The following is a 51,092-nucleotide window of genomic DNA, read 5'->3' as shown; positions in this document are numbered from 1 at the left end:
GTCCCGAGCTATTGGGAGCAGGCGATGCTGCCACGCCGTACGCCCGCCGGGCGGCCGATCCGGCGTGGGCGCGGCGTGCGGACGTTCCACGAGATCCTGACCCGCGTGGCCGCCGGGGACGGCGTGACCCCGCTGAACGCCCACGTGCGCCACTTCTACACGATGCCGGGTGTGACGTACGTGCCGATCATGGACGTGCCCGACACCGAGTGGGTGCTGACCTGGAGGGCTGACCGTGAGACCGCCGAGGTGCGGGCGTTCGCCGAGACGGCACGGTCGCTCGGGACGAGGGCGCTCTGAGCGTCAGCCGGCCGTGACCTCGGAGCGCTCCCGTGCCCACCAGTCCTGGAGCGCGGCCACCGCCGGCGCGGGCGCCTTCGCCCACGCCAGGTGGTCGATCCGTGCATCGTCGGGGGCATCGGCGAGCCGGTAGTCCCACCACGTCACGTCGTCGTCCCGTACGACGCGGGCGAGCGCACGCGCCGAGCGGGGGACGGACAGCATGTCGCCCTCGACCTGCAGCACGAACGTGGGCACGTGGAGCCTGCCCACCGGCAACGGCCCGCTCGGGTACGGGAAGCGGCGACGCCGCACGAACCGCGCCCACTCGCGCATGAGGGTGCGAGGCTGCGGGCCTCCGAAGCCCCACCGTGGCCAGTAGCCGTAGAGAGCGCTGATCAGCGGCACCGACGCGGCGAGCGCCCAGATGCCCCACGAACGCGCGCGGTAGTGCCAGAACCACGGCTCCGACGCTCCCGCCAGGACCAGCCCGTCCGCTGCTCCGCCGTCGAGGAGGTAGCCGAGCGACACCTGGCCGCCCAAGCTGTGGCCGAGAAGCACGATCGGCGTCTCCGGATGCTGCGTGCGGACTTTGAACACGTGGTCCGCGACGGCCTCGACGAGCTCGGCGTAGCCCCAGTCGTGGCCGCGCGACGGCGCCTGCGTGTCACGGTCGATCCCGCGGGCCGCCATCGTGCAGGAGGTCCAGCCGATCGCGTCGAGCGCGGCGGCGAGCGTCCGGTAGTAGGGCGACGGGACGCCCATCGCCGGGACGATCACGACGTGGGGAGCGGAGGGGTCCTGGTGCACGAGGGGGAAGTCTAGGACGGTGCTGGTGATCGCGTGTCGTTCAGGGCGTCCAGGCGGCTGACGTGGGCGTTCGTCAGGACGAGATCGCCCGCCCGGACGTTGCCCTCGAGGTGGGAGATCTGCTTTGTGCCGGGGATCGGGACGATGACAGGGGAGTGTGCGAGGAGCCAGGCGAGCGCGACCTGTGCTGGACTCGCGCCGAGCTCGGTGGCGATCTCGACCACGACCGCAGACGCAGGGGTGTCGGCCATCGCCCCGGCGACCGGTCGCCAGGGGAGGAAGGCGATGCCCGCTCCTTCGCAGGCGGCGAGCACCGGCTCGTACGCGCGGTCGAACACGTTGTAGCGGTTCTGGACGCTCGCGATCTCGACGACCTGACGCGCCGCGTCGAGCTCGTCGGCGGTGACCTCCGAGAGGCCGATCCGCGCGATCTTGCCCTCGCGTCGCAGGTCGCCGAGCGTGCCGACCTGGTCGACGAGGGGAGTCTGCGGGTCCAGGCGGTGCAGCTGGAGGAGCCCGAGGCGCTCGGTGCCGAGGCGACGCAGTGCCTCATCGACCTGACTCCTGAGGGACTCGGGGCGTGCGTCGTATCCCCAGTCGCCTGACACAGGATCCCTGACGACCCCCACCTTGGTCGCGACGAGGACGTCGTCCGGGTAGGGGCGCAGCGCCTCGGCCACGAGCTCTTCGTTCGCCCCCCACCCATAGAGATGCGCCGTGTCGATCAGCGTCACGCCGAGTGCGACGGCGCGCCGGAGGACGGCCACGGAGGTCGTACGGGCGTCGGTCGGGGCGGTCGGCAGCTGCATCGCGCCGAAACCGATCCGTGCCACCGGGAAGTCGCCACCAAGGAGAAAGGTGTCGCGGGATTCCATGCGGCTCACCCTAGGTCGTGCTCGGGTCGCCGTCCGCATAGACGACGACGCGTCCGTCGCGCGCGAAGCCGGCCAACGTCAGACCGGCCTGGTCGCACAGCCGAGCCGCGAGCGTCGTCGGAGCCCCGACTCCGACGACGGCGGTGAACCCGGCGACGGCAGCCTTCTGGACGACCTCGAACCCGATCCGCCCGCTGGTGCACAGCGCCAGGTTGAGTGCCGCGTCGCCCCCGAGGAGGCCTCCCTCGAGAAGCGCATGGCCGACCACCTTGTCGACGGCGTTGTGGCGCCCGACGTCCTCCCGGACCACGACCACGCTGCCGTCGGGACGGAACAGGCCCGCGGCGTGCGCCCCGCCCGTACGGTCGAAGTGCTGCTGGTGGCGGCGCAGCAGGTCGGGGAGCACAGCGAGCGCGGACGGGTCCCAGCGCGAGGCAGGACGCACGGGCAGCCGCGCCACGAGGTCCGCGACCTCGTCGAGCGAGTCGGTGCCGCACACCCCGCAGGCCGACGTCGCGCGCAGCGAGCGCTCCTGCCAGTCGCGGGCGGGGCCTGCGGCAAGAGCGACGGTCACCACGTTGAACCGCTGCTCCTCGGCGAGCCGAGCGTCAGTGCAGTAGGCGATGCCCGCGATCTCGTCACGACCTGCGACGACGCCCTCGGAGAGCACCAGGCCCGCTGCGAGTGCGAAGTCGTGGCCCGGTGTGCGCATCGTGACCCCGAGCCGGCGGTCCCGCGCGCCCGGCGCGGCGACCCGGATCTCGAGTGGCTCCTCGGCGATGAGCCGGTCCTCGTGAGCGCGGGCGACCCCGTCGACCCATTCGACGACACGCCTCCTGCCGGTGGGTGCGGTCATGACCACAGCCTATGTCCGGTGGCGACGAGCCCGGGACTAGCATCGGGGGCATGAGCACTCGTCGCCCGCCCGCGCTCGACTCGTACGACCCGCTGGGGATCGATGACCTCCTCCAGCCGGAGGAGATCGCGATCCGCGACACGGTCCGCAGCATGCTGGCCGACGAGGTCGACCCGTACGTCGCGGAGTGGTTCGAGAGCGGAGAGCTCCCCGCGCGCGACCTGATGCGGTCGTTCGGCAAGGTCGGGCTGCTGGGGATGCACCTCGAGGGCTACGGCTGCGCGGGCACGAGCGCCACCGCGTATGGGATCGCCTGCCTGGAGCTCGAGGCGACCGACTCGGGCATCCGCTCGATGGTGTCCGTGCAGGGCTCGCTCGCGATGTACGCGATCTGGGCCTTCGGCAGCGAGGACCAGAAGCAGACCTGGCTCCCGCGGATGGCGACCGGCGAAGCGATCGGCTGCTTCGGCCTGACCGAGCCCGACTCCGGTTCGGACCCCGCGAGCATGCGGACGGTCGCGCGGCAGGACGCCGGGGGTGACTGGATCCTGAATGGCGCCAAGATGTGGATCACCAACGGCTCGATCGCCGACGTCGCGGTCGTCTGGGCGCAGACCGGTGAGGCGGGCAACGGCGGCACCGTCCGTGGCTTCGTCGTCCCGACGGACACACCGGGGTTCACCGGCACGACCATCAAGCACAAGATGTCGCTACGGGCGTCCGTCACGGCCGAGCTCGTCCTCGACGGCGTCCGGCTCCCCGCCGACGCCGTCCTTCCCGAGGTCACCGGCATGCGTGGCCCGCTGTCGTGCCTGAGCGAGGCGCGCTACGGGATCGTGTGGGGCGCGATGGGCGCCGCGCGCTCCTCCTTCGAGGCGGCGCGGGCGTACGCCGGCACGCGGACCCAGTTCGGTGCGCCGATCTCGGGCTTCCAGCTCACGCAGGCCAAGCTCGCCGACATGTCGCTCGAGCTCAACAAGGGCATCCTGCTCGCGCTGCACCTCGGGCGCCGTAAGGACGCGGTCGGTCTGCGCCCGGAGCAGGTCAGCTACGGCAAGCTCAACAACGTCCGTGAGGCGCTCGAGATCTGCCGCACGTCGCGCACGATCCTCGGCGCCAACGGCATCTCGCTGGAGTATCCGGTGATCCGTCACATGAACAACCTCGAGTCCGTGCTCACGTACGAGGGCACGTCCGAGATGCACACGCTGATCGTCGGGCAGGCCCTCACCGGGCAGGCCGCGTTCCGCCCGTCGCAGGGCTGACCTGCCCGTGGCTCTCTGGTTCGCCTGGCTCGTCGCGCTCGCCTCGATCGCCGTCGCCGGCTACGCGGCGTACCTGCTCGTCCGCAACCGGCCAGTGGACAACCCGTTGTTCTATGCTGCCGCCGCGCTCGAGCTCCTGCTGATCGTGCAGACCGTCGCGGGATGCGTCGCCCTGGCCAGCACCTCACGCGACGTCGAGGGCGTGACGTTCGTCGGCTACCTGATCACGTGCGTGCTCATCCCGCCGGCCGCGGTGATCTGGGGGGTCTCGGAGAAGAGCCGGTGGGGGACCGGCGTCGTGGTCGTGGGCATGCTCACGGTCGCGGTCCTCGTCGCTCGTCTCGTCCAGCTCTGGAGCGGTCATGCCTGATACCGAGCGCGCTCACACCGGGTCCGGCTTCGGGCGGATGCTCGTCGCTGTCTATGCCGTGTTCGCGATCTCGGCGACCGCGCGCAGCGGAGTCCAGCTCGTGCTGCACTTCGACGACGCTCCGGTCGCCTACCTGCTCTCGGCCTTCGCGGCTGTCGTCTACATCGTCGCGACCGTCGCCCTCGCACGCCGAGGGAGCACTTCGGAGACGGTAGCCGCAGTCGCCATCGGCGTCGAGCTCGTCGGTGTGCTGGTCGTCGGGACGCTGACCGTCATCGATCCCGAGCTCTTCCCGGACGCGACGGTCTGGAGCGGTTTCGGCGAAGGCTACGGCTACATCCCGCTCATCTTGCCGATCGTCGGCATGTGGTGGGTCGTCCGGACGCGCCGCCTCAACCGTCGTACGCGCTGACGCGGTGTCCGCGGGGCGCCCCCCGCGAGGGCGCCTCGTGACTGGGCGGTAACCTCGACGCCGTGAGCGAACGCACGGTGATCACCTTTGGCACGTTCGACGTCTTCCACGTCGGCCACGTCCGCATCCTCCAGCGCGCCGCTGAGCTGGGTGACCGACTCGTGGTGGGGGTGTCCGCCGACGCGCTCAACATCCGCAAGAAGGGGCGCGCGCCCGTCTTCACCCAGGACGAGCGACTTGAGATCGTGTCGGCCCTGGGGGTCGTCGACGAGGTGTTCCTCGAGGAGAGCCTCGAGCTCAAGGGTGACTACATCCGCAAGTTCGGCGCGGACGTGCTCGCGATGGGTGATGACTGGAAGGGCCGGTTCGACGAGTTCGCCGAGCTCTGCGAGGTCGTCTACTTCCCGCGCACGCCGTCGGTGTCGACGACGGCGCTCATCGAGCACATCTCCTCCAACTCCTGAGACCTGCCGGTCACGGCTCCTCCGGGAGCCCTGCCTGGCGGCGCTTGCGCAGCTGCACGAGCCGGACCACGAGGAACGCGACCACGCCGACCAGGACGAGCACGAGCACGCCCTTGGAGTACGTGCCGACGACGTCGCTGACGGTCTCCCAGCGTGACCCCAGGGCGTACCCGAGCATGATGAAGAGCGTGTTCCAGATCAGGCTGCCGACGGCGGTGAGCGTGAGGAACACGCGCAGCGGCATGCGTTCGAGACCGGCGGGGATCGAGATGAGGCTGCGGAAGATCGGCACGAACCGGCCGAAGAACACCGCCTTCGTCCCGTGCTTGGCGAACCACGCCTCGGTCTTCTCGACGTCGGTGACCTTGACCAGCGGCATGCGGGCCACCACTGCGTACAGGCGGTCACGGCCGAACCATCGGCCGATCCAGTAGAGCGCGAGTGCGCCGACGATCGACCCGATGGTGGTGCAGACGATCGCGGCGACGAGGTTCATGTCGCCGACGCTGGCGGTGAATCCGGCAAGCGGGAGGATCACCTCGCTCGGGATCGGCGGAAACAGGTTCTCCAACGCCACCGCCAGGCCTGCTCCGGGGGCACCGAGCCACTCCATCAGGTCGGCCGCGAAGCCTGCGATTCCTCCGATGTCACTCACGCGTGAAGCCTAGCGAGCGTGCCTGTGCGTTCCCTCAGGACCTCCGGTGGATACGTTCACGGACTCGTGGAGCGCGGAGGCTGGCGCAATCTCCGGCTCCGGAGTGACGCTTCGCCTCAGCAGCTCCATGCGGAGGGGGAGAGGTTGCCAGCCGGGTGCCCCGGCGTGCTCGTCGTTGAGCCGTTCGACCTCGCGCCGGTAGCTGCGAGCAAGACCCCGTGGCTGCAGGGGCATCCCTGCGGGAACGGGACGCCCGGGCGGGACGTGGTTGGCGCGTACCGAGACCCACAGCGCGTTCACGGCACCGCCCTGGAGCGCGCCGACGAGCGAGGCGCGGACCTGCAGCCACGACGTCAGCGACGCCACCGTCGGCCCGCTCAGCGGGTGCAGTGACTCGGGACGCTGCGTCGTCGACCGTTGGGGCCGGCGCCGCACACGCAGGGTGCTCTCGCCCAGGTCGACGTCCTCGGTCGTCATCTGGCACAGCTCACCCGCGCGGGTGCCGGTGTCCACGACGACGCCGATCACCGCCCTCAAGCGGTGAATCGCCAGCGCGCCCGGGCGCGATCCTGCTGCCGCCTCGGCAAGCCCGGCAAGCTGCTCCTGAAGCTGTGCGACCGTGCGCTGCGGGACGACCGGCCGACGCGCGAACTCGGCGGAGGTCCGCAGGTGCGAGGGGTCGACAGCGGCGGCTTCGGCGATCATCAGCAGGCACCGCAGCCGGATCTGGCTGCTGGACGCGCTCGAGCGCGAACCGTCGCGTCGTTCACGGGAGCGAAGCGCGCCGGCCTCGGCGAGGTCGAGGTAGGCGCCGACGACGGTGGAGCTCAAGAGCTCCGCGATGTCGCCACGAGCAGGGGAGGGGAGTTCGCCGGTTGCCGTGGCGAGAGCGAGCTCGCGTTCGACCCAACGCAGCTGCCGTAGACGCGAGGGGCTCACCGAGCGGATGAGGCTCTCGACAGCAGCGTGAACGGACCCGAGGGCGGAGTCCCAGTTCTGTGGAAGCACAACTCGGATACTACCAAATAACAGGCCCGACGCCGCGAAAACACGCCGCCGGTAGGGAAACCGGTGGGTTTTGCACCGAAGGGAGGGGGCGGTTGCGGGGCATAGCTCATCCCGCACGGGTGATGTCGACCACCCACGGTCGACGGACGATGTGGGGGGCAGCGGGGAAGGGGGCGGCGTGAACCTGTTCATCGGGGCGCTCGTCGTCGTGCTCGTGACGGCATGCACCGTGACCGCAATGCTGCTGGTCCGGCGCCACGCTCCCGAGGGCAGCTACTTCGCCGACGGCGACCGTGCGTCGGGCGTGTTCGGTGTGCTCGCGACCGGGTTCGCGGTGATCCTCGGGTTCATCATCTTCCTCGCGTTTGAGTCGTACGACGCCTCTCGGACCGGTGCCGAGACTGAGGCGCTGTCGGTCGTGCAACAGGTCGAGACCGCCCAGTTTTTGCCCTCCGAGCGCGGTGAGGAGCTCACCGCGATGCTGATCTGCTACGCCCGGTCGGTCATCGACTCGGAGTGGCCGGCGATGGATAAGGGCACTCTCGGGGACGCGTTCAACCCCTGGGGCGCCGAGATGTTCCGGACGATGCGCGCCTACGAGCCGGCCACCGCGGCCGAGGGGTCGGCGTACGACCGGTGGATGGATCAGACCGATGCGCGGGAGCAGGCGCGGATCGACCGGGTGCACGGCGTCGAAGGTGTCGTGCCGCTCCCGATCTGGATCGGGCTGTTCGTCATCGCTGCCGTGATCTTCGGCTACATGCTGTTCTTCGCCGACCGGGCCGAGCGTGCAAGGACCCAGGCGATGCTGATGGGCAGCGTCACCGTCGTCATCACCCTGCTCCTGCTCCTGCTGGTGTTCTTCGACAACCCTCACGGGGACGGCGTCGGCAGGCTCGAGCCGGTCGCGATGAAGCGGTCCCTGCGGCTGATCGCCGCCGCCGTCGAGGTTGCAGGGATCGACCCGCCTGAGCTCTGCGACAGCCATGGCCGCGCCCTCTGAGCAGGCGAGCATGCTCCGCGAGCTCGCGGTGACCGTGCTGCTGGTGGTGGCGGCGGTCGCCACGTCGTGGAGCAGCTACCAGGCCACGCGCTGGCACGGCGAGCAGGCGGAGGCGGCGAGCCGTACCAGCGCGATCCGGGTGGAGGCCGCCCGGGAACAGGGTCTGGCCGAGGCCCAGACCGAGATCGACGTCGCCACCTTCATCGCATGGGTCGATGCCGACCGCAGCGGTGAGCCGCAGCTCGCGGCGTTCTTCGAGGCGAGGTTCCGGCCTGAGTTCCGGACGGCGTTCGAGGCCTGGAGGGCGACGGACCCGTTCACCGACGCCACCGCGCCCCCGACGCCGTTCGCGATGCCGGAGTACACCCTCGCCGCCGACAAGAAGGCGGACCAGCTCGACCGGGAGGCGGAGGCCTCGGCGGCCGAGGTGAGGGAGGACATCCAGCGCGCGAGCAACTACGTGCTCACCGTCGTCCTGTACGCCGTCGCGCTCTTCTTTGCGGGCATGAGCACCAAGATCGGCAGTCGCCGGCTGCAGACGGTGATGATCATCGCCGGCTATCTCGTCCTGATCGGCGCGATCGCGTGGATCGCGACGTTCCCGGTGAGCATCGCGCTCTGACGTCAGCTCAGCACGGGTGCGTACGTCAGCACGACATGGCCGTTGTCGAACACGCGCACGTCCGTACGGCGCAGCGGGATCGGCCCCGGGAGGCCGGAGAGCACGGGGACACCACTGCCGAGCGCGACCGGGTCGACGATGATCCGCAGCTCGTCGACGACCCCCGTCGGGAGCAGGTTCGCGACGAGAGAGGAGCTGCCGAAGATCGCGATGTCCTTGCCCGGCTTCTCCTTGAGCGCACGGACGTGCCCCGCGATGTCGTCGGCGACGAACGTCGTCGGACCCCAGGAGTGCGTCGTCATCGTCCGTGAGGCCACGACCTTGGGGAGGTCGTTCATGAAGCCGGCGACGACCTGGTCCGCGTCGTACGCCTGCGGGGTCGGCCAGTAGGCCGCCATCATCTCGAAGGTGACGCGTCCCATCACGATCGTGTCGATGTGGTCACCCTGAGCGCGTGAGTACTCCTCGAACTCCTCGTCGATGTCGAACCAGTCCGTCCCTCCGGCTGCGTCAGCGTGATAGCCGTCGACGGACGTCAGCAGGAACGCGTACACGGTGCGCATGGATCTCCTCGTAGGTCGGTGGTCAAGGGTGGACGCCTCCGGACGGGCGAACTCATCGGCCTACGGTGGCATCATCAGCAGATGAGTACGTCTACTGACACCGTGCCCACCGCCACCGGCCTGCCTGACCACGCCGACCTGCTCGACGCCACCCGCGCGGTGCGTGCAGCGTTCGCGCCGACGCCGCAGCAGGTATGGCCGTTGCTCAGCGAGGAGCTGGGCGCGACGGTCTGGGCCAAGCACGAGAACCACACGCCGCTCGGGGCGTTCAAGGCGCGCAGTGCGCTCGTCTACTTCGACCGGCTCGCACGCAGCGGGGCGCTGCCCACGGGCGTCGTCTCGGCGACGCGCGGCAACCACGGGCAGGCGCTCGCGTACGCGGCGGGGCGCCGCAGTATTCCCGCCACCGTCGTCGTGCCGAGGGGCAACAGCCGCGAGAAGAACGCAGCGATGCAGGCGCTCGGCGCCGAGCTGATCGAGCACGGAGACGACTTCCAGGACTCGCTCGAGCACGCACGCGCCCTCGCCACGAAGCGGGGGATCGCGCTCGCGCCCAACTTCCACCCGTGGCTGGTCGCCGGAGCGGGCACGTACGCGCTGGAGTATCTGTCGGCGGTGCCCGACCTCGACGTCGTCTATGTCCCGATCGGGCTCGGCTCCGGGGCGTGCGGGATGCTCGCGGCGAAGGCCGCGCTCGGGCACCGCGCCGAGGTGGTAGGGGTCGTGTCCGCGGGTGCGCGGGCGTACGCGGACTCGCTGGAGGCGGGCGCGCTGGTGTCCACGCCGGTGACGACACGGCTGGCCGACGGGATGGCGTGCCGTACGCCGGTGGCGGAGGCGCTCGCGCTGATCCGCGACGGGATCTCGCGGGTGGTCGTGGTGAGCGACGACGAGGTCTCCGACGCGATGAGGCTGCTGTACCGGACGACCCACAACGTCGCCGAGGGTGCGGGAGCCGCGGCCACCGCTGCCGCCACGCAGGAGCGCGACCGCAACGCCGGCCATATCGTCGGTGTCGTCGTCACCGGGGGCAACGTCGACACCGACGTGTACGCGGCACAGCTGGCGCGACAGCCCTGAGTATTCGCTCGCTCGACGAGCCCGCGCATGGAAGGATCTCGCCGTGAATGACCTGAGGGAGATCTTTGCCGGGTCCTGGCGCGGTGTGCTGGTGACGCTCAAGCGCGACGGGCGGCCGCAGCTGTCGAACGTCGGGCACCTGTACGACCCGGAGGCCGATGCCGTCCTCATCTCGACAACTGCCGACCGCGCGAAGGTCCGCAACCTCCAGCGTGACCCGCGGGCGAGCTACTACGCGACGACCGATGAGCTTGCGTCGTACGCGGTCGGAGAGGGCGACGCGGAGGTCGGTCCGGCGGCGGCCCACCCGGAGGATGCGGCGGTGGAGGCCCTCGTCGCCCACTACCGGGCCGTACGAGGCGAGCACCCCGACTGGGACGAGTTCCGGGCGGCGATGGTCGCGGAGCGTCGTGTCCTCGTGACCGTGCGGTTCTCGCGCGTCTATGGGTGGGCCGGGCCGGTGGCGGCGTCGCGCACGCTCAGCGAGTAGACGTCACCGCACCTACGCTGGCCGGATGGGAACGGTCGACGACTATGTGTCAGAGCTCGAGGAGCCGCGCCGCTCCGTGGTGGCCGGTGTGTACGCCGCGGTCGCTGAGGCGGTTCCCGACGCCGAGCAGGGCAAGGGCTACGGGATGCCGGCGCTCGTCTACCGGGGCAAACCCCTGGTCAGTGTGATGTCGACGAAGAAGCACCTGTCGCTCTTCCCGTTCAGCAGCGACGTTGTCGCGCAGTTCGAGGACGACCTGGCCTCGTACGACACGGCGAAGGGAACGATCAGGTTCCAGCCGGACGCCCCGCTGCCCGCCGACCTCGCCGTACGCATCGTCGAGGCGCGGCGGGACCAGATCGACGCCTGAGGCTGAGGCTGGTCGGGGCGCGCTCAGTCGCGCCCGAGGCGTGCCGCGGGGCGCAGCTCGTCGGCCAGGGTCCCCGTCATCGCTAGGGCGGCGAGCTCGACGCCGAGCGCGGGCGCCTGCTTGTAGAGGTTGTGGCCAGCGACGAAGGCGATCCCGTCGTCCTCCCACACCGCGACTCCGTCGTCGCCCCAGGGGAGTGTCGTGACCCAGCAGTGCACGTGCCCGACCGGCGTCGGGTCGAGCCCCGGCAGCGCGACGCGGACGTAGTCGGCGGCTCGGGTCGCGAGGGCGTCCAGCGCTGCTGGATCGATCGACCGGCCGTCGTCGTTCACAGGGACCGACGCGGCGAGGCCGACGCCGTACCGGCTGTTGTCGGGGACGGGTGCCGCGTAGACGCCCTCCTCTCCGAAGGCGCCGCTGGAGTCCTGGAGCGTGGCGAGGCGGCGTGGCGGGGCCTCGCGCACGGCGAACGTGACCCGCACGTGCGCCGACACCTGGACCGGAAGCGACAGGCCGATGCCGTGCGCAAGCGGGGCAGTGCCGAGGCCTGCGCAGACCACGACGTACGCGTGCGTGCCGCGGCGGGTGCCCGTGCGGACCTCGACGGTCCCGCTCGCCGTCCGTCGCAGAGTCAGGACGTGGTCACGGACAAGCGCGTCACCGAGGGCGGCGCTGAGGCGCGTCACGGCGGCGCGCGTACGGATGGCGCCACCGGTCTCGTCGAGCATCGCGGGTCCGTCGTACGGGGCGAGCAGGGGAAGGCGGGCGCGGAGCTCGGCGGCGTCGAGCGGACGTACGGTGACGTCGGCCAACGTGCGGAGCACCTGCATCCGAGACTCGACGGCTGGGCCGAGCGCGACCGCTCCGTCCGGGGAGACGAGCTCGGTGCCGAAGGTGTCGCTCCACTCCCGCCAGATCGCGCGCGACCGGGCGACGAAGCCGGCTAGACGTGCGTCCGCGTGGGCATGCCGGAAGATCCGCGCATCACCGGCGGACTGTCCGCCCCCAGGGGCTCCGGCCTCGTACACGGTCACCGAGGCACCCGCGCGGGTCAGCTCGTACGCGGTCGCGAGGCCGACGATCCCTGCGCCGACGACGGCGACATCGGTGGTGGAGGTGAGCATCCGCTCAGCCTAGGCCGATCGGTGGCGCCATGGTTGTGGCCAGGTCAGACGGCCCGCAGCGTGCCGGCGGCGCGTAGGCGCAGCGACTCGAGCGCGGCCGCGGTCGGGTCGTCCGTGGGGACGAGGACCATGATCTGCTGACTGTCGGCAGCAGGCAGCTCGAGGATCTCGCAGTCCAGGCGCAGCTCGCCGGCGACCGGGTGGAGCCACTGCTGGGTGCCGCGGGACACCGCCGTGTGACCGCTGAGGCGGCCGGTGAAATCGTCCCCAGCGACCGCCGCCATCTCGGCGGTGAACGACCTCGAACGATCCGTCGCGGGGCCCTGCCACAGCTCCGCCACGCGCTCGTCGGCGATGCGTTCCCAGTCGGGAAACGCGTGGCGTGCTCTCTTGTCGGTGAGGACGAAGCGGGTCAGATTTGGCTCCGCTCCGTCGAGCACGCCGAGGGGACGCGCCAGCCGGTCGAAGCCAGATGTGTGGGAGAGGAGGTCACCGATCCGGTTGACGACCGCGGCGATGCCGGGCTCGAGCTGGTCGAGGATCGCCTGGACGGCCGGCCGCACCGATGTCTGGTGCGGGACCACGCTGACGCACTCGCCGGACGTCGCCTTGGTGAGGTGGTGCAGGTGCTCTCGGTCGGTGACGTCGAGCTGGAGCGCCTCGGCGAGGGCGTGCACGACCTGGATCGAGGGGTTGCGGTCGCGCCCCTGCTCGATGCGGGTGAGGTACTCGACGCTGATGCCGGCGAGCGCGGCCAGCTCCATGCGACGCAGGCCGGGAGTGCGGCGCCGGTCGCCAGACGGGATGCCGAGCGACTCCGGCTTCGTGGCGTCGCGACGTGCGCGGACGAAGTCGCCGAGGGGCGTGCTCATGACCACCACAGTACGGCGGTGCGCGCCGTACTCCCTCGTACGAAGGTGGCCCTGTGGGGGCCAGCCTGAGCGCGGTCTGGTTGTGGCGCGCCGTTGTCTCCACGCTGGAGACATGAGCGAGAACAGCAGACTTGTCATCCTGGTCGGCAGTGTCCGAGTGGGTCGCTTCGGTCCCGTCGTGGCCTCATGGGTCGCCGAGCAGGCACGCGCACACGGTGGTTTCGAGGTCGACGTGGTCGATCTTGCGGACGCCGATGTCCCACTGGCTCTGCCTGCGGAGTCGCCGAAGCTCGCGGGGGAGGCCTACCCGCGACCGGCGGGGATGCTCGAACTGACGGAGCGGTTAGACGCCGCCGAGGCATTCGTCATCGTGACCCCCGAGTACAACCACAGCTATCCCGCGTCACTCAAGGCGGCGATCGACTGGCACTTCACCCAGTGGACGGCCAAGCCCGTGGCGTTCGTGAGCTATGGGGGAGCAGCCGGCGGACGCCATGCCGTGCTCCACCTCGAGAACGTGCTGACCGAGCTGCACGCCGTGACGATCCGCGACGGGTTGTCCTTCCCGAACTACTTCCTGAACTTCGACATGGACGCCGGTCTGCCGAACGACGAGCAGACGGCGGTGTACGCGAAGGCGATGCTCGATCAGCTCGACTGGTGGGCGACGGTCTTGAAGGACGCCCGCCGGCGGGTGCCGTACCCGGTCTGATCGACGACGGAGCGACGGCGTTCGGTCACTCGAGGCCGTGCGGTGACTCGGGTGGTTCGGGCGGCACGGGGCGGCCGGGTGGTCGTACGCGACGGCGCTTCTTGAGGGCCGCTGCCGCCGCGAGCACACCCCCGGTCACGGCGACGCTGACGAGCCACGGATTGACGCGCCAGCGCGGGCCGGGCGTATCCGAGGTCGTCGCGCACTCGTGCAGCAGGAAGCGGTTGCCAGGATGGAAGACGTGCGTGAAGTCGGCAGAGACGTACGCGAAGGATCCTGCCGGCAGCCCGAAATTCCAGAGCGTGCGATACCAGCGGCCGTTCGCGCGGTCGATCCAGCACGTCACATTCGCGTGCGAGCCCGGCCCGTCGGGAGGGGCGAGATGGTCGATGACGTGCCGTGCGCCGTCCCAGACGGCGACGGGCTGCGTGCCGGTCGTGACCACGGCGGGGTAGTCGGCGTCGAGTCCCATGCGCCGACGCTAGCCGGGCGAGTGTCCGAGGAGTCCCGGTTTGCGTCCCGGTCTTGGGTCCTCACCACTGTCAGAGGCGAGGGTTAGCGTGGCCGCAAGGCCGGGCCCGCCGGCCGCCGGAGGGAGCACCCCATGACCACGTTGTCCGATCGCCCCAACCAGGCCCTGGTCGTGATCGACGTCCAGAACGGTGTCGTCGCCGACGCCCACGACCGCGACCGCGTGGTCGCCGACATCGCTGGGCTCGTCGACCGCGCCCGCTCAGCGGGCGTCCCCGTCATGTGGGTGCAGCACTCCGACGACCACCTCGTCGAGGGGAGCGAGGACTGGGCGTACGTTCCTGAGCTCGTGCCGGGGGAGAGCGAGTCGGTGGTGCACAAGCACTACCAGGACGCGTTCGAGGCCACGGACTTCGAGGACGTGCTTGCGCGGACGGCTGTCGGCGCACTCATCGTCGCCGGAGCGCAAACCGATGCGTGCATCCGGTCGACGATCCACGGTGCGTTCGCCCGCGGGTACGACGTCACGCTGGTCGGCGACGCGCACACGACGAGCGACATCCCCGGTGCGCCGCCGGCACCAGGGGTCATCGCCCACACCAACCTCTACTGGGGCTTCCAGGCGGCTCCCGGTCGTACGGCCGCCGTCGTGGACGCGGCCGACGTGGCGTTCGGTTCCTGACGCTCGCCGCACCTTTGCGCAACTGATGGTTGCGCATCGCGAGATGCGGCGGTACCGTAAGGAGCAACCAAAGGTTGCGAATAACGGGAGACGCCATGGAGTACGCCAGCATCGAGCGCGAGATCCAGATCGAGGCGCCGCCCGAGGTGGTGTTCGAGGTGATCAGCCAGCCTGAGCATGTGCGGGAGTGGTGGTACGCCGAGTCCGACGTGCAGCCGACGCCTGGCATGTCGGGGGAGCTCGTGTGGGCCGAGGGGGACGATCCGCGGGCTCAGGTGAGCGCGATGACCGTCCTCGTCGTCGAGCCGCCTCGGCTTTTCACCTTCCGGTGGACGCACCCGGCGGGGGAGCGCGCGGTCGACGGCAACTCGTTGCTCGTGACCTTCGAGCTCGTCCCGACCGGATCAGGCACGCTGCTCAAGCTCACCGAGACGGGGTTCCGTGAACGGGGTTGGGAGGCGGCGGTCCTCGAGCAGCAGTACAACGACCACGTCGCCGGCTGGGACCTGTACGTCCCGAGGCTCGGCTCGTACGCCGAAGACCTGGTGTCAGCACGATGACCGGTGCGATCGACGACGACCTGTGGTCGGCCATCGGTGACCCGACCCGGCGGCAGCTGCTCGACCTCCTGCTGGCCAACGGCGCCGGCACGGCGACCTCACTGAGTGAGCAGCTTCCGGTGACGCGGCAGGCGGTCTCGAAGCACCTGGGCGTGCTCGATCGCGTGGGGCTGGTCGAGGGGACGCCGTTGGGGCGCGAGCGGCGCTACCGGGTCGATGAGGCCCAGCTCGAGCGCGCTGTGGTGCAGCTCAACGCCGTCGGCAGCACATGGGACGCGCGGCTGCGACGGATCAAGCAGATCGCCGAGGCGATCGAGAAGACGAAGCGAGCGTGACGTGGCCGCGACCGCGGCCGCACCGACAAGAGGAGAGAACGATGGTAGACATCCTGCACCGAGTGGGAATGACGGCACCGCGCGACGCGGTGTACGAGGCACTGACGACAGCAGAAGGACTCGCCGGCTGGTGGACCGCTGACACGAGTGGCGACGGGACGACTGGAGGGGTCTTGGAGTTCCGGTTCCCACCGTTCGGCGGCTTCGACATGAAGGTTGTCGACACGCGTTCGGCCGAGCACGTCCTTTGGGAGGTGATCGACGGTCCCGAGGAGTGGGTCGGTACGCAGATCAGCTGGGACCTCCGTACAGAGGGTGACTTCACCATCGTGATGTTCGCCCACCGAGGTTGGCGCGAGCCGGTGGAGTTCATGCACCACTGCAGCACCAAGTGGGCGACGTTCCTGCTGAGTCTCAAGTCGATGCTGGAGACGGGGGAGGGCGAGCCCGCGCCGAACGACGTCCGGATCAGCGACTGGCACTGAGCGGCTCGGGCGCCGCGAGCATCGCCAGCAGGTGAGGGCGGACGACCTCGAGCAGCGCCTGGTGCGTGACGTCGTCCGCCGAGATGGGGAGGCCCCGCCCGGTGTGGAGGGCATCCCCGGCGAGATCGCTGACGACGCAGCCTCCTGCCTCGCAGATCGCGATGCCCGCGGCGACGTGGAGGTTGTCCCGGAACTGCCCGTCCGAGACGTACGCCGCGCGTCGGCCACCAGCTTCCCACCGACGAACGGCCGATCGAGAGGCCCGTCGCAGTTCACGTCGACGAGCATCGAGAGCGCGGTGGGCTGAAGAGGGACGTCCTCGTCCTCGTACCGCCGGAACGCGCGGTCGCCGTCCGTCCAGAAGAGCTCACCGGTGACCGGGTCGGCGGAGGCCGCAGCGGTGACAGCGCCCTGATCGGTCAGCGCGACGTCGGCGCCGGCCTCTGCGGCCGCGATCGCGACCTCGGCGTCAGACGTGATCACGCCAGCACGCAGAACGCGTTGCCGTCGGGATCAGCCATCACGACCCAGTCGACGTCACCCTGCCCGATGTCGAGCCGCGTCGCACCGAGGGAGATGAGCCGGTCGACCTCCGTCTGCTGATCGCCGTCGGCCGGGGGAGCGAGATCGAAGTGCAGACGGTTCTTGCCCGTCTTCGGCATCAGGGGAGGACCGCCCCAGGTGACCTTCGGGCCGCCGTGCGGCGAACGGATCGCGGTCTCCTGGTCCTGGTCCCACACCAGCGGCCACCCCAACGCTTCGCTCCAGAAGTAGCCGACCTCCTGCGAGCCGTCGCACGAGAGTGCCCCGATGAAGCCGCAGTCGGCGAGGAAGTGGTTGCCCGGCTCGATCACGCAGAACTCGTTGCCCTCCGGATCGGCGAGCACCACGTGCCCCTCCTCTGGAAGCTGACCGATGTCGAGGTGGCGGCCACCGAGCTCGAGGGCTCTCGCCACCGTCTGCTGCTGCTCCTCGAGGGACGCGCTCGTCAGGTCGAAGTGGGTCTGGTTCTGGCCGACCTTCCTCTGCTCGCTCGGTGCGAACTGGAGTCGGAACCCGGGATCCTCGCTCGGGAGGAGCGTGATGCCGTCGCTGGGGGAGCCAGTCACCTCCCCACCCAGAAGACCTTCCCAGAACTGCGCGAGGCGGAGCGGGTCGTGCGCGTCGAAGGTCAGGGCGAAGAGCTGGCTGGTCATCGCCCGACGTTAGGCACGTGGAGGAGTGCCCCGCAACGCGATAAGGCGTAAGTTGCCGCCGTACCGATGTCGAGAACGGCACGGCGGCTCCGTCCCAGGGGCAGACGCGGCCACCACGGCCGTAGCGCATCAAGGAGATCATCATGGCGAAGTACCTGCTTCTCAAGCACTATCGCGGCGCCCCCGAGGCCGTGAACAGCGTCCCGATGGGCCAGTGGACACCGGACGAGATCACGAACCACATCCAGTACATGGCCGACTTCGCCTCTCGGCTCGAGGGCACCGGGGAGTACGTCGACGGTCAGGCTCTCGCACCCGAGGGGACGTTCGTCCGGTACGACGGTGAGGGGCGGCCGCCGGTGACCGACGGTCCGTTCCCGGAGACGAAGGACCTGATCGCGGGCTGGATGGTGATCGACGTCGACTCGTACGACCGAGCGCTCGAGCTCGCGGGCGAGCTGTCGGCAGCGCCGGGAGCCGGTGGGAAGCCGATCCACGAGTGGCTCGAGCTCCGTCCCTTCCTGAGCGAGCCGCCGACGGTCACCGAGTGACCGGTTCGGCCAGGACGGATCAGGTGATGGACGAGCTGCTCGTACGGGAGCTGACACCCGCGGTGATCGGCGTCCTCGTGCGCCGCGGAGTGGACTTCGCGACCGCCGAGGACTCCGTACAGGAAGCACTCGTCCAGGCCTCGCAGTCCTGGCCGGACCGGCCGCCGGCCGATCCGAAGGCGTGGCTCGTCACGGTCGCTTGGCGCAAGTTCGTCGACGCCCACCGGTCGGAGGCGTCGCGACGTGAGCGGGAGCGGCGGGTCGACGACGAGCCGACACCCGGACCTGCGGCGTCGAGCGACGACACGCTGCAGGTGTACTTCCTGTGCGCGCACCCGTCACTGACTCCCGCGTCGGCGGTGGCGCTGACGCTGCGCGCCGTCGGCGGCCTGACGACCCGGCAGATCGCTGAGGCGTACCTCGTACCCGAGGCGACCATGGCGCAGCGGATCAGCCGTGCCAAACGGACGGTCAGCGGCGTACGGTTCGAGTCGCCCGGGGATCTGGCGACAGTGTTGAGGGTGCTCTATCTGGTCTTCAACCAGGGCTACACGGGCGACGTCGACCTGGCGGCCGAGGCGATCCGGCTCACGCGGCAGCTCGCGTCGATGACCGAGGACGAGGAGACTGCCGGGCTGCTGGCGCTGATGCTGTTGCACCACGCGCGGCGACCGGCCAGGATCCGGCCTGACGGCAGCCTCGTACCGCTGGCTGAGCAGGACCGGACCCTGTGGGACACCCGACTGATCGCGGAGGGGGTCGACGTCGTGCAGGCGGCGTTGCGTCGTGACCGGCTGGGGGAGTACCAGGCCCAGGCTGCCATCGCCGCCCTGCATGCCGACGCGCCACGCGCCAAGGAGACCGACTGGGTGCAGATCGTCAGCTGGTACGACGAGCTGCTGCGGCTCACGGGAAGTCCCGTCGTGGCGCTCAACCGGGCCGTCGCCGTCGGAGAGGCTGATGGTGCCCAGGCGGGGCTCGCGACGTTGGCCGAGGTCGATCCTGGATTGCCGCGGCACACGGCGGCGTCGGCGTACCTTCACGAGAAGGCGGGGGACCTGCCGGCGGCGGCGAGGCTGTACGCCGACGCAGCGCGGGTCGCGACCAACCTCGCCGAGCGCGATCACCTCACGCGTCAGGCGGCACGGCTCAACCAGGCGCTGCGTGGGTGAATTCGCAGGCCCGAGTGAATTGGGAACAAGCTGTCGAGTCTGGTCGAAGAGGCCGAGGCGACCCACGAGATCGTGACGATCACCTGCCATGGGCGGCCGGCGGCGGTGCTGATGGCGTCCGAGATCTGGAGTCACGCTTGACGGTGCTGCGTTGCGTGAGCCAACGTGGCGGGTTGAGCTCACTGCGCATGCCCAGTGCGACCTCGCCCGGCTGTCGAACAGAGTTCGTGACCAGCTCCCTGCGGGAGAATCCGCACCGGGTCACCAAGCCGTTGAGTGATCAGCACGTCGTGGGGACTATCGCGTGCTGGTCAAGATCCTCGACGACGACCACGTCGTCCTGGTCGACGCGATCGACCACCGTGCGCACCTCTGCCGAACTTGATGAGCGCGCTGAGGTCTCGCGCTCAGCAACGCGGGTGGAGCGGGGGAGGTAGTTGCGCTATCCCTTGGACTGCTGGATTCTCGTGTCGCGACGATCCCACCGATGAGAACCGATGTTGCCTTCATGTTCAGTTCCTCGAACGACCTAACGGGAGGCTAGTGGACGGCGGCGTCGACGCGGGCAGGGGAGTGTCACGAGTTGACGAGCGCGTTCCTGATGGCGCTCGCGTCGGTGTCGAGAAGGCTCCGTGATCGTTCCTTCCAATCTGCGTTGATCGTGAAGCCATCTCCTGCATGCCTCGCAATCACGTGCAGGTGGAAGTGGAAGACCTCCTGGAATGCGACCTCTCCGTCGGCCATGAACACGTTGATGCCGTCGCAACGCAACCCTGACCTACGCAAGGCGCGGGCCAGGCGATGAGCGAGACGCCAAACATGCGTGCTGGTCTCCTCGTCAAGGTCCTCAAGACCTGCAGCGTGGCGGCGAGGTACGACGAGTAGATGGCCCGGTGTCACCGGGTTCAGATCCATGAACACGACAGCCTGCTCGTCCTCATGAACCACGCTGGCCTCGGCATCGCCATCCACGATGGCGCAGAAGACGCAATGATCATTGGTCCCGTCGTCGGCCGTCATGGGCGTCATCCTTGCAGCGGGACCCCGAGGGTGCCACCAACTTCGTTGAGAATCGCAAGCGCTGGTGTGTGTTCCGCAACGCGACACCTGGGAGACCTCGTATTGAGTACGAGGGCTCCCAGGTGTCGGAGGTTTCAGCGCTTCTGTTCCCGACTCTTAGCCTTCTCGGCCGCTTGCGATGCTGCGACGAGCCGCTCCTCGAGCGTGGCGACCTGCTGGGCGAGCTCACGGGTACGTCGCGTCTCCTCGGCAAGCTCTGCGCGAACCGAGTCAGTCTGGCCACGGGCCGTCTCCGCGGCCGTACGAACGGACTCGGTCTGCGCCTGGGCCGTCTCGGTCGCCTTGCGCCAGTGGGTCGCCTGCTCACGGATGTCGGCGAGCGCAGCGGTCCGTTCCTCGAGCTGCGCGGTCGTTGTCGCGGCCTTGGCGTTCGCGGTCTCAACCTCGATGGTCTTGGAGTTGAGGAGCTCGATGACGGATCTGGTTTCGTTCTTCGCCGCCGTCGCCTCGGTGTGCCAGCGGTCGGCGTCTGCCCTTGCCGCCCCGGCTGCTTCACGAGTCGCAGCGAGTTCGTCGTTCAGAGTGACGATGGTCTGGTCGCGTTCGCGGACCTCGCGGCGGGTGGTCTCAAGCTGGTCTTCGAGTCCGGTGATCGCGTCGTGGGCAACCAGAAGTTGACCAGTTGTCTCCTTCAGCTCTGTCTTGGTCGTCTCGTGGTCGGCGTGGGTGCCCTCGAGGTCCTTGTGCGCTTGTGAGAGCTCCGCGTTGGCCGCGTCGAGCGCGGCCACGGCCTCGCCTGCTTCTCGTTCGCGATTGGTGAGCGCGGTCTTGAACTCGCCGATGCGTGACTCGGCGCGAGCGAGTTCGGCTTTCGCCACAGCGACGCTCTCGTCGGCGTTGGCCTGGACAAGCTTGATCTGGGCTTCGGCGAGGTCGGGGTCGGCTGCGGTGCGGAGGTAGTCCGTGAGCTGGCTCACGATCTGGCCGAGGACTCCGGCCAGATCGTTGGCGCGGTTCAAGGTCGAGCTGGTCGCAGCGAAGGCATCAATCGAGTCCTCGTCGACCACATCGGGGTGAGGCGGGGCAGGGGTTGCGCGTGTCGGCCCTGGTGTGCGGGTCCGTCTCGGGAGTCGTGCTGCGTTGTTCGCGTTGTGCGGCGTGCCGGTGACCGGGTCGGGCAGTTCGCAGTAGATACGGGCTGGCCCCCGTCCGCCCTGGCGGGGAGCTCTGTCGCGGTCGCAGTCGAGCCACGCGCAACGAATGGACGGGGGAGTGGGTTCGCGTTCTGGTGTTGTCATGTCGGCCACAGTCCAATTAAACCAACTCGTATTAAACCCACTCGTACCCATCGCGGGGTGGGTTTATTTACATGGGTTAGTTTATGGGCTCGTTACCTTCAGGAGTTACCCCATAATCACGGTTATGGGGTAAACAGCCTCGCGACAGTGGTGAGTTCGGAGAAATGCGCTGCACTGCGCGGGGCCGGGGGGACCGATGGGAAACTCTGGGGGACAGGCTTGCCGTGCGAAGGAGACCACCGTTGTCGCTACCGACCCCCGTGACGCTGTCAGCTCCTCCGGCGCCGCTGGCTCACGCTGCAGCCGACAACGTTCTCCTCGTCCCGATCGACCGCGTACCTGAAGCATCACGGCCGGCTGTGCTCGCGGCCCGCTTCCTCGTCCAGTACTCCAAACCGCACACCATCGCCGCGTACGAACGGGACCTGCGCGGCTGGTTCGCGTGGTGCGTAGAACGCGCGCTGGATCCGCTCGCGGTTCGTCGCTCCCACATCGACCTGTACGTCAACGAGCTGCGGACCGTCCATGGCGCGAGCACTGCGACGATCGCTCGGAAATGCTCGACGCTGTCGGGGTATTACCGAACCGCCGTCGTCGAGGACGCGATCGCCGTCTCGCCGACTGTGCACCTGCGACGGCCGAAGGTCCCTCAGGACTCGCAGACGCTCGGGCTGGACGAAGACGAGGTGACAGCACTGCTGGACGCAGCGCGACAGCGTGGACCTCGAGCACATGCCCTGATGGTCCTTCTTGCCCACGACGGGCTACGGATCTCCGAGGCGCTCGGCCTCGACGTCGAAGACTTCTCCCGGCGGGGCAAGCACCGGATCGCGACGATCACCCGAAAGGGCGGCGCTCGCAAGAGCGTGGTGCTCACGACGCCGACCTGGGAGGCGCTTGGTGAGCTGGTCGGAGACCGAGTGACCGGTCCGGTGTTCATGACGTCACGTGGCGGGAGGCTGGACCGGCGGGCCGCCGGTCGACTGATCAAGAAGACAGCAGTCGACGCGGGCATCGAAGACGCCGACAAGATCAGCCCTCACAGCCTGCGCCACACGTTCATCACCCTCGCGCTCGAAGCCGGCGTTCCGCTCCATCGAGTGCAGGACGCAGCCGACCATGCCGATCCGCGGACGACGCAGCGCTACAACAAGGAGCGGTTCCGGATCGACGACACTCACGCGTCGTACGCGGTCGAACGCATGCTCCGTGACCGCGAAGCAGCCGCGAACCGCAACGACGAAGACAGCGCCAGCTGAGCAAGGGGACTGCTGGAGGGGTGGTCACCGCGTTTGCCTTACATAACGTACGCCGCCGTGCGGTGTCGTGGTCGAGTCGATCTTGTCTGGGGCAATGAACGGAAACAGCGTGGTGAAATGAACCGGCACGCCGAGCCGGCCTTCGCGTCGAGCCCAGCGCGCCGTCGGCGTACGAATGTCTCCGGTTCGGGGCGTCAGGATCAGCACGCCTTGAAGGGCTGTGCACGCCCACACGAGTGAACCCAGGGGACCGCAACTTGCATGTTGAGAGTGTGCAGAGAACGTACAACCTGACATAATGTCGCTTATCGGCGCACCGTCTGCGGGAGTGGAGAAGGAGATGCGACTGGCCTCATCTGACGCTTGGACCCTAGCGACGAAGCTCCCGTTCGAGCTCCTGGGCGAGGTCCACCGAGGCCTCAATCTCGGCAAGACGGATCGAGACGCTCTCCACGTTGATGCCGAACGGAACTCCCATACGTCGGCAGTATCCGATCAGTTCACGAGCCGCGCCTAGTGACTGCTCGTACGACGCCTGAAGCGTGTCGTCTGCGTGGCGCAGGTCATTCTGGATCCAGCGGGGTACGTCGACGCCGAGCCAGCCGAGGAACTCCAGCGTCTTGAGGGAGCCGCACACCGAGAACGTGAACACGATCGGCACGGGCTCGAGGCCCCGCGCGGCGCACTCGTAGCGATAGTCCGATACCAGGTTCTTCGCTGCGTTGACGTCGTAGACGACCTGCGTGACGAAGAAGGAGCACCCGGCTTCCTGCTTCGCGATCAGGCGTAGATGCTCTTCGCCCCGGCGGCTGTGCCGTTCGGGAATCGCGACGCCCCCGAGCTGCAGATTGGGTCGTGTCTGCGCCCACAGCTCCTGGGCGCGGGCAAGCGAGGTCGCTGACTGCGCGTGTCGGGACGAAGCGCCGACGAACACCGTCAGTGCGTCGTCGGCGTCCTGGGCTTCCAACCACGCACGGAGATCGCTCTCCTCGTACTTGCCGACAGCCCGATACACCACGACTGGCGTGCTCCAGTCTTTCAGGTGCTGTGCCCGGAAGATTGCAGGGTCGATGGTGGGCAGGAACGGAAACGGTCGCTCCTTCGGGTTGCGATCGCTCTCGTCGTCGATGTCGTAGAGGACGAGACCATCGAGACCCAGCGGAGTCAGGCGCTTCTGTGTCACGTCGGCGATCTCCTGGGCCCGCTCAGGAGTGACCGTGATCCGAGGAGGAGTCAAGGCAAAGAGCAGGAACTCGCTCCCCCGTGCTGTGATCCGTCGCACCAAGTCCATGAGGCGAAGGTAGCTGACGGTGCCCCTCCCGCCTCATCAACTCCTGGTGGCCCTGGAATCGTGAGTTCGCTTCGATGAGGCTTACCGAATGAGCACGCACTACGTGATTCGCCCGGCCTCAGAGTCCGATCTCCCGGCCGTCCTATGCGTTCTGTCCCAGAACGAAGCGGTGTCCCCCAGGGCCCCGTGCCCCACTCCCCGCAAGAGCGGGCTGACCCACGGCGTTCATCGAGGCGGTTGTCGTCGCGTACGAGCACCGGCGCCGGGGTGTTGCGCGGCAGATGCTCGCTCGCGTGCTCGAGGACGCTCGTGCGTCCGGCTGCTTCAAAGTGCAGTTGCTCACGCACAAGCGTCACGCCACTGATGGACGCCGGCGTCGATACAGGAGGCCACTTACGTTCAGCGAACGTCGCCTTCCCGCTGGCATCTACTCAGTCGACGGCGACGAGCCATCGACGCCCAGGGGCGGAGGCCGCCAGAGCATCGACAACATCGGCAGTGTTCGCAGACATGCTGAGGACACGTTCACAGGCCGAACATGGACGGACGCCACCCTCGTCGCGTTCAGGTTCGGCAGCGAGGGTCGAGCATTTGCGGCGCTTCAGCAGTCGAATACCGACCAGCAGAGGTCGTTGCGCAGCCGCTGGTCGTCGAGGACGAGCTCCCGAATCGCCTCGGGGAGCTGGTCTCGCTGCCAGCGGCACTCAAGCCGCCCGACAGCATCGCCGCCCCCGTCCGAGGCGGCCGCGCGTACAGCCTTGATCGCGTACGCAGCCGCCCCGAGCTCGTGCGCGGCCACGTGCGCGACGACCCCGGCCTGACCGGCGGCATACGCGGCATGGCGGGCCGCACCTCTCAGGTCTCTCGCGGCCGCCATGGCATGGCCGCCCGCCGAGCGAGACTCCATCATCTTGATCTCGCCGCGCACCCAGGCACGTGCGTGCTCGATTGCTTGCCGCGGCCGTGGGTCCTCGGGCCGGACCGACTCGAAGAGATCAAGCACATGCTCCGCACACGAGGCCGCCCACAGAGCGAGAAGGTGGTGGTCGGAATCGGTGAGAGTCCCCCCCACGGCGGATCGTGATGAAGCGAGGGTCTCGGACCTTCGGGAGGATCATGGGCGGTGCTCCTTAGCGGGGTCGAGAGCGAGCTGAGCGAGCAGGCCGCTGACCAGGATCTCGATGACCGCATTCGAGTCGGGTTCGTTCTCGGTGACTGCCTCGGCAGATCGACGGCTCATGAGGGTTGCCAGTCCATGGACCCCGCTCCACAGCGCGACCACATGGCGGTTGTCGGCGTCAGGGCTTAGCTCGTGGATCCGTCCGCCCAGCACGCGGAACCACTCGCCGGCGACCGAACGCAGATGGCCCCCAGCGCCGGCCAGCAGGGCCCTGCCTCCCGATCAGCTCGAACATGTCCGGACGTTCAGCGGCAAAACTGACATAGCGCTGAGCCGCTCCGCGGATCGCCCGTACTGGGTCCGGATCCCTCAGGATCGGTGCAAGCTCGACGTCGAGATCCTCGACTCCCCTGCGTGCGATCGCCGCGACGAGACTCTCGTACGTCGGGAAATGGTGCCGTGGTGCGCCGTGCGAGACTCCCGCCGTACGAGCAATCTCCCGCAGGGTGAGGTGGGCCAGTCCCCCACTCTCGAGGAGGTCTACCCCCGCTTCGACGAGTTCGTCGCGTGTCGCCACTTAGGCAGTGTCTAGCTCACCTGCAAGAATCCACAACCAGACACTGTTCAGGAGGTTGCGTGTACTGGCTTCTCAAGTACGTCCTGCTCGGCCCAGTGGTGCGTTGGTTCACGCGTCCGGTTCTGATCGGCCAGATGCCCGACGGGCCCGTGGTTCTGGCGCCGAACCACCTGAGCGAGATCGACTCCCTGGTGGTCTGCGCTGCTGTCCCCCGTCGCGTCACGTTCGTGGCGAAGCGCGACTACTTCGCGAAGGGCGGTCTGCGTGGCCGGCTCTACGGGACGCTGTGCCGCTCCACCGGTCAGATCCCGATCGAGCGGTCCGGCGAGGGCAGTGCTGACGCAGCCCTGGACGCCGCGCGAGAAGTCCTGACCCGCGGTGGCGTGTGGGTGATCTATCCCGAGGGCACCCGCTCCCCCGACGGTCGCCTCTACCGTGGTCGTACGGGGGTCATGCGGGTGGCACTGCAGACACCCGAGGCCGTCGTCGTGCCGGTCGGCATCCTCGGTACGAGGGAGGTCGACGCTCCCGGGCGGGGTCGCTGGCGACGAGGACGCACCGAGGTGCACCTCGGCGATCCGCTCGACCTGAGTGCCTGGCGCCACCGCGCCGAAGATCCGATCGCCTGGCGAGAGGCGGCGGACGGCCTGATGTCCGCCATCCAGAAGCTCTCCGGGCAGGAGTACGTCGACCGCCACCCGACGGCTGAGGAGGTCCGTCACCGCGACGGGGCGTCCTGACTCGGGTCAGACGTTCACGTCGAAGGCGAGGTCGACGTCGCATGCGGCCTGCCCCCCGCGGATGCCCCAGTTCTCGGCAGCACTCCCCCGCAGGGTGATCGTGACGTGGTCGCGCGGGATACCAAAGGCGCCGAAGCGGGTGACGATCTCGGTGTAGAGGGCGCGCTTGGCCTCCACCGAGCGGCCGGCGAAGCAGTCGATCGTCACGAGAGCAGCGAGCTCCGGCTGCGAAAGCGTCGGCGAGACGGCGAATCGGTGTGGCTGGTGCACCACGAGGCGTACCTCCCCGTCCTGCTGGGGGATGCGGAAGGCGGCGACGAGCGCGCCGTGGACCGCCTCGACGAGGCCCACCTCTTCTGCCTCGGTGTATTGGCGGCGGACCTCGATCATGGCAGCGGGCATCGGCGCGATCTCTCCTTCTGCCGAGCCGTGCTGCTCGGCGCTTGCTCGAACCTACGGGCAGGCGGCCGGGTAGTGCACCACGATTTCGAACGGGTGCGGCGCGTGAGATCAGGTGCGGCGCGTGAGATCAGGTGCGACGGCTGGTGAGTGACGCCCCGAGCGAGTCGAGCGCAGTCTCGACCACCCGGTAGTACGCCCAGCGGCCTCGCTGCTCGCGCGTCACGAGGCCCGACTCTGCCAGCAGCTTCATGTGGTGCGACACCGTCGGCTGGCTGAGGCCGACCGGCTCGGTGAGGTCGCAGATGCACGCCTCGCCGTCGGCGTTGGCGGCGATCATCGACAGGAGCCGGACGCGTGTCGGATCGCCGAGCGCCTTGAACATCTTGGCCAGCGTCGCCGCGTCGTCCTCGCTGAGGACGCCCCCGGTCAACGTCGAGCAGCAAGCGGCGGCTGGGGTGTCGACGAGCGGAAGCATGGTGGCCATGAGACCAGTCTGCCACACGTATTGACATTGATCGATAGATCGGTAATCGTCTATGTATCGACGTTCATCAATCACTTGGAGGGTTTCCCATGGGTGCTACCGACGACGCGCTGGTCGACGAGGTTCGCCGGCGCTACGCCGAGGCCGCGGTCAAGGTCCGTGCGGGCGCGAGCAACACGCTCATCCTCGAGGCGACGGAGGCGGACTCGTGCTGCTCCCCCGCTGCGTCTCCCACGGACTCTGCCACGGGCTCGTGCTGCGGAGGTCCCGCTGCCGAGGTCGACAACGCTTTCGGAGCCGGGCTCTACTCCGCCGACGAGGCCGCAGCTCTTCCCGCCGAGGCGCTGGCCGCAAGCCTGGGATGCGGCAACCCGCTGATGGTCGCCGCGCTCAACCCGGGCGAGAAGGTTCTTGACCTCGGCTCGGGCGGCGGGATCGACGTGCTGCTCTCCGCTCGCCGTGTCGGGCCGACAGGGTTCGCGTACGGCGTCGACATGACCGACGAGATGCTGGACCTCGCCCGCGCGAACGCCGAAAAGGCCGAGGCGCAGAACGTCGAGTTCCTCAAGGGCACGATCGAGGACGTTCCCCTTCCCGACTCTGCAGTCGACGTCGTGATCTCCAACTGCGTGATCAACCTGTCGGTCGACAAGCCGAAGGTGCTCTCCGAGATGTTCCGCGTCCTGGCGCCGGGCGGTCGCATCGGCATCTCCGACGTGGTCGCCGAGGACCACCTCACGTCGGCCGACCGTGCTGAGCGTGGCTCGTACGTGGGCTGCATCGCCGGCGCCCTGTCCCGTACGGAGTATCTCGACGGGCTGGCGGCGGCGGGCTTCGTCGACGCCGAGGTCGAGTTCACCCACGAGGCGGCAGCCGGGATGCACAGCGCGATCATCCGGGCCGTGAAGCCGAGCGCATGACCCAGAGCGGCACTCTCGACAGTCGCCCGGTCCCCGCGGCCGGGCGACTGTCGGCCACCGATCGCTGGCTCCCGCTCTGGATCGGCGCAGCGATGCTCGCAGGCCTGTTGCTCGGCCGCCTCGTCCCCGGATTCGACGACGCGCTCGCGGGGCTCGAGGTCGGCTCGGTCAGTGCCCCGATCGCCCTCGGCCTCCTGGTGATGATGTATCCGGTGCTGGCCAAGGTCCGGTACGACCAGACCCGTACGGTGCTGGCCGACCGGCGCCTCCTCACGCTCTCGCTGGTCCTCAACTGGCTCGTCGGGCCGGCGCTGATGTTCGCGCTCGCCTGGCTCCTGCTGCCAGACCTCCCCGAGTACCGGACAGGCCTGATCGTCGTCGGACTCGCGCGCTGCATCGCGATGGTGCTGATCTGGAACGACCTCGCGTGCGGCGACCGCGAAGCCGCCGCCGTCCTCGTCGCGGTCAACAGCGTCTTCCAGCTCGTCGCCTTCGCCGGACTCGGGTGGTTCTATCTCCAGACCCTGCCTGGTTGGCTCGGGCTCGAGACCACGACAGCCGAGTTCAGCCTCGCCGCGATCGCGCTCAGTGTCGTCGTCTTCCTCGGCGTACCGCTCGCGGCGGGCTTCGGCAGCCGGCTGCTCGGCGAGCGTCTCAAGGGCCGAGTCTGGTACGAGGACACCTTCCTCCCCCGGATCAGCCCTCTCGCGCTGTGGGGTCTGCTCTTCACGATCATCATGCTCTTCGCGCTGCAGGGCGACACCATCACCCGCAACCCGTGGGCCGTCGCGCGCATCGCCTTGCCCCTGCTGGCGTACTTCGTGGCGATGTTCGCGATCGCCTGGGTCGCCGCACGAGTGGCACGGCTCGGCTATGCGCGGACCGTCACCGTCGCGTTCACCGCTGCCGGCAACAACTTCGAGCTCGCCATCGCCGTCGCGATCGGCGCGTGGGGAGCCACCTCGGGCCAGGCGCTGGCAGGCGTCGTGGGTCCGCTGATCGAGGTGCCCGTCCTGGTTGCCCTCGTCTATGCCGCACTCGCCCTCCGTCCCCGTACCGACCCGCAGGAGATGGTCAGATGACCGCGCCGCCGATCGTCCTCTTCGTCTGTGTCCACAACGCCGGACGCTCCCAGATGGCCTCGGGCTTCCTCCAGCATCTCGCCGGGGACGCCGTCCAGGTCCTGTCCGCGGGTTCCGAGCCTGCCGACCAGCTCAATCCCGTCGCGGTCGAGGCCATGCGTGAGGAAGGCATCGACATCACCGCCCACCAGCCGTCACTCCTCTCCCCCGACGACGTCCTTCGCGCCGACGTCGTCATCACGATGGGGTGCGGCGACACCTGCCCGATCTATCCCGGCAAGCGGTACGAGGACTGGAACCTCGACGACCCGGCCAGCCAGCCACTCGATGTCGTCCGCGGCATCCGGGACGACATCGAACGACGCGTACGCGACCTGATCGCCTCTCTCACGGCTCGCTGACCGCCCGTCTGGGATACGAGAAAAGTCGCATAAACCGCGACGAAATCTGTCTTTCGCTGTCCTGGAACCAGATTTTGTCGCACGCGAGCGGTACGCTGCGAGGAAACCTGCATCCCGCAGACCAATCGTGAGGAGTAGTCATGGCGACCGATTTTCCCTCGGTGGTCTTCTCGGCCGACAGCGACAAGGACAAGATCTCGCGCGCCCACAAGGCGGGGCGTCTCGTCCAGCTGGGCACGGGGATCTACTCCCCCGACGTCGACAAGACCACTGAGCAGCTCGTCCGCGAGCATCTCTGGACCATCGTCGCCAAGCGCTTCCCGGGGGCCGTGATCGCCGACCGGTCCGCCCGTACGAACGGGCTGCCGACCGACGGCTTCCTCTTTGTCGTCCACCCCCGTCGTACGGAGCTGAAGCTGGCGGGTGTCACCGTCGTCCCGCGACAGGGGCCGTCGGCGATGCCGGGCGACTTCGCGCTCCCCGGCGAGGTGTGGCTCGCCGGGCCCGCTCGCGGCATCCTCGACAACCTCGTCCCGACCCGACCGGCGAAGGATCGCGTAGCGAGGACGCTCACCCGAGCCGAGGTCGAGCTGTGGATCGACGAGATCCTCGCCGGGCGGGGCGAGGAGGCCATCAACAAGCTCCGCGACGACGCGCGCGCCCTCGCGCCCTTCCTCGGGCGGCAGCACGAGCTCGACCTCCTCGACAAGCTCGTCGGGGCGGCGATGAACACGCGTCCGACCGACATCCTGCAGACACCGCAGCTCGTCGCGCGCGCCAAGGGCCAGCCGTACGACCGCCGCCGCGCAGACGTGTTCACCCGGCTCGCAGACTATCTCGACACGCTGGCGCCGGACAGCGTGCCCGCGCTCCCGGACGACGCCACGCGGCGCACGCTGCTGCCGTTCTACGAGGCCTACTTCTCCAACTACATCGAGGGCACCGAATTCACCTTGGACGAGGCGGCGGAGATCGTCTTCGACGACGTCGTCCCCGAGCAGCGCCCGGAGGACGCCCACGACATCCTCGGGACATACGAGCTGACGTCCTCCGACGAGGTCATGCGCCAGCGGCCGTCGACCGCGGACGAGCTCCTCGACCTGCTGCGGCGCCGGCACGCGATCCTCATGGCCGGTCGGCCGACGATGGCACCCGGCACTTTCAAGAAGCGGGCGAACCGTGCAGGTGAGACCTACTTCGTCGCACCCGAGCTCGTCGAGGGCACGTTGAAAGAGGGATTCGACATCGGCGCACGGCTGATCAGCCCGTTCGCCCGTGCGGCCTACCTGATGTTCGTCGTGAGCGAGGTGCACCCGTTCGCCGACGGCAACGGGCGCGTCGCCCGCGTCATGATGAACGCCGAGCTGGCCGGAGCCGGAGAGGTCCGCATCGTCATCCCGACCGTCTACCGGCTCAACTATCTGTCGGCGCTGAAGGGCGCGACCCACAACGAGAACTACCCCGGCCTGATTGCTGCGCTGTCGTTCGCGCGTCGTTGGACGGCACGGGTCGACTTCACCGACCGCGCGCGAGCAGAGGCCGATCTCGTACGGACGAACGCGCTCCGCGACGCGTACACAGCTGAGGAAGCAGGCGTCCGGCTGACTCTTCCGTGAGCGGCTCCCCCAACCGGTCACGAATCGAGAAGCACCGAACCTCGCTCGCCTCCTAGCGTGAAGACATCGTCATCGTCCGTCCGGACGAGACATCCGCTGAAGGAGCACCTCATGACATCGATCGCATCTCTCACGCTCGAGGCGTCCGACCCCGCGGCCGGCCGCGCCTTCTACGACGCCGCGTTCGGTCTCGGCGAGCTGCTGTCGGTCCGCGAAGGCGACGACCCGACCAGTGGCTTCCGCGCCTACACGCTGTCGCTCGTCCTCCCCCAGCCGTCGTCGGTCGACAGCTACCTCGAGTCCGCGCTCGCGGCCGGGGCCACGGTGCTGAGACCGGCCGCCAAAAGCATGTGGGGGTACGGCGGTGTCGTGCAGGCACCGGACGGGGCCATCTGGAAGGCCGCCTCACCGTCGAAGAAGGAGAAGGGGCGTCCGGTACGCGAGATCGACGAGGTCGTCCTTCTGATCGGTGCCACCGACGTCGCCGCCACCAAGCAGTTCTACGTCGACCACGGCCTCGCCGTGGAGCGGAGCTTCGGGAAGAAGTATGTCGAGTTCAAGGCGCCGGAGGGCCACGTCAAGCTCGGGTTGTACGGCCGCAAGGCGTTGGCGAAGGACGCCGGAGTGCCCGTCGACGGCAGCGGATCGCACCGGATCGCCCTCGTGAACGACGCGGGCACGTTCACCGACCCCGACAGCTTCGTGTGGGAGACCGCCTGAAGCCTGCGGATGGTCGTCACGCGGGCGGGCAAAACTCTTGACCGCGCCGCGGTTCGCAGACGTAGATGCCGAACTGCGTGAACATCCGGTGCTTTCGGCCCGCCTGCGGTGGCGCGCTTCGACCCTTCAACTCGTCGGCGAACGTCTGACGACGCCCCCGTCGCAGCGTCATACGGCGACGTACTCCGCGAGGTGCTCCCCCGTCAGCGTCGCGCGGGCGGCGACAAGGTCGGCGGGCGTGCCTTCGAAGACGACCTTGCCGCCGTCGTGCCCGGCGCCGGGACCGAGATCGATGATCCAGTCGGCGTGCGCCATGACCGCCTGGTGGTGCTCGATGACGATGACCGACTTGCCCGACTCGACGAGGCGGTCGAGCAGACCGAGAAGCTGTTCGACGTCGGCGAGGTGGAGGCCGGTGGTCGGCTCGTCGAGGACGTACACGTCACCCTTCTCGGCCATCTGCGTCGCCAGCTTGAGCCGCTGGCGCTCGCCGCCTGACAACGTCGTCAGCGGCTGGCCGAGGCTGAGGTAGCCGAGGCCGACGTCAACGAGTCGGTCGAGGATCTTGTGCGCGGCAGGCGTACGGGCTTCGCCCTCGCCGAAGAACTTCTCGGCCTCGGTCACCGACATCGCCAGCACCTCGGCGATGTTGCGGTCGCCGAACGTGTACTCGAGAACCGAGGCCTGGAAGCGACGGCCCTCGCACTCCTCGCACGTCGACTCGACGGTCGCCATCACCCCGAGCTCGGTGAAGATCACACCGGCGCCCTTGCAAGCAGGGCACGCGCCCTCGGAGTTCGAGCTGAACAGTGCCGGCTTCACACCGTTGGCCTTGGCGAACGCCTTGCGGATCGGCTCCAGCAGGCCCGTGTACGTGGCCGGGTTGCTGCGGCGGGAGCCGCGGATCGCGCCCTGGTCAACGACGACCACGCCGTCGCGCTCGGCGATCGAGCCGTGGATCAGCGAGCTCTTGCCGGAGCCGGCCACGCCGGTCACGACGCACAGCAGCCCCAGCGGCACGTCGACGTCGACGTCCTGGAGATTGTGGGTCGACGCCCCGCGGACCTCGAGCGCCCCGGTCGACTTCCGTACGGTCTCCTTGAGCGCCGCCCGGTCGTCGAGGTGGTGCCCGGTGGTGGTGTCGCTCCCCCGCAATCCGTCGACGGTGCCCTCGAAGCAGATCGTGCCGCCCGCGGTGCCGGCGCCCGGACCGAGGTCGACCACGTGGTCGGCGATCGCGATCGTCTCCGGCTTGTGCTCGACGACAAGGACGGTGTTGCCCTTGTCCCGCAGCTGGAGCAGGAGGTTGTTCATCCGCTCGATGTCGTGGGGGTGCAGTCCGATGGTGGGCTCGTCGAAGACGTACGTGACGTCGGTCAGCGACGAGCCGAGGTGGCGGATCATCTTGGTCCGCTGCGCCTCGCCGCCGGACAGCGTTCCGGCCGGACGGTCAAGGCTCAGGTATCCCAGGCCGATGTCCTCGAACGCGTCGAGCAGGTGCTGCAGGCCCGCGACGAGCGGCGCGACGCCCGGCTCGTCGAGCGAGCGCATCCACACGGCGAGGTCACTGATCTGCATCTGGCAGAGCTCAGCGATGTTCTTGCCGTTGACCTTGGACGAGAGCGCCTCTTTGCTGAGCCGGGTGCCGTCGCAGTCGGGGCAGGTTGTGAACGTGATCGCGCGCTCGACGAAGCGGCGCACGTGGGGCTGCATCGCCTCGACGTCCTTGGAGAGCATCGACTTCTGGATTTTGGGGATCAGTCCCTCGTACGTGAGGTTGGTGCCCTCCACCTTGATCTTGGTCGGCTCGGCGTAGAGGAGCAGCTGCAGCTCCTTCTTGGTGTAGCTCGCGATCGGCTTGTCCATCGGGAGCCCCGCGCCGCTGAAGATCCGGCCGTACCAGCCGTCCATGCTGTAGCCGGGGACGGTCAACGCGCCGTCCTCGAGCGACTTGGAGTCGTCGTACAGCGCCGTCAGATCGAAGTCGCTGATCGCGCCCATGCCTTCGCAGCGCGGACACATGCCGCCCTGGTAGACCGCGTTGCGGACGACCGACTTTTCTTCTCTGCCGCCCTTCTCCGTCTTCATGACCCCGCTCGCCGTGCGGGTCGGGACGTTGAACGCGAAGGCGGTCGGCGGCCCGATGTGCGGAGTGCCGATACGGCTGAAGAGGATCCGCAGCATCGCGTTGGCGTCAGTGGCAGTGCCAACGGTCGACCGAGGGTTGGCCCCCATCCGCTCCTGGTCGACGATGATCGCCGTGGTGAGGCCCTCGAGATGGTCGACCTCGGGACGCGCGAGCGACGGCATGAATCCCTGGAGGAAGGCCGAGTAGGTCTCGTTGATCATCCGCTGAGACTCGGCGGCGATCGTGGCGAACACGAGGGAGCTCTTGCCGGATCCGGAGACGCCGGTGAACACGGTGAGTCGACGCTTCGGCAGCTCGACGCTGACGTCCTTGAGGTTGTTCTCGCGCGCGCCCTGCACGCGGATCAGGTCGTGGTTGTCGGCGACGTGCGCAGACGGGTCCGTGCTCGCCGTGGTGGCCCTTCGTCATCGTCTCTCCATGCAGTCAGCGGGGCGGCGTCCTCGGTCCACCCTAGGGGCCAATCCGGTCACCGTCTGTCACACGCAAGCGACCTTCTAGATCGTGCCGTCCGGGGCCTCGAAGACCGTGGAGAATCCGCCGAAGAAGCCCTTCTTAGCGGGCTTGAGCATCCGTGCGCCGCCCCGTACGGCCGACTCGGCGCCCACGTCTGCCGCCAGCTCGGCAACAGGCGCGGACGAGAAGACCGCCGTGTAGAAGTCGTGCGCGGTACGGACGTCGGAGACCCCGAGTGTCGTGTGATCGAGCGCGAGCGTCGCTGTGTCGGCCATGTCAGCTCTGGTTGATGCGAAGGAGGTTGCCGGTCGGGTCGCGGAAGGCACAGTCACGGACCCCGTACGGCTGGTCGGTCGGCTCCTGCACGACATCGGCGCCGCTGGCCACAAGCTTCTCGAAGAGTCCGTCGAGGTCGTCGGTGGCCAGCGCGAGCGAGCCGTACGAGCCCTTGGCGATCAGCTCGAGGATCACGCGACGCTCCTCGTCGGTGATGCCGGGGTCGGCGGCCGGCGGATGGAGGACGATCGAGGTCTCGGGCTGGTTCGGAGGACCGACCGTGAGCCAGCGCATCCCCTCGTAGCCGACGTCGTTGCGTACCTCGAACCCCAGCGTGTCGCGGTAGAAGCCGAGAGCGGCGTCGGCGTCGGTGTGCGGCAGGAACGCGTAGTGGATGGTGATGTTCATGAGGACGACGCTAGTGGCGTCCCGGGCCCACGTGCTTCTCGATTCCTGATCGGCCTCGTCACCTGCCGGGTGTGGCAGGACGGCATCTCGTCGGTGGTCTCAGTCTCCACCGACGCGTTCGCAGCCTCGGCGCGATAGGTGCTCGGGGGGACGCCGACCAGCTCGGTGAACCGCGTGCTGAAGGTGCCGAGGGACGAGCAGCCGACCTCGAAGCAGACGTCGGTGACGCTCATGTCGCCGCGCCGCAGCAGCGCCATCGCCCGCTCGATCCGGCGGGTCATCAGGTAGGAGTACGGCGACTCGCCGTAGGCCGCTCGGAACTGGCGGCTGAGATGACCGGCCGACATGTTGACGCCGCGAGCGAGCGCCTCGACGTCCAAAGGCATGGCGTACTCGCGGTCGATCCGGTCGCGGACACGGCGCAGCTGCGCGAGGTCGCGCAGACGCTGCTCCTCGGCAGTAGTCACCTGCCGATCGTGCCATGGGGAACGAAGGGTTGTCGCGGCATATCGATTAACGATAGATTCAGATCATCATTCGATAGGAGGTGCGCCATGGGGAAGCTCACCGTTCTCGCCCTGCGCGTCGTGCTCGTCCTCGGCCTGCTCGGCTCGTTGTTCGTCCAGGTCGTCATGGTGCCGCTGCTCGCGGTCGACCTGAACGAGGCGCCGACTGCCGTACGGGTGCCCGCCGTCGTGGTCGTGCTCCTCGGGATCGTCACCACGCAGGTCGTCATGGTCTGCGTGTGGCGGCTCCTCACGATGGTGGGTCGCGGCACGGTGTTCTCGCCCGCGTCCTTCCGCTACGTCGACGTGATCGTCGGCGCGGTCGCCGTCGCGTCGCTGCTCACTTTCGCGCTCGGCGTCGTCCTCGCTCCCGGCGAAGCGGTCGCACCCGGGATCGTCCTCCTCGTCGGCGGTGTCGGTCTCATGGTCGCCGGCGTCGCGCTGCTCGTCCTGGTCCTGCGGACTCTGCTCGCTCAGGCGGTGGCCCGTGACGCCGAGGCGACGCATCTGCAGTCCGAGCTCGACGAGGTGATCTGATGCCGATCGTCGTCGACATCGACGTGATGCTCGCCAGGCGCAAGATGTCCGTGGGCGCGCTGGCCGACCGCGTCGGCATCACCCCGGCGAACCTTGCCGTGCTCAAGAACGGCCGCGCCAAGGCCGTACGGTTCACGACCCTCGAGGCGCTGTGCGAGGTGCTCGAGTGCCAGCCCGGTGACCTCCTGCGATGGGAGCCCGAACCCGCGGGTGCGGACGCCGTGAGGGCCCCGGCCGACGGCGCTGCCTGATCTGGGCTGCGCGATCTGGTCAGCCGACCGCGAACCCGCGCGTTAGCCTCCTGACACCCGACACACCCAGGAGGCCCCGATGTCAGAGCTCGACGGCAAGCGCATTTTCGTGACCGGCTCGGCGAGGGGTATCGGGCGTGCCATCGCCGCCCTCGCCATCGCCGAGGGGGCTCAGGTCGTCATCAGCGACGTGGACGCCGACGCCGCCGAGGCGACGCGCGCCGAGCTCAGCGCAGCGGGAACAGCGAACTGCGACGTCTCCGACGAAGCGGCGGTCCAGGCGGCGATCGCATCAGCGGTGGAGATCCTCGGTGGGCTCGACGTCCTCGTGAACAACGCCGGCATCGAAGTCTCGAGCCCGTTGGTCGAGCAGTCCACGGAGAGCTTCGACAAGATCTTCGCCATCAACGTCCGCGGCCCGTTCGTCGCGATGAAGGCGGCAACCCCACACCTCATCGAGTCCGGCGGCAACATCGTCAACATCTCCTCGATCGCCGGTCTCGGAGGCAGCCCGTTGCTCGGGTCGTACTGCGCGACCAAGGCCGCGTTGATCCAGATGACGCGCGTCGCGGCGGTCGAGCTCCGCGCCTCCGGCGTCCGCGTCAACGCCGTGTGCCCGGGATTCGCCGACACCAGCATGGTCGACCGGCTCCGACCTGACTTCGAGGGCGCGACGCAGGTGCCGTTCGGTGACCTGGTCGCCGCGAAGCAGGGGCGCCTCGGCACACCGGAGGACATTGCCGAAGTCGCCTGCTTCTTGGCGTCGGATCGCGCGACGTGGGTGACCGGGAGCAGCTACGTCCTCGACGGCGGCCTCATGGCAAGCCTCGTCTGACGCGGCGGACGAAGCGCCGCTGCCAGGGCGTCTCGACGGCTCGAGGGTGGTAGTGCGCCCGGATCCATGCCACCGCGGCATCCGGCTCCATCCCGTCCAGCACGCACAGCACGGCGAGGGCCGTCCCCGTACGACCGATGCCGCCGCCGCAGCCGATCTCGACGCGCGCGTCCGGAGCGCGGTCGTACGCCTCACGCAGCGTCGACGTCGCCTCGTCAGGATCGGACGGCACCCAGAAGTCACGCCACAGGATCCAGCGCTGCTCCCATGGCCGCGCGGAAGGTCGCTTGCCGGTGAGATGGACGGCGAGCGTCGGCTCGTCACCGGGTTCGCGTGCTGCCCGCAGGCCGCGACCCCGTACGAGGCGGCCGGACGGCAGCCCCACGACTCCGGCGGTCTCGGTGTCCCAGGTCGTCACTCCCCTGTTCTACCGCCTCGTCCGTTCAGCCCGCGGTCGCGAGGAGCCAGTCGGCAGCGACAGCCGGTACGAGGTGAGCAGCGGGAACAGCACGTGCCCGTACGCGTGCGCCCGTACGGTGATGACCGCTCCGACGAAGTAGACGCTCAGACACGTCGCCGCGGCGAGGTTGTCGACGATGAATGCCCGGCGGGTCAGCACGCCGACACCGGAGAAGGCGGTCCACGCGGCAGCGACGATGACGACGACGGTCGGCACGGTGCTCATGGCGAGTCCTCTCGTACGGAAGCGAGTGACCAGTGACGGACCAGGACCGGCTCGGAGCAGACGACAGGTGGCTCGAGGACGCGTTCGAGGCGCAGCACCCGAGGCTGCGCGCCGTCGCGTTCCGCATGCTCGGGTCGCGCGGCGCGGCGCCGCGGCGGTCTCCTCGCAGGCGGTCACGATCAGTCGGCTTCTGCCGTTCGTGCACCACGTCCTCGTCAACGGAGCCGCCGGCGTGGTCGGGGTCCCGTGTCGCGAGGCGCAGGTCGTCATCGCGTTCACGGTCACCGACGGGAAGATCGTCGCGATCGACGTGCTCTCTGATCCCGAGCGACTCGCGTGCCTCGACCTCAGCGGGGTCCTCGACTGAGCCTGGCACTCTGCGCCCGTCCTCGTTACGGTGGCGGAGTCCCCTCCCCGGTCACGAGGAGTGACGACCATGCACCCACGAAAGCTCGTACTCGCCCTTGCCGCCGTGCTCGCCACCGCAGTGCTCGCCCCACCTCCTGCCACCGCGCAGGCCTTTCCTGACCGCCTCGAGCTCCCCGACGGCTTCCTGCCCGAAGGCATCGCGCTCGGTCCCGGACCGACCGCGTGGTTCGGGTCACGTGCCGATGGAGACATCTACGAGGTCGACCTCCGTACAGGCGCCGGGGAGATCATCAGCCAAGGTCCCGGGACGCCGTCGGTCGGGATGAAGTCCGACCGGCACAAGCGGCTCTTCGTCGCCGGAGGGCCGGCGGGTGACGGCCGCGTCGTCAGCTCCCGTACGGGCGAGATCATCGCCTCGTACACGTTCACCAGGGCGGCCTCGTTCGTCAACGACGTCGTCCTCACCAAGCGCAAGGCGTGGTTCACCGACTCGTCGCAGCCTCAGCTGTACGGCGTGCCGCTGCGCCGCAACGGACGTCCGGGCGATCCGTCCGACGTGGTGACGCTGCCGCTGTCGGGCGACTGGGTCCAGGGCACGGGTTTCGCCGCGAACGGGATCACGCAGACGCCCGACCGCAAGGCGCTCCTGGTGGTGAATTCGACGCTCGGCGAGCTTCACCGCGTGAACAAGCGCACCGGCAAGACCCGCAAGGTCGACCTCGGCGACACGTCACTCGTCAACGGCGACGGGATGCTGCTGAAGGGGCGCACCCTGTACGTCGTCCAGAACCGGCTCAACCAGATCGCCGTCCTCACGCTGGACCGCAAGGGACGGAGCGGTCGCCTCGTGAAGGTGATCACCGATCCGGACTTCGACGTGCCGACCACGGTGGCCTCGTTCGGGCGCTGGCTCTATCTGCCGAACGCCAGGTTCACGACGCCGCCGACGCCGGACACTCCGTACTGGGTGACACGCGTCAAGCGCTGACCCGGGCGGCCCCCTTTGTGCCCGGTCTGGTGCTCGTGGGCAATCCACGTGGGTTGGCCAGGACTGCTGCGCCACGACTCACTCAACGGGCTGTTGTCGACGGTGTCGAACCCGAGCCGTTCGTACAGGCGCGTGACGAGCTCCGCGGCTTCGGGGAAGTCGCTGGAGGCCGACAGTGCATGCCGACCGGGGCACCTGCCGGCCGGCCCGCTGTGGTGAGGCACGGCGCCTGGATGTGGGTGAAGGCCTTGACGACCTTCGATTGCGGATCGGCGCCCTCGGGCTTCTCTACGTCGTGACGTGCGGCCTCCTCTACACCGCGATCGGGGTCGGCGTCGCGCTGCTGGCCGAACGGCTTCTGAGGGACTGACGGACGGGGCATGATCACCGCGAGCCTGAAGTGACGTCGATGTCCTCGATCACGGCCGGGTCTGCCCGGTGGTCGGCGTGCCGAGCCCAGGTGAGCCGAATCCGGAGCAGCACGATGCCGCTGACGGACAGCGACGCCTCGTACTGAGGCAGGTCCGCGACGTACGCCTCGACGCATCGCGCGCGATCGTGGCCGGTCGGGACGTCGGCCTCGCCTTCGCCCTGCAGCGTCGTCCCGTCCGAGCCCCCGACGACCAGGGCGACACGAGGGTCCCGGCGCAGGTTCGCGACCTTGCGGGAGGCGGCGCGCGCGTCGAAGACGACCTCCCCACGTGCCGTCATCGTCAGCTCGACGTACGCCGCTTGCGGTGCCCCGCCCGGTCCGACGGTCGTCACGACGCCGTCGCGCCGGGCCCGGACGTACGCCACCATCTGCTCGCGATCCACGGCGAAACGCTAGCGGACGACTTTCTTGCAGCATGAGCAAAAATCTGGTTATGTTTATCGAACCACGTGACTTAAGAGATCTTATGGAGAGTCAATGCGAAGCCTGATCCTTCTCTCGCTCGTCGGCCTCGGAGCCCAGCTGGTCGACGGCAGCCTCGGGATGGCGTACGGCGTGACATCGACGACGCTCCTGCTCGCGATCGGGACGAACCCCGCGGCGGCGTCGGCGACCGTTCACCTCGCGGAGATCGGGACCACGCTCGTCTCTGGCGCTGCGCACTGGCGCTTCGGTAACGTCGACTGGAAGGTCGTCGCCAAGATCGGCATCCCGGGTGCGTTCGGCGCCTTCGCCGGCGCGACGTTCCTGTCGAGCCTCTCCACCGAGATGGCCGCTCCCCTGATGTCGCTGATCCTGCTCGCGCTCGGTCTCTACATCCTCACGCGGTTCACGGTCGCGGGACTTCCGAAGGGCAACCTCGGCAAGCCGCTGCGCAAGCGTTTCCTCACCCCGCTCGGCCTGGTCGCCGGTTTCATCGACTCGACGGGCGGCGGTGGCTGGGGCCCCGTGGGCACGCCGGCGATCCTCGCGAGCGGCCGGCTCGAGCCCCGCAAGACCATCGGCTCGATCGACACCTCGGAGTTCCTCGTGGCGGTCGCCGCGAGCCTCGGCTTCATCGTCGGCATCGGCTCGCAGGGCGTGAACTACTCGTGGGCGCTCGCGCTCCTCATCGGCGGAATGATCGCCGCGCCGATCGCGGCGTGGCTGGTGCGCCACATCCCGCCGCGCGTCCTCGGCTCGCTCGTCGGTGGTCTGATCATCCTCACCAACGTCCGTACGCTCCTCAAGAGCGACTGGATCGATGCGCCGGGTGACGCGCGGTCGGTCGTGTACATCCTCATCGTCGCCCTGTGGGTGTCCGCCGTCGCGTACTCGTTCAAGCGCTACCGAGAGGAGCGTGACGCCGAGCATGCCGAGGTGGCGGAGGCCGTCGAGGCGGGCGAGGGCGCACCCGCCGCTTGACCTCGAGGGCGCTTGAGGTTGCACGGTGGTGTCTATGACCACCGAAACCGCACCCCGTACGGCAGACCTCGACGCGATCGCGCAGGTCGTGGCCACGGTCGAGCACTCCCAGCAGCACAAGGATCCCGACGAGTTCCTCGCCCTCTTCCACCCTGACGCGATCTGGACGACGGGAGGGGGCAAGGTGCTCATCGGCCGCGACGAGATCGCGGCGTTCACCCGCCAGGTCCTCCCGGCGGCCGAGTGGGACGGCAAAGTCACCTACGACGTGGTGCACGTGCTCTTCATCCGCCCGGACGTCGCGGCCGTCAAGGTGCGCCAGCGCTACCTGACGCCCGGCGAGGAGAGCGAGGGCGCGCCGCTCTACGTAATGTCCAAGCAGGAGGGCCGCTGGCTGCTGACCGCCTGCCAGAACACCGGAGTCGTTTCCGACTGAGCAACCCGCGTGGTGGGATGGCGGCATGGCCCTCATCCACCAGACAGCAGAGATCCGTCCGACAAAGCTCGAGCTCCTCGAGGAGTGGGTGCCGCGGCAGCCGTGGGGCAGGTCCGCGGGTGGAGGGCCGCTCGAGCGCGTGGGCGCCTACCGGTTCGACGACCCCGCCGGAGAGGTGGGCATCGAGACGCTCCTCGTACGCCGTGGCGAAGGCCCCGTGCTCCAGGTGCCGCTGACCTATCGTGGGGCGCCGCTCGTGGGGGCGGACGACGCTCTGGTGGGGACGATGGAGCACTCCGTGCTCGGCCCGCGCTGGATCTACGACGGCTGCGGGGACCCGGTATACGTGACGGCGGTGCTCACGGCGATCCTCACCGGCGGCCATCAGGCCGACGAGGTCCTCGAGACCGACACCGGGCTCGTGCCGCGCGAGACCACGACCCTCGTGTCCGGGAGCGGCGGCCCTCGTACGGCAGTCCCGGCTATCGGTTCCCTGTCCGCGGCCAGCGACGCCCATGTCAGCGTCATCGACGCGGGGCCCACGACGGTCGTCGTCCGACGGGTGCTCGACGGGGAGGCGGCGGACGGCGCCGCGACCCTGCGCGGCCGGTGGCCGGGGCAGGACACGGACGTCGTCCTCGTGACTGCCTAACCGTCATGCGGGGCCGGCGATGTTGACCAGCCATCCGACGTCGTATCGATCGGTGAGCATCCCGAAGGCGTCGCCCCACGGGGCCACGGACAGCGGCACCGCGATCATCGCGCCCTCGGACAGCGCGTCCCAGTACGCACGCAGCTCGGCCTCGTCGCTGTTGTCACCGCTGAGGGAGACGGTGCCGTTGGGTGTCGGCTCCCCCATCTCGGCGGGCGTGTCCGCGCCCATGAGCACGAGGCCCGACGGCGTGACGAGCATCGAGTGCATCAGGCGGTCGGCCTCCGCGGCATCCCCGCTCGCGTCGTACTCGGCGAACGTGGCCGTCGTCAGCTCACCACCGAAGACGCCCTGGTAGAAGGTCATCGCGTCGCGCGCCTGGTCGCGGAAGGAAAGGTACGGGTTGAGTCGTGTCGCCATCGTGGGTCTCCGTCGTCTCGGCTGGGCTCTCCCCACTGTCGCGCCGATGGCGGCCTGACGCACACCCTGCCTGAGCTCACTCCGTACGAAGCTGCTCCGGAGAGGTCGCGGCAAGCACCCACGGCCGTACGAGACGCACCGCCAGTGCGCTGGCGACGAGGATGAGGAGCGTCGTCACGATCACCGAGGCGACGACCATCACGACCACGTACGCGGTCGGGTTTGTCAAGATCCCGTAGCCAGCGCCGCCGAGCAGCACCCCCACGATGCCGAGCGGGAGTGTCGCGATCCGTGCCTCGATGCGTTGCGAGTCGATGATCGTCGAGGTCGGCACACCGGTCGCCACGAGCGCGGCCATCTCGCGGCGACGGTCGAGGATCAGCTCGGTTGACCGCACGGCGAGGGTGCCTGCGACGACGAGGAGGGCCAGGAGGACCGCGACGGCGACGATCAGCAGCGACACCGTGAGCTCGCCGTCGGAGCCGTCCGGTGCGTAGCCGACGACCTCGCCCACGAGAACCGCTGCCGTGCCCGTCACGAGACCGATCGCACCGGTGGCGGCCGCAGCGCGTCCCGCGGGGTGTGGATCGGACTGCAACCGTCTGCACGCCAGCAGCGCAGCCGCGGTCGAGGCGTACGGCCGGAGCAGGGCAGCAGTCCGGTAGGTGGCGGCCGGCGCGAGGAGGGCAAGGCCGATCACGAGGAGGGCGAGTAGGGCGAGCGTGGCGACCTGCGACGCGGCGGTCGGCACCAGTGCAAGCACGGGGATCGCGATGAGCGCAAGGCCCGGCCACGTGCGTGGTGGCCGACGGGGCCGTCGGGCCGTGGTGGCAGCAACACGAGTGCCCGATCGCGCCCCTACGAGTACGGCGTAGGCGACGATCGCGCCGACCACCACGAGCGTCGCGACGCCAGGTCCGACCGTCGTCGGGACGAACCCGCCCGTACCGCTCATGCGCTCACCGTTCAGGAGCCATCGCAGGACGGCGAAGCCGCCGATCCCGAGCACCGCGCCGACCAGCGCAGGTGCGGCAACCTCGAGTGCTCCCCAGCGCTGGAGGTCACGGCGCGTCGCTCCGGCGATCGCGAGCGCCCGGTAGCGAGCCTCGCGGCCGCTCGACCCAAGACGGACCGCTTGGTCCAGGAGCAGCGCGAAAGGCACGACCATAAGGACCACAGCGAACGTGGCACCGCCGCGCGTACCCGGATCACCGATCGGCCCGAAGAGGTGCTCTCCGTGCATCGACGCGTCGTACTCGCTGACCAACGACAGCCTGACATACGACGCCGCGACGAGCAGGAGCGTGCTCGCGACGCCCGTGGTAAAGGCGATGAGCAGGGCGCGTCCGATCCCGCTGGTCTGCAGAATCATCACCGGCAGGCGGGTCACGCGACGACCTCCGCGGCATCTGTACGGCCGTCGCGCAGCACGACCTCGCGGTCCGCAAAGGCGGCGACACGGTTGTCGTGGGTGACGACCACGAGCGCAGCACCGATGTCTCCCGTCGCTTCTACGAGGACCTGCATCGTCCGCTCGGCGCCGACCGTGTCCAGGGCGCCGGTCGGCTCGTCGGCGAGCACCAGCTTCGGTGCGGTGATCAGCGCGCGAGCGATCGCGACGCGCTGCCCCTCTCCCCCGGACAGGTCGGAAGCGAGCGACTCGGCGCACTCCTCGACGCCCAGGTGTGCGAGCCATCCGCGGGCCACGGTCGCCGACGCGTGACGATCTCTGCGCTCGAGCAGCAGCGGGAGCGCGACGTTCTCGAGCGCGGTCAGCTCTGGGACCAGGCGTCCAAACTGCAGCACGAGACCGATCTCGCGCCGCCGCAGGCGCGTCCGATCGTCAGCCGACAGAGCGTCGACGCGGGTCCCGTCGAACGTGACGGTGCCCGCCTCGGGCGCGATCACGCCGGCGATGCACTGCAGCAGCGTCGACTTGCCGCTGCCGGACGGCCCGGTGATCGCGACCCGTTCGCCGGGTTCGATCGTCAGTGAGGCGCCGCGGAGTGCCACCGTTCGCCCGAAAGCCTTGTGCAGGCCGGTCGCGGCGACGAGAGGGTCAGTCATGGGGGCTCCTTCGTACGGGGTGGGCGTCATCGTGGGGTCTGCGCTTCTGCGACCCGTTCGTATGCCGCCTCGAGCCAGCGCAGGTCGGCATCGAGGTGGGCGATGGTGTGATCGACGGCGATGCGCTGTGCCATGTCGTGGATCGCCGACCGCTCGTGGGTGAGCTGCCGCATGGCATCGAGATGAGCGGCCCGCTGCCTCGCGAGGAACCCAGCGGCGTCGGTGCTGGTGCGCAGCGCGGTGACGGCCTTGCGGACGAGCTCATCGGCTCCGTATCCGCTCGGTGATTCCGCCGTGGCGAGCCACTCCTTCAGCATCGTGGAGCCGGCCGTGGTGATCGCGTACACGATCCGCTCGGGCCCCCTGCCCGGTACGGTCTCGACCTCCTCGGCCGCGTCGTCGCGGACCAGCCGGGCGAGCGTCGCGTAGACCTGCCCGTACGCCAGCGGCTTCGCCGACGGGAACCACGTGTCGTACTCGTGCTTGAGGTCGTAACCGTGCGCGGGACGCCGAGCGAGGACGCCGAGAAGGACGTGCGCGAGAGCCATGTCGGCAGGTATACACCATGTGTATACCTGCTGGGAAGCGCTTTGCTGAGGTCAATTCGTGCGGGTCTCAACCCATGGCAGTGGTGCTGACGTTCGCACCGAGCCACTGGCGTGTGGCGTCGTCGGCGGGCACGAAGGTCTCGATCGCCAGTTCGGCCACCGTCACGTCCACCGGCGTGCCGAAGGTCGAGATGATCGACAAGAACGTCAGCACGTCGTCTCCGACCCGGACGATCATCGGGACGAACACCTGACCGCCGGCGGGACCGCGTTCGTCCGAACCCGCGGGCACCTCGTACGCCGCGAGCTCGTCGTGGAGCGCGAACATCTCGTCGTCGCCCCGCGCCTCGGCTCCGCGACGAAGGCCGGCGAGAACCGACACGCGCCACTGCGCGAGGTTCACGAGGTGCGGCGCGAGCCCGTCCGGATGAAGCGTGAGCCGCAGCGCGTTCACCTGGCCGGTGAGCAGGGCGGGCGACGCGAGCGACGTCAGAGCGGCGACGCCGGCGTTCGCGTCGACGACGTTCCAGAGCCGGTCGACGGCGAGCGCAGGGTACGGCTCGTGCGCGACGAGCACCTCGCGTACGGCGGCGCGCGCCGCCTCGAGGTCGGTGTGGTCGAGCGGCCGCTCCGGGAAGGCAGGTGCGAAGCCGCCGGCCAGCAGCATCCTGTTCTGGTCACGTGTCGGCACGTCGAGAGCGTCGGCCAGGCGCAGGATCATGTCGCTGCTCGGCCGAGAGCGGCCGGTCTCCACGAAGCTGATGTGGCGGGTCGAGATCCCAGTCTCCGACGACAGCGCGAGCTGGCTGTAGCGCCGCCGTGTCCGCCACGTCCGCAGCTGGTCTCCCAGGGTGTCCGTTCCGGCCCGTGCCGTCTCCGTCTGCATCGTCACGTTGTCCACTCTGACGCATCCGCCGATCAGCGACCATGACCTCCGAGGTCATCGACACGCCTCCCTCTCCCCCGTCACGGTGGAGCCTCGACCGAGCCGCACGGCGGCTCCCTACGGAAGGACCGACCGATGACCGAGCTGACCACGACGCCGTATGAGACGCTCCTCGCGGACTACCTGGCGTTCTGGAATGAGACCGACGCGGATGCCCGTGCAACCCTCGCCGACCGTACGTTCACGCCGGACGTCTCCTACACCGACCCGCAGGCGGCCGTGACCGGCCGTGAGGCACTGACCGATCTCGTTGGGGCGCTCCAGGCCCAGCTGCCAGGGATGCGCTTCACGCCCGGCGACCTCGTGGACGGCCACCACGACCTCGTCCGGTTCACCTGGAACCTTGGTCCCGAGGGCGCGCCCGACACGATCGTCGGCGCCGATGTCGCACTGCTGTCGCCGGAGGGCCGCATGAGCTACATCGCCGGGTTCCTCGACCGCGTCCCGCAGGGCTGACCAACTCGCCGGGCTTACCCCTCGCCCTCTCTCGCCGTAGCCTGGCGGGAGGGGGTGAGGGCATGCACGCAACAGTCGGAGAACGGATCCGCTTCCACGGCCGTACGGTCGGTGCACCCGACCACAGCGGAGAGATCGTGACCGTACGAGGTGACGACGGGCAGCCACCGTACGTCGTGCGGTTCGACGACGGGCACGAGGCTCTGGTCTATCCGGGCGCGGACTGCGAGATCGTCCGCAGCGAGGGCTGAGCGCCGACCCACTGCTTGACGACCGGTGAGGTCACGCCGAGCAGCGCGACCGCGTACATCGTCACGGCGGCGAGCATGCGCGCCTCGTCAGCGGCGATCGAGCCCCCGTGCACGACGACGTAGCCCCAACCCCAGACGGCCAACACCGCCCAGAACGCGGCGCCGAACGCGAAGACGACGCGTGCCCAGCGCACACCGCACGCGGCCAGGGCCAGGAGCAGGACCGGCCACGCGACGGCGGCCTCGCGCTCCAGCGCGGCCACCGCGAGCACGGCAGCGGCGGAAAGGGCGAACATTCGTTGCGTCTGCGCCGGCATCCCCCATGGGCTCTTCACGAACGGGAGACTATCGGCTCGTGGACGGCAGGTCAGGAGTTTCGCGGTGCGTACATGATGAGCGCGACTCCCACCAGGCACACCATCGCGCCGGCGACGTCCCATCGGTCCGGCCGAAACCCGTCGGCCACCATCCCCCACACCAGCGACCCTGCGACGAACACGCCCCCGTACGCCGCGAGGATGCGACCGAAGTTCGCGTCGGGCTGCAGCGTCGCCACGAATCCGTACGCACCGAGCGCGAGCACACCGGCGCCGATCCAGGCCCATCCGCGATGCTCGCGCACGCCCTGCCACACGAGCCAGGCGCCCCCGATCTCGAAAAGTGCCGCCACGCCGAACAGGACGATCGAGCGCATCACGGACATCGGGTCTCCTCGGGGTGGACTGTCGCGCCATTGTTCACGCCCCGACGCCCCGACGCCTCGCGGTCAGCCGGCGGTGACGGCCGTGACGTTCAGGTGGTCGGAGATCGAGGTGTAGCGCTCCGCATAAAGGCGCACACCGCTGAGGTCGTATGCGATCACCATCCCGCGGATCGAGGCACGGGGCAGCGAGGTGTTGCGCTGGTAGACCGGGCCACCGCTGTCGCCGTCGCGGACGATCATTTTGTCGTCGTCACGACGGCCGCGCATGAGGTAGTACGTGCATGTCGACTCGACACCGGGGTTGTCGCAGTACGTCGCGTCGAGCGCCTTGATCTCGATGCCGCAGATCGCTTTGGTGACCTGGCCTGAGGCACAGACGGAGTCTCCGACCGCGCCGTTGTTCGCGCCGGTCACGACCCTCGAGGAGAAGCTGTCGAGTCCGTCGGTGTAGATGTTCGGCGAGTACGTGGAGCCGCCGAGACGCGCCTGGTCGTAGTCGGGGTAGTCCGCGCGGCCCGCGGTCGTGCCGTAGAAAGATGACCCGGAGTGCCAGTCGGTGCCGTTCGCGCCGCAATGTCCGGCCGTCACCGAGTAGTAGGTGCCGGTGGTCTTCCCGCGGGCAGTGAACCCCGCAGTACAAGAAGCGCCGCTGGCTTTGGTGATTCTGGCCCCTCCCCAGTGCGGGGCGCTGTCGGCTGCTCGGGAGGCGCGTCCGGCCTTTCCTCCGTATTCGACGACGACGGATCCGGCGTCGACGCCCTGCAGCGGTTGCGCCAGCGTGTCGAGGCGCCCCTCACGCGGCGGCTCTCCGCCGAGCGTCACGACCACCGCCTCCCGCTCCGGGTCGAGCTCCACCGCCATCCCGGCGACGTCTGAGGCGATCGCTGTACGCCACTTCTGCGGCTCGAAGGCGGCGTGCCACGCTTCGCGAAGCTCGTCGGCGGAGCGTTCGGAGACTCGCACCTCGAGTCCCTCCGCTGCCTCCTTCGGCAGGCGGGCGGTGAGCTTCGCGACGAGCGCCCTGCCGTCAGTCTCCTTAGTCACCACCAGCGTGTAGCCCTCCGCCGTGCTTCCGATCACGCCGATCACGCCGTGGTCGAGCCCAACGGGAACCCCGTCGGAACGCTTCTCACCGTCCGGCGAGAGAAGTGCGGTGACTCGCTGACCAACAACCCGTTGGACGGCGGTGGGCACGGGGCCGTCGAGTGCCAGGGGATCCGGGCCGAGACCCTCCGACCTTTCGACGACCGGCGCCCTCTCAGAGGCCGGTTCTGCTTCGTCGCCATGGACCGGCGCGCCTTCGGCGCCGAGGAGGACGAGAGCGCTGAGCAATGCCACGACGGGGTAGGTGAGTCTCTGAGGCTGACGCATTGTGACTCCTCGGGGGCACCAGTGTGACCTCGGACGCTAGCGGCAAACGAGGTCGGGGAGTTATGGGTTGCAGGGCGGACGACGCGCGCGCCAATGTTCCAACTCGGACACGGAAGTCGCGCACCGCGCCGCCGCACACGCGACACCGGTCACCGAACCGTGACAGCATCATCGCGTGCGACATGACACCTCCCCCAGGGTCGGCATTCCCCGTTCGACCGTGCCCCCGCTGTGCTCGACCGCGCTGACACTCGCTGGCGCGGGCGCCGGCCGTACGGCAGTCGTGATCGGGTGCCCCAACGGGGTCGAGGCGACCGCGCTGCTCGGGCTCGGATGGACCGTCATCGGCATCGACGAGGACCCCGAGGTCCACGAGCGTGTCCGCGCCGCCGCTGACGTCGCCGCGCTCGATCGGCTCACGACCGTGGTCGGCACGCTCCCCCGCATGAGCCGTCTCCCCGACGCCGATCTCGTCCTCACCCGGACGGCGTTGCTCGGCGACGCCGGTCCGACACTGTGGCCGCGGGTGGTCGAGGCGTTGCGTCCCGGTGGCCTCTTGGCCGCGCGGCTCACCGCGACGAGCGCAGGTCTGTTGCGAGGGTGGGCGCTGCTCAGCGAGCGCTACAGCGGCCCCACGCTCGAGGTGGTCGCCCGCCGTCCCTAGGCGCTTGGCGCTCAGGCGTCGACGACGCCCGTACGCCGCACGACCGGCGGCTCGCTCGACCACGGGAAGTTGATCCACGCGTCCGTCCTGCGCCACGCGAAGTCCGACTTGATCGCCGAGCGCGGCTTCTCGTAGATCACCGCCGTGCGCACGGACCGGACGTGGTCGGCGCAGAAGGCGTGCACGAGCTCCAGCGTCTTGCCGGTGTCGGCCACGTCGTCGACGACGAGCAGGTCTGCGCCAGTGAGGTCGGCGGTGTCCAGGAAGGGCGGGAGCACCACCGGCACGTCGAGACGGGTGTCGACGCCGGTGTAGAACTCCACGCTCATCGTGAAGAGGTTCTTGCAGTCGAGCGCGTAGGCGAGGGAGCCGGCAGGGATCAGCCCGCCGCGCGCGATGCCGAGGACGATCGTCGGCGCGAACCCGCTATCCGTGACCGTCTGCGCGAGCTGGCGCATCGCCGTGCCGTACAGGTCCCAGGTGAGGATCTCGCGCTCCTGCATGTCCAGAAGCCTAGTCGCGACGCTATCTCGTGTGCTGTGGGTAAATGGCCTCATGGACATCACGCGCTTCGGCCACGCCGCCCTCCTCCTCGAGTCCGGCCCGCACCGGGTTCTGATCGACCCGGGCACCTTCAGCCGCGAGGAGGTCTTCGACCTCACCGGTCTCGACGCGATCGTCGTCACCCACCAGCATCCCGACCACGTCGACCCGGCCCGCATCGAGCGGCTGCTCGCGGGCAACCCCGACGCGCGGCTGCTCGCCGAGCCGCAGACGGTCGCGGCGCTCGAAGGGCTCGGGGTCTGGGAGGCGACCGCCGCCGACGTCACCGTCGAGCTGGGCCGGTCGATGACGCTCACGGGCGTTGGTTTCGAGCACGCGGTGATCCACCCGGACATGCCGCGGGTCGGCAATGTCGGCATCCTCGTCGAGGCCGACGGCACCCGTCTGTTCCACCCGGGCGACTCGTACGCGTCGGTGCCGCGCGACGTCGACGTCCTCGCCGTGCCCCTCAGCGCTCCCTGGGCGAAGGTCAGCGAGACGGTCGACTTCGTACGGGCGGTGGCGCCGC

The 51,092-nt window shown here is 69.0% G+C and carries 72 protein-coding genes and 1 pseudogene (2 of these 73 cut by a window edge); 39 read left to right on the top strand and 34 right to left on the bottom strand.

Annotated features, from left to right (window positions below):
• A protein-coding gene (locus ACFSDF_RS19865) for a LysR family transcriptional regulator (RefSeq protein ID WP_208322322.1) crosses the window boundary here: on the top strand, window positions 1-300 show its 3' end. 612 nt of this gene lie to the left of the window's left edge; 300 of the gene's 912 nt are visible here — the last part of the coding sequence; its start codon lies off the left edge, out of view; it ends in the stop codon at window positions 298-300.
• 3 nt (window positions 301-303) lie between these two features.
• Here the strand turns inward: ACFSDF_RS19865 and ACFSDF_RS19860 are convergent, their stop codons facing one another.
• From ACFSDF_RS19860 to ACFSDF_RS19850, 3 genes are read right to left on the bottom strand one after another with little or no spacing between them, the layout of a single operon-like run.
• Window positions 304-1,089 (bottom strand): alpha/beta fold hydrolase, encoded by a 786-nt coding sequence (locus ACFSDF_RS19860; RefSeq protein ID WP_167002601.1) that lies wholly within the window; start codon window positions 1,087-1,089, stop codon window positions 304-306.
• An 11-nt stretch (window positions 1,090-1,100) separates the two neighbouring features.
• Window positions 1,101-1,964, bottom strand: coding sequence for an aldo/keto reductase (locus ACFSDF_RS19855; protein WP_377158889.1), 864 nt, complete (start codon window positions 1,962-1,964; stop codon window positions 1,101-1,103).
• Between the two features lie 10 nt (window positions 1,965-1,974).
• Window positions 1,975-2,820: a formate dehydrogenase accessory sulfurtransferase FdhD gene (locus ACFSDF_RS19850; RefSeq protein ID WP_377158886.1), complete on the bottom strand. Its 846-nt coding sequence runs from the start codon at window positions 2,818-2,820 to the stop codon at window positions 1,975-1,977.
• A 50-nt stretch (window positions 2,821-2,870) separates the two neighbouring features.
• On the opposite strand from ACFSDF_RS19850, the gene ACFSDF_RS19845 reads away from it, so the two are divergent.
• The 4 genes from ACFSDF_RS19845 to ACFSDF_RS19830 all read left to right on the top strand — a co-directional run bounded on the left by ACFSDF_RS19845 (window position 2,871) and on the right by ACFSDF_RS19830 (window position 5,331).
• A complete protein-coding gene (locus ACFSDF_RS19845; RefSeq protein ID WP_167002607.1) occupies window positions 2,871-4,085 on the top strand; it encodes an acyl-CoA dehydrogenase family protein in 1,215 nt (404 codons plus the stop codon).
• 7 nt (window positions 4,086-4,092) lie between these two features.
• Window positions 4,093-4,455, top strand: a complete 363-nt coding sequence (locus ACFSDF_RS19840) for a hypothetical protein (protein ID WP_167002609.1) — start codon at window positions 4,093-4,095, stop codon at window positions 4,453-4,455.
• A complete protein-coding gene (locus tag ACFSDF_RS19835) occupies window positions 4,448-4,867 on the top strand; it encodes a hypothetical protein (protein ID WP_167002611.1) in 420 nt (139 codons plus the stop codon). Before ACFSDF_RS19840 ends, ACFSDF_RS19835 begins: the two co-directional genes overlap by 8 nt.
• Before the next feature lie 62 nt (window positions 4,868-4,929).
• A complete protein-coding gene (locus ACFSDF_RS19830; RefSeq protein WP_167002613.1) occupies window positions 4,930-5,331 on the top strand; it encodes an FAD synthase family protein in 402 nt (133 codons plus the stop codon).
• A gap of 10 nt (window positions 5,332-5,341) precedes the next feature.
• Here the strand turns inward: ACFSDF_RS19830 and ACFSDF_RS19825 are convergent, their stop codons facing one another.
• Together ACFSDF_RS19825 and ACFSDF_RS19820 are read right to left on the bottom strand one after the other, a co-directional pair.
• Window positions 5,342-5,986 (bottom strand): DedA family protein, encoded by a 645-nt coding sequence (locus tag ACFSDF_RS19825; protein WP_243842931.1) that lies wholly within the window; start codon window positions 5,984-5,986, stop codon window positions 5,342-5,344.
• A 9-nt stretch (window positions 5,987-5,995) separates the two neighbouring features.
• Window positions 5,996-6,994: a site-specific integrase gene (locus ACFSDF_RS19820; RefSeq protein WP_167002615.1), complete on the bottom strand. Its 999-nt coding sequence runs from the start codon at window positions 6,992-6,994 to the stop codon at window positions 5,996-5,998.
• A gap of 178 nt (window positions 6,995-7,172) precedes the next feature.
• Between ACFSDF_RS19820 and ACFSDF_RS19815 the strand changes: the two genes are divergently transcribed.
• Both ACFSDF_RS19815 and ACFSDF_RS19810 read left to right on the top strand, forming a co-directional pair.
• Window positions 7,173-7,997, top strand: coding sequence for a bestrophin-like domain (locus ACFSDF_RS19815; RefSeq protein ID WP_377158879.1), 825 nt, complete (start codon window positions 7,173-7,175; stop codon window positions 7,995-7,997).
• The gene (locus ACFSDF_RS19810) at window positions 7,981-8,619 is read left to right on the top strand and encodes a hypothetical protein (protein WP_377158876.1); all 639 of its coding nucleotides are present in this window, start codon (window positions 7,981-7,983) and stop codon (window positions 8,617-8,619) included. Before ACFSDF_RS19815 ends, ACFSDF_RS19810 begins: the two co-directional genes overlap by 17 nt.
• Window positions 8,620-8,621: 2 nt before the next feature.
• Here ACFSDF_RS19810 and ACFSDF_RS19805 read toward each other — a convergent pair whose 3' ends face one another.
• Window positions 8,622-9,182 (bottom strand): dihydrofolate reductase family protein, encoded by a 561-nt coding sequence (locus ACFSDF_RS19805; RefSeq protein ID WP_167002621.1) that lies wholly within the window; start codon window positions 9,180-9,182, stop codon window positions 8,622-8,624.
• An 81-nt stretch (window positions 9,183-9,263) separates the two neighbouring features.
• Here ACFSDF_RS19805 and ACFSDF_RS19800 point away from each other — a divergent pair, with 81 nt between their 5' ends.
• The 3 genes from ACFSDF_RS19800 to ACFSDF_RS19790 are packed head-to-tail and all read left to right on the top strand — an operon-like array spanning window position 9,264 to window position 11,122.
• Window positions 9,264-10,262: a threonine dehydratase gene (locus tag ACFSDF_RS19800; protein WP_377158873.1), complete on the top strand. Its 999-nt coding sequence runs from the start codon at window positions 9,264-9,266 to the stop codon at window positions 10,260-10,262.
• Between the two features lie 43 nt (window positions 10,263-10,305).
• Window positions 10,306-10,752: a PPOX class F420-dependent oxidoreductase gene (locus ACFSDF_RS19795; protein ID WP_377158870.1), complete on the top strand. Its 447-nt coding sequence runs from the start codon at window positions 10,306-10,308 to the stop codon at window positions 10,750-10,752.
• Between the two features lie 25 nt (window positions 10,753-10,777).
• The gene (locus tag ACFSDF_RS19790; RefSeq protein ID WP_167002625.1) at window positions 10,778-11,122 is read left to right on the top strand and encodes an iron chaperone; all 345 of its coding nucleotides are present in this window, start codon (window positions 10,778-10,780) and stop codon (window positions 11,120-11,122) included.
• 23 nt (window positions 11,123-11,145) lie between these two features.
• Here the strand turns inward: ACFSDF_RS19790 and ACFSDF_RS19785 are convergent, their stop codons facing one another.
• Both ACFSDF_RS19785 and ACFSDF_RS19780 read right to left on the bottom strand, forming a co-directional pair.
• Window positions 11,146-12,246 carry an NAD(P)/FAD-dependent oxidoreductase gene (locus tag ACFSDF_RS19785; RefSeq protein WP_377158867.1) on the bottom strand — a complete coding sequence of 367 codons (1,101 nt, stop codon included), beginning with the start codon at window positions 12,244-12,246 and terminating at the stop codon, window positions 11,146-11,148.
• 44 nt (window positions 12,247-12,290) lie between these two features.
• Window positions 12,291-13,118, bottom strand: coding sequence for a helix-turn-helix domain-containing protein (locus ACFSDF_RS19780; RefSeq protein WP_377158864.1), 828 nt, complete (start codon window positions 13,116-13,118; stop codon window positions 12,291-12,293).
• Window positions 13,119-13,230: 112 nt separating this feature from the next.
• Between ACFSDF_RS19780 and ACFSDF_RS19775 the strand changes: the two genes are divergently transcribed.
• Window positions 13,231-13,830, top strand: a complete 600-nt coding sequence (locus ACFSDF_RS19775; RefSeq protein WP_167002631.1) for an NADPH-dependent FMN reductase — start codon at window positions 13,231-13,233, stop codon at window positions 13,828-13,830.
• Between the two features lie 25 nt (window positions 13,831-13,855).
• Here the strand turns inward: ACFSDF_RS19775 and ACFSDF_RS19770 are convergent, their stop codons facing one another.
• Window positions 13,856-14,302 carry a hypothetical protein gene (locus ACFSDF_RS19770; protein ID WP_377158861.1) on the bottom strand — a complete coding sequence of 149 codons (447 nt, stop codon included), beginning with the start codon at window positions 14,300-14,302 and terminating at the stop codon, window positions 13,856-13,858.
• A 132-nt stretch (window positions 14,303-14,434) separates the two neighbouring features.
• Here ACFSDF_RS19770 and ACFSDF_RS19765 point away from each other — a divergent pair, with 132 nt between their 5' ends.
• From ACFSDF_RS19765 to ACFSDF_RS19750, 4 genes are all read left to right on the top strand, one after another.
• Window positions 14,435-14,983 carry an isochorismatase family protein gene (locus ACFSDF_RS19765; protein ID WP_167002635.1) on the top strand — a complete coding sequence of 183 codons (549 nt, stop codon included), beginning with the start codon at window positions 14,435-14,437 and terminating at the stop codon, window positions 14,981-14,983.
• 95 nt (window positions 14,984-15,078) lie between these two features.
• Window positions 15,079-15,543 carry an SRPBCC domain-containing protein gene (locus ACFSDF_RS19760; RefSeq protein WP_167002637.1) on the top strand — a complete coding sequence of 155 codons (465 nt, stop codon included), beginning with the start codon at window positions 15,079-15,081 and terminating at the stop codon, window positions 15,541-15,543.
• Complete coding sequence (locus ACFSDF_RS19755; protein ID WP_167002639.1) at window positions 15,540-15,878, top strand: ArsR/SmtB family transcription factor; 339 nt, start codon at window positions 15,540-15,542, stop codon at window positions 15,876-15,878. The genes ACFSDF_RS19760 and ACFSDF_RS19755 overlap by 4 nt, the downstream gene beginning before the upstream one ends.
• A gap of 68 nt (window positions 15,879-15,946) precedes the next feature.
• Window positions 15,947-16,363: an SRPBCC family protein gene (locus ACFSDF_RS19750; RefSeq protein ID WP_255490709.1), complete on the top strand. Its 417-nt coding sequence runs from the start codon at window positions 15,947-15,949 to the stop codon at window positions 16,361-16,363.
• A 479-nt stretch (window positions 16,364-16,842) separates the two neighbouring features.
• Here the strand turns inward: ACFSDF_RS19750 and ACFSDF_RS19745 are convergent, their stop codons facing one another.
• Window positions 16,843-17,559 carry a VOC family protein gene (locus tag ACFSDF_RS19745; protein ID WP_377158856.1) on the bottom strand — a complete coding sequence of 239 codons (717 nt, stop codon included), beginning with the start codon at window positions 17,557-17,559 and terminating at the stop codon, window positions 16,843-16,845.
• Window positions 17,560-17,702: 143 nt separating this feature from the next.
• Here ACFSDF_RS19745 and ACFSDF_RS19740 point away from each other — a divergent pair, with 143 nt between their 5' ends.
• Genes ACFSDF_RS19740 through ACFSDF_RS19730 form a run of 3 tightly spaced genes read left to right on the top strand, consistent with a single transcriptional unit; the run spans window position 17,703 to window position 19,423 of the window.
• Complete coding sequence (locus tag ACFSDF_RS19740; protein ID WP_167002646.1) at window positions 17,703-18,110, top strand: YciI family protein; 408 nt, start codon at window positions 17,703-17,705, stop codon at window positions 18,108-18,110.
• A gap of 26 nt (window positions 18,111-18,136) precedes the next feature.
• Complete coding sequence (locus ACFSDF_RS19735) at window positions 18,137-19,282, top strand: RNA polymerase sigma factor (protein ID WP_167002648.1); 1,146 nt, start codon at window positions 18,137-18,139, stop codon at window positions 19,280-19,282.
• Between the two features lie 18 nt (window positions 19,283-19,300).
• Entirely contained in the window at window positions 19,301-19,423 is a 123-nt protein-coding gene (locus ACFSDF_RS19730; RefSeq protein ID WP_208322401.1) for a type II toxin-antitoxin system Phd/YefM family antitoxin, read from the top strand.
• A 435-nt stretch (window positions 19,424-19,858) separates the two neighbouring features.
• Here the strand turns inward: ACFSDF_RS19730 and ACFSDF_RS19725 are convergent, their stop codons facing one another.
• Window positions 19,859-20,302, bottom strand: a complete 444-nt coding sequence (locus ACFSDF_RS19725; protein ID WP_377158851.1) for an HIT family protein — start codon at window positions 20,300-20,302, stop codon at window positions 19,859-19,861.
• Window positions 20,303-20,436: 134 nt separating this feature from the next.
• A complete protein-coding gene (locus ACFSDF_RS19720; RefSeq protein ID WP_167002652.1) occupies window positions 20,437-21,651 on the bottom strand; it encodes a coiled-coil domain-containing protein in 1,215 nt (404 codons plus the stop codon).
• A gap of 191 nt (window positions 21,652-21,842) precedes the next feature.
• Between ACFSDF_RS19720 and ACFSDF_RS19715 the strand changes: the two genes are divergently transcribed.
• Window positions 21,843-22,859: a tyrosine-type recombinase/integrase gene (locus tag ACFSDF_RS19715; protein ID WP_377158848.1), complete on the top strand. Its 1,017-nt coding sequence runs from the start codon at window positions 21,843-21,845 to the stop codon at window positions 22,857-22,859.
• Window positions 22,860-23,229: 370 nt separating this feature from the next.
• Here ACFSDF_RS19715 and ACFSDF_RS19710 read toward each other — a convergent pair whose 3' ends face one another.
• The gene (locus ACFSDF_RS19710; protein ID WP_377158845.1) at window positions 23,230-24,042 is read right to left on the bottom strand and encodes a methylenetetrahydrofolate reductase; all 813 of its coding nucleotides are present in this window, start codon (window positions 24,040-24,042) and stop codon (window positions 23,230-23,232) included.
• Between the two features lie 335 nt (window positions 24,043-24,377).
• On the opposite strand from ACFSDF_RS19710, the pseudogene ACFSDF_RS19705 reads away from it, so the two are divergent.
• Window positions 24,378-24,521 (top strand): annotated as a pseudogene (locus ACFSDF_RS19705) (GNAT family N-acetyltransferase); the annotation flags it as partial.
• A 230-nt stretch (window positions 24,522-24,751) separates the two neighbouring features.
• Here the strand turns inward: ACFSDF_RS19705 and ACFSDF_RS19700 are convergent.
• From ACFSDF_RS19700 to ACFSDF_RS19690, 3 genes are all read right to left on the bottom strand, one after another.
• Complete coding sequence (locus ACFSDF_RS19700; RefSeq protein WP_377158842.1) at window positions 24,752-25,153, bottom strand: putative immunity protein; 402 nt, start codon at window positions 25,151-25,153, stop codon at window positions 24,752-24,754.
• A gap of 111 nt (window positions 25,154-25,264) precedes the next feature.
• Window positions 25,265-25,390: a hypothetical protein gene (locus tag ACFSDF_RS19695; protein WP_377158839.1), complete on the bottom strand. Its 126-nt coding sequence runs from the start codon at window positions 25,388-25,390 to the stop codon at window positions 25,265-25,267.
• 58 nt (window positions 25,391-25,448) lie between these two features.
• Complete coding sequence (locus ACFSDF_RS19690; RefSeq protein ID WP_377158836.1) at window positions 25,449-25,847, bottom strand: TetR/AcrR family transcriptional regulator; 399 nt, start codon at window positions 25,845-25,847, stop codon at window positions 25,449-25,451.
• Window positions 25,848-25,906: 59 nt separating this feature from the next.
• Here ACFSDF_RS19690 and ACFSDF_RS19685 point away from each other — a divergent pair, with 59 nt between their 5' ends.
• A complete protein-coding gene (locus ACFSDF_RS19685; protein ID WP_377158833.1) occupies window positions 25,907-26,587 on the top strand; it encodes a lysophospholipid acyltransferase family protein in 681 nt (226 codons plus the stop codon).
• 6 nt (window positions 26,588-26,593) lie between these two features.
• On the opposite strand, the gene ACFSDF_RS19680 is transcribed toward ACFSDF_RS19685, so the two are convergent.
• Together ACFSDF_RS19680 and ACFSDF_RS19675 are read right to left on the bottom strand one after the other, a co-directional pair.
• Window positions 26,594-26,989 carry a tautomerase family protein gene (locus ACFSDF_RS19680; protein ID WP_167002663.1) on the bottom strand — a complete coding sequence of 132 codons (396 nt, stop codon included), beginning with the start codon at window positions 26,987-26,989 and terminating at the stop codon, window positions 26,594-26,596.
• Between the two features lie 127 nt (window positions 26,990-27,116).
• Complete coding sequence (locus ACFSDF_RS19675) at window positions 27,117-27,473, bottom strand: ArsR/SmtB family transcription factor (protein ID WP_167002665.1); 357 nt, start codon at window positions 27,471-27,473, stop codon at window positions 27,117-27,119.
• A gap of 89 nt (window positions 27,474-27,562) precedes the next feature.
• Between ACFSDF_RS19675 and arsM the strand changes: the two genes are divergently transcribed.
• The 5 genes from arsM to ACFSDF_RS19650 all read left to right on the top strand — a co-directional run bounded on the left by arsM (window position 27,563) and on the right by ACFSDF_RS19650 (window position 32,212).
• The gene (gene arsM / locus ACFSDF_RS19670; protein ID WP_167002667.1) at window positions 27,563-28,393 is read left to right on the top strand and encodes an arsenite methyltransferase; all 831 of its coding nucleotides are present in this window, start codon (window positions 27,563-27,565) and stop codon (window positions 28,391-28,393) included.
• Window positions 28,390-29,475 (top strand): ACR3 family arsenite efflux transporter, encoded by a 1,086-nt coding sequence (gene arsB, locus ACFSDF_RS19665; RefSeq protein ID WP_167002669.1) that lies wholly within the window; start codon window positions 28,390-28,392, stop codon window positions 29,473-29,475. Before arsM ends, arsB begins: the two co-directional genes overlap by 4 nt.
• On the top strand, window positions 29,472-29,876 hold the full coding sequence (locus tag ACFSDF_RS19660) for an arsenate reductase ArsC (protein ID WP_167002671.1): 405 nt from the start codon (window positions 29,472-29,474) through the stop codon (window positions 29,874-29,876). Before arsB ends, ACFSDF_RS19660 begins: the two co-directional genes overlap by 4 nt.
• A gap of 140 nt (window positions 29,877-30,016) precedes the next feature.
• Window positions 30,017-31,492, top strand: a complete 1,476-nt coding sequence (locus ACFSDF_RS19655; RefSeq protein WP_167002673.1) for a Fic family protein — start codon at window positions 30,017-30,019, stop codon at window positions 31,490-31,492.
• A 111-nt stretch (window positions 31,493-31,603) separates the two neighbouring features.
• Window positions 31,604-32,212, top strand: a complete 609-nt coding sequence (locus ACFSDF_RS19650; protein WP_377158826.1) for a glyoxalase — start codon at window positions 31,604-31,606, stop codon at window positions 32,210-32,212.
• Between the two features lie 168 nt (window positions 32,213-32,380).
• Here ACFSDF_RS19650 and ACFSDF_RS19645 read toward each other — a convergent pair whose 3' ends face one another.
• The 4 genes from ACFSDF_RS19645 to ACFSDF_RS19630 all read right to left on the bottom strand — a co-directional run bounded on the left by ACFSDF_RS19645 (window position 32,381) and on the right by ACFSDF_RS19630 (window position 35,965).
• Complete coding sequence (locus tag ACFSDF_RS19645; protein ID WP_377158824.1) at window positions 32,381-34,699, bottom strand: ATP-binding cassette domain-containing protein; 2,319 nt, start codon at window positions 34,697-34,699, stop codon at window positions 32,381-32,383.
• A 156-nt stretch (window positions 34,700-34,855) separates the two neighbouring features.
• Window positions 34,856-35,089: a VOC family protein gene (locus tag ACFSDF_RS19640; RefSeq protein ID WP_167250972.1), complete on the bottom strand. Its 234-nt coding sequence runs from the start codon at window positions 35,087-35,089 to the stop codon at window positions 34,856-34,858.
• A gap of 1 nt (window position 35,090) precedes the next feature.
• A complete protein-coding gene (locus ACFSDF_RS19635) occupies window positions 35,091-35,498 on the bottom strand; it encodes a VOC family protein (protein ID WP_377158822.1) in 408 nt (135 codons plus the stop codon).
• A complete protein-coding gene (locus tag ACFSDF_RS19630; protein WP_377158820.1) occupies window positions 35,495-35,965 on the bottom strand; it encodes a helix-turn-helix transcriptional regulator in 471 nt (156 codons plus the stop codon). Before ACFSDF_RS19630 ends, ACFSDF_RS19635 begins: the two co-directional genes overlap by 4 nt.
• 87 nt (window positions 35,966-36,052) lie before the next feature.
• Here ACFSDF_RS19630 and ACFSDF_RS19625 point away from each other — a divergent pair, with 87 nt between their 5' ends.
• From ACFSDF_RS19625 to ACFSDF_RS19615, 3 genes are all read left to right on the top strand, one after another.
• Complete coding sequence (locus tag ACFSDF_RS19625; RefSeq protein ID WP_167002685.1) at window positions 36,053-36,541, top strand: DUF2975 domain-containing protein; 489 nt, start codon at window positions 36,053-36,055, stop codon at window positions 36,539-36,541.
• Window positions 36,541-36,792 carry a helix-turn-helix domain-containing protein gene (locus tag ACFSDF_RS19620; RefSeq protein WP_167002687.1) on the top strand — a complete coding sequence of 84 codons (252 nt, stop codon included), beginning with the start codon at window positions 36,541-36,543 and terminating at the stop codon, window positions 36,790-36,792. Before ACFSDF_RS19625 ends, ACFSDF_RS19620 begins: the two co-directional genes overlap by 1 nt.
• A 79-nt stretch (window positions 36,793-36,871) precedes the next feature.
• Window positions 36,872-37,627, top strand: a complete 756-nt coding sequence (locus ACFSDF_RS19615) for an SDR family NAD(P)-dependent oxidoreductase (protein WP_167002689.1) — start codon at window positions 36,872-36,874, stop codon at window positions 37,625-37,627.
• On the opposite strand, the gene ACFSDF_RS19610 is transcribed toward ACFSDF_RS19615, so the two are convergent.
• Together ACFSDF_RS19610 and ACFSDF_RS19605 are read right to left on the bottom strand one after the other, a co-directional pair.
• On the bottom strand, window positions 37,608-38,045 hold the full coding sequence (locus ACFSDF_RS19610) for a phosphatase domain-containing protein (protein ID WP_167002691.1): 438 nt from the start codon (window positions 38,043-38,045) through the stop codon (window positions 37,608-37,610). The genes ACFSDF_RS19615 and ACFSDF_RS19610 overlap by 20 nt on opposite strands.
• Window positions 38,046-38,054: 9 nt before the next feature.
• Entirely contained in the window at window positions 38,055-38,312 is a 258-nt protein-coding gene (locus ACFSDF_RS19605; protein WP_377158817.1) for a hypothetical protein, read from the bottom strand.
• Window positions 38,313-38,379: 67 nt separating this feature from the next.
• On the opposite strand from ACFSDF_RS19605, the gene ACFSDF_RS19600 reads away from it, so the two are divergent.
• From ACFSDF_RS19600 to ACFSDF_RS19590, 3 genes are all read left to right on the top strand, one after another.
• The gene (locus ACFSDF_RS19600; RefSeq protein ID WP_377158815.1) at window positions 38,380-38,679 is read left to right on the top strand and encodes a hypothetical protein; all 300 of its coding nucleotides are present in this window, start codon (window positions 38,380-38,382) and stop codon (window positions 38,677-38,679) included.
• Window positions 38,680-38,748: 69 nt separating this feature from the next.
• Complete coding sequence (locus tag ACFSDF_RS19595) at window positions 38,749-39,669, top strand: SMP-30/gluconolactonase/LRE family protein (RefSeq protein WP_167002697.1); 921 nt, start codon at window positions 38,749-38,751, stop codon at window positions 39,667-39,669.
• A 235-nt stretch (window positions 39,670-39,904) separates the two neighbouring features.
• Window positions 39,905-40,039, top strand: a complete 135-nt coding sequence (locus tag ACFSDF_RS19590) for a hypothetical protein (RefSeq protein ID WP_377158813.1) — start codon at window positions 39,905-39,907, stop codon at window positions 40,037-40,039.
• Between the two features lie 14 nt (window positions 40,040-40,053).
• Here the strand turns inward: ACFSDF_RS19590 and ACFSDF_RS19585 are convergent, their stop codons facing one another.
• Window positions 40,054-40,485, bottom strand: coding sequence for a pyridoxamine 5'-phosphate oxidase family protein (locus ACFSDF_RS19585; RefSeq protein ID WP_377158811.1), 432 nt, complete (start codon window positions 40,483-40,485; stop codon window positions 40,054-40,056).
• Between the two features lie 94 nt (window positions 40,486-40,579).
• Between ACFSDF_RS19585 and ACFSDF_RS19580 the strand changes: the two genes are divergently transcribed.
• From ACFSDF_RS19580 to ACFSDF_RS19570, 3 genes are read left to right on the top strand one after another with little or no spacing between them, the layout of a single operon-like run.
• Entirely contained in the window at window positions 40,580-41,506 is a 927-nt protein-coding gene (locus tag ACFSDF_RS19580) for a sulfite exporter TauE/SafE family protein (RefSeq protein ID WP_377158809.1), read from the top strand.
• A gap of 34 nt (window positions 41,507-41,540) precedes the next feature.
• Complete coding sequence (locus tag ACFSDF_RS19575) at window positions 41,541-41,942, top strand: SgcJ/EcaC family oxidoreductase (protein ID WP_377158807.1); 402 nt, start codon at window positions 41,541-41,543, stop codon at window positions 41,940-41,942.
• A 25-nt stretch (window positions 41,943-41,967) separates the two neighbouring features.
• Window positions 41,968-42,594: a CG0192-related protein gene (locus tag ACFSDF_RS19570; protein WP_167250960.1), complete on the top strand. Its 627-nt coding sequence runs from the start codon at window positions 41,968-41,970 to the stop codon at window positions 42,592-42,594.
• A 3-nt stretch (window positions 42,595-42,597) separates the two neighbouring features.
• Here ACFSDF_RS19570 and ACFSDF_RS19565 read toward each other — a convergent pair whose 3' ends face one another.
• The 5 genes from ACFSDF_RS19565 to ACFSDF_RS19545 form a co-directional block, all read right to left on the bottom strand.
• Window positions 42,598-43,014, bottom strand: coding sequence for a VOC family protein (locus tag ACFSDF_RS19565; RefSeq protein WP_377158804.1), 417 nt, complete (start codon window positions 43,012-43,014; stop codon window positions 42,598-42,600).
• Window positions 43,015-43,090: 76 nt separating this feature from the next.
• Entirely contained in the window at window positions 43,091-44,404 is a 1,314-nt protein-coding gene (locus ACFSDF_RS19560) for an FtsX-like permease family protein (RefSeq protein WP_167002709.1), read from the bottom strand.
• On the bottom strand, window positions 44,401-45,081 hold the full coding sequence (locus tag ACFSDF_RS19555; protein ID WP_377158802.1) for an ABC transporter ATP-binding protein: 681 nt from the start codon (window positions 45,079-45,081) through the stop codon (window positions 44,401-44,403). The genes ACFSDF_RS19560 and ACFSDF_RS19555 overlap by 4 nt, the downstream gene beginning before the upstream one ends.
• 26 nt (window positions 45,082-45,107) lie before the next feature.
• The gene (locus tag ACFSDF_RS19550) at window positions 45,108-45,629 is read right to left on the bottom strand and encodes a PadR family transcriptional regulator (protein ID WP_167002713.1); all 522 of its coding nucleotides are present in this window, start codon (window positions 45,627-45,629) and stop codon (window positions 45,108-45,110) included.
• 67 nt (window positions 45,630-45,696) lie between these two features.
• On the bottom strand, window positions 45,697-46,515 hold the full coding sequence (locus ACFSDF_RS19545; RefSeq protein ID WP_167004758.1) for a helix-turn-helix domain-containing protein: 819 nt from the start codon (window positions 46,513-46,515) through the stop codon (window positions 45,697-45,699).
• 135 nt (window positions 46,516-46,650) lie between these two features.
• Here ACFSDF_RS19545 and ACFSDF_RS19540 point away from each other — a divergent pair, with 135 nt between their 5' ends.
• Window positions 46,651-47,031: a nuclear transport factor 2 family protein gene (locus ACFSDF_RS19540; protein WP_377158800.1), complete on the top strand. Its 381-nt coding sequence runs from the start codon at window positions 46,651-46,653 to the stop codon at window positions 47,029-47,031.
• A 62-nt stretch (window positions 47,032-47,093) separates the two neighbouring features.
• Window positions 47,094-47,282, top strand: coding sequence for a DUF1918 domain-containing protein (locus ACFSDF_RS19535; protein WP_167002717.1), 189 nt, complete (start codon window positions 47,094-47,096; stop codon window positions 47,280-47,282).
• Here the strand turns inward: ACFSDF_RS19535 and ACFSDF_RS19530 are convergent.
• The 3 genes from ACFSDF_RS19530 to ACFSDF_RS19520 form a co-directional block, all read right to left on the bottom strand.
• Window positions 47,240-47,617, bottom strand: coding sequence for a hypothetical protein (locus ACFSDF_RS19530; protein ID WP_377158798.1), 378 nt, complete (start codon window positions 47,615-47,617; stop codon window positions 47,240-47,242). The two genes, ACFSDF_RS19535 and ACFSDF_RS19530, sit on opposite strands and share 43 nt — an antisense overlap.
• 32 nt (window positions 47,618-47,649) lie before the next feature.
• On the bottom strand, window positions 47,650-47,985 hold the full coding sequence (locus tag ACFSDF_RS19525; RefSeq protein ID WP_167250954.1) for a YnfA family protein: 336 nt from the start codon (window positions 47,983-47,985) through the stop codon (window positions 47,650-47,652).
• A 63-nt stretch (window positions 47,986-48,048) separates the two neighbouring features.
• Window positions 48,049-49,029, bottom strand: coding sequence for a S1 family peptidase (locus ACFSDF_RS19520; protein ID WP_377158796.1), 981 nt, complete (start codon window positions 49,027-49,029; stop codon window positions 48,049-48,051).
• 502 nt (window positions 49,030-49,531) lie between these two features.
• On the opposite strand from ACFSDF_RS19520, the gene ACFSDF_RS19515 reads away from it, so the two are divergent.
• The gene (locus ACFSDF_RS19515) at window positions 49,532-50,020 is read left to right on the top strand and encodes a methyltransferase domain-containing protein (protein WP_167250950.1); all 489 of its coding nucleotides are present in this window, start codon (window positions 49,532-49,534) and stop codon (window positions 50,018-50,020) included.
• An 11-nt stretch (window positions 50,021-50,031) separates the two neighbouring features.
• On the opposite strand, the gene ACFSDF_RS19510 is transcribed toward ACFSDF_RS19515, so the two are convergent.
• Window positions 50,032-50,523 (bottom strand): phosphoribosyltransferase, encoded by a 492-nt coding sequence (locus ACFSDF_RS19510; protein WP_377158794.1) that lies wholly within the window; start codon window positions 50,521-50,523, stop codon window positions 50,032-50,034.
• A gap of 52 nt (window positions 50,524-50,575) precedes the next feature.
• Between ACFSDF_RS19510 and ACFSDF_RS19505 the strand changes: the two genes are divergently transcribed.
• On the top strand, window positions 50,576-51,092 hold the 5' portion of the coding sequence (locus ACFSDF_RS19505) for an MBL fold metallo-hydrolase (protein ID WP_377158792.1). The gene runs 131 nt beyond the window's last position; only the first 517 of its 648 coding nucleotides appear in the window; its start codon is at window positions 50,576-50,578; its stop codon lies beyond the right edge, outside the window.

This window comes from Mumia zhuanghuii (assembly GCF_042681565.1).
Taxonomy (GTDB): domain Bacteria; phylum Actinomycetota; class Actinomycetes; order Propionibacteriales; family Nocardioidaceae; genus Mumia.
This window is presented reverse-complemented; position numbering and strand designations above follow the sequence as displayed.

Coding starts and splice junctions, on each gene's coding strand:
- ACFSDF_RS19855 (WP_377158889.1), bottom strand. CDS start 1,964: ATGGAATCCCGCGACACCTTTCTCCTTGGTGGCGACTTCCCGGTGGCA.
- ACFSDF_RS19850 (WP_377158886.1), bottom strand. CDS start 2,820: ATGACCGCACCCACCGGCAGGAGGCGTGTCGTCGAATGGGTCGACGGG.
- ACFSDF_RS19845 (WP_167002607.1), top strand. CDS start 2,871: ATGAGCACTCGTCGCCCGCCCGCGCTCGACTCGTACGACCCGCTGGGG.
- ACFSDF_RS19835 (WP_167002611.1), top strand. CDS start 4,448: ATGCCTGATACCGAGCGCGCTCACACCGGGTCCGGCTTCGGGCGGATG.
- ACFSDF_RS19810 (WP_377158876.1), top strand. CDS start 7,981: ATGGCCGCGCCCTCTGAGCAGGCGAGCATGCTCCGCGAGCTCGCGGTG.
- ACFSDF_RS19805 (WP_167002621.1), bottom strand. CDS start 9,182: ATGCGCACCGTGTACGCGTTCCTGCTGACGTCCGTCGACGGCTATCAC.
- ACFSDF_RS19800 (WP_377158873.1), top strand. CDS start 9,264: ATGAGTACGTCTACTGACACCGTGCCCACCGCCACCGGCCTGCCTGAC.
- ACFSDF_RS19790 (WP_167002625.1), top strand. CDS start 10,778: ATGGGAACGGTCGACGACTATGTGTCAGAGCTCGAGGAGCCGCGCCGC.
- ACFSDF_RS19785 (WP_377158867.1), bottom strand. CDS start 12,246: ATGCTCACCTCCACCACCGATGTCGCCGTCGTCGGCGCAGGGATCGTC.
- ACFSDF_RS19780 (WP_377158864.1), bottom strand. CDS start 13,118: ATGAGCACGCCCCTCGGCGACTTCGTCCGCGCACGTCGCGACGCCACG.
- ACFSDF_RS19775 (WP_167002631.1), top strand. CDS start 13,231: ATGAGCGAGAACAGCAGACTTGTCATCCTGGTCGGCAGTGTCCGAGTG.
- ACFSDF_RS19770 (WP_377158861.1), bottom strand. CDS start 14,302: ATGGGACTCGACGCCGACTACCCCGCCGTGGTCACGACCGGCACGCAG.
- ACFSDF_RS19765 (WP_167002635.1), top strand. CDS start 14,435: ATGACCACGTTGTCCGATCGCCCCAACCAGGCCCTGGTCGTGATCGAC.
- ACFSDF_RS19760 (WP_167002637.1), top strand. CDS start 15,079: ATGGAGTACGCCAGCATCGAGCGCGAGATCCAGATCGAGGCGCCGCCC.
- ACFSDF_RS19755 (WP_167002639.1), top strand. CDS start 15,540: ATGACCGGTGCGATCGACGACGACCTGTGGTCGGCCATCGGTGACCCG.
- ACFSDF_RS19750 (WP_255490709.1), top strand. CDS start 15,947: ATGACGGCACCGCGCGACGCGGTGTACGAGGCACTGACGACAGCAGAA.
- ACFSDF_RS19745 (WP_377158856.1), bottom strand. CDS start 17,559: ATGACCAGCCAGCTCTTCGCCCTGACCTTCGACGCGCACGACCCGCTC.
- ACFSDF_RS19740 (WP_167002646.1), top strand. CDS start 17,703: ATGGCGAAGTACCTGCTTCTCAAGCACTATCGCGGCGCCCCCGAGGCC.
- ACFSDF_RS19735 (WP_167002648.1), top strand. CDS start 18,137: ATGGACGAGCTGCTCGTACGGGAGCTGACACCCGCGGTGATCGGCGTC.
- ACFSDF_RS19725 (WP_377158851.1), bottom strand. CDS start 20,302: ATGACGGCCGACGACGGGACCAATGATCATTGCGTCTTCTGCGCCATC.
- ACFSDF_RS19720 (WP_167002652.1), bottom strand. CDS start 21,651: ATGGGTACGAGTGGGTTTAATACGAGTTGGTTTAATTGGACTGTGGCC.
- ACFSDF_RS19695 (WP_377158839.1), bottom strand. CDS start 25,390: ATGAGCCGTCGATCTGCCGAGGCAGTCACCGAGAACGAACCCGACTCG.
- ACFSDF_RS19680 (WP_167002663.1), bottom strand. CDS start 26,989: ATGCCCGCTGCCATGATCGAGGTCCGCCGCCAATACACCGAGGCAGAA.
- ACFSDF_RS19675 (WP_167002665.1), bottom strand. CDS start 27,473: ATGGCCACCATGCTTCCGCTCGTCGACACCCCAGCCGCCGCTTGCTGC.
- arsM (WP_167002667.1), top strand. CDS start 27,563: ATGGGTGCTACCGACGACGCGCTGGTCGACGAGGTTCGCCGGCGCTAC.
- arsB (WP_167002669.1), top strand. CDS start 28,390: ATGACCCAGAGCGGCACTCTCGACAGTCGCCCGGTCCCCGCGGCCGGG.
- ACFSDF_RS19660 (WP_167002671.1), top strand. CDS start 29,472: ATGACCGCGCCGCCGATCGTCCTCTTCGTCTGTGTCCACAACGCCGGA.
- ACFSDF_RS19655 (WP_167002673.1), top strand. CDS start 30,017: ATGGCGACCGATTTTCCCTCGGTGGTCTTCTCGGCCGACAGCGACAAG.
- ACFSDF_RS19650 (WP_377158826.1), top strand. CDS start 31,604: ATGACATCGATCGCATCTCTCACGCTCGAGGCGTCCGACCCCGCGGCC.
- ACFSDF_RS19640 (WP_167250972.1), bottom strand. CDS start 35,089: ATGGCCGACACAGCGACGCTCGCGCTCGATCACACGACACTCGGGGTC.
- ACFSDF_RS19635 (WP_377158822.1), bottom strand. CDS start 35,498: ATGAACATCACCATCCACTACGCGTTCCTGCCGCACACCGACGCCGAC.
- ACFSDF_RS19625 (WP_167002685.1), top strand. CDS start 36,053: ATGGGGAAGCTCACCGTTCTCGCCCTGCGCGTCGTGCTCGTCCTCGGC.
- ACFSDF_RS19620 (WP_167002687.1), top strand. CDS start 36,541: ATGCCGATCGTCGTCGACATCGACGTGATGCTCGCCAGGCGCAAGATG.
- ACFSDF_RS19615 (WP_167002689.1), top strand. CDS start 36,872: ATGTCAGAGCTCGACGGCAAGCGCATTTTCGTGACCGGCTCGGCGAGG.
- ACFSDF_RS19605 (WP_377158817.1), bottom strand. CDS start 38,312: ATGAGCACCGTGCCGACCGTCGTCGTCATCGTCGCTGCCGCGTGGACC.
- ACFSDF_RS19595 (WP_167002697.1), top strand. CDS start 38,749: ATGCACCCACGAAAGCTCGTACTCGCCCTTGCCGCCGTGCTCGCCACC.
- ACFSDF_RS19580 (WP_377158809.1), top strand. CDS start 40,580: ATGCGAAGCCTGATCCTTCTCTCGCTCGTCGGCCTCGGAGCCCAGCTG.
- ACFSDF_RS19575 (WP_377158807.1), top strand. CDS start 41,541: ATGACCACCGAAACCGCACCCCGTACGGCAGACCTCGACGCGATCGCG.
- ACFSDF_RS19570 (WP_167250960.1), top strand. CDS start 41,968: ATGGCCCTCATCCACCAGACAGCAGAGATCCGTCCGACAAAGCTCGAG.
- ACFSDF_RS19565 (WP_377158804.1), bottom strand. CDS start 43,014: ATGGCGACACGACTCAACCCGTACCTTTCCTTCCGCGACCAGGCGCGC.
- ACFSDF_RS19555 (WP_377158802.1), bottom strand. CDS start 45,081: ATGACTGACCCTCTCGTCGCCGCGACCGGCCTGCACAAGGCTTTCGGG.
- ACFSDF_RS19550 (WP_167002713.1), bottom strand. CDS start 45,629: ATGGCTCTCGCGCACGTCCTTCTCGGCGTCCTCGCTCGGCGTCCCGCG.
- ACFSDF_RS19545 (WP_167004758.1), bottom strand. CDS start 46,515: ATGCAGACGGAGACGGCACGGGCCGGAACGGACACCCTGGGAGACCAG.
- ACFSDF_RS19540 (WP_377158800.1), top strand. CDS start 46,651: ATGACCGAGCTGACCACGACGCCGTATGAGACGCTCCTCGCGGACTAC.
- ACFSDF_RS19535 (WP_167002717.1), top strand. CDS start 47,094: ATGCACGCAACAGTCGGAGAACGGATCCGCTTCCACGGCCGTACGGTC.
- ACFSDF_RS19525 (WP_167250954.1), bottom strand. CDS start 47,985: ATGTCCGTGATGCGCTCGATCGTCCTGTTCGGCGTGGCGGCACTTTTC.
- ACFSDF_RS19510 (WP_377158794.1), bottom strand. CDS start 50,523: ATGCAGGAGCGCGAGATCCTCACCTGGGACCTGTACGGCACGGCGATG.